Raw genomic sequence first — 54,941 nt, forward strand, 5'->3', positions numbered from 1 at the left:
CGTGATGCAAGGACGGCTGGGCGATGCGCAGCGGCTTTTCGACCTCCTGCTGTCGCTGCGCAACGACCTTGGGCTGCTGTCCGAGGAATACGACGTGGTTCGGCGCCGGCTGGTGGGCAATTTTCCGCAGGGCTTCTCGCACATCGGGCTGGTGAACACGGCCTACAACCTGAGCCGCGCGATGGGACCGGCGCAGCAGCGCGCGGAACAGGATGCGCCCCGGGCCTAGCCTGCGCCGGTGTATTCTCGCAATCACGCGGCGCGTTCCGTCATGCGCCGTGCTGGCACACCACAAGAATCGCGCGCCGCGGCTTGCCCGCCGGCTGCCGCAGGAGAGACAAGCATGCTTTTGACCGACGAACAGCAAAGCGTCCAGGGGATGGCGCGCCGGTTTGCCCAGGAGCGCCTGGCGCCCAACGCCGAGCGGTGGGATCGCGAGCATCACTATCCCGCCGATGCCATCGCCGAGATGGCGCAACTGGGCTTTTTCGGCATGCTGGTCCCGGAAGCGTGGGATGGCAACGACAGCGGCTACATCGCGTACGCGGTGGCACTGGAGGAAATCGCTGCGGGCAGCGGCGCCTGCTCCACCATCATGAGCGTGCACAACTCGGTCGGTTGCATGCCCATCCTGAAATTCGGCAACGACGAACAGAAGGAGCAGTTCCTGCGTCCGCTGGCGCGCGGCGAACACATCGGCGCGTTCGCGCTGACCGAGCCGCAGGCCGGGTCCGACGCCAGCAGCCTGCATACCCGCGCGCGGCGCGACGGCGGCGACTACATCCTGAATGGCGCCAAGCAGTTCATCACGTCGGGCCGCAACGGGCAGACCGTCATCGTGTTCGCGGTCACCGACCCGGACGCGGGCAAGCGCGGCATCTCCGCGTTCATCGTGCCCACCAGCACGCCCGGCTACAAAGTGCTGCGGGTGGAAGACAAGCTCGGGCAGCACGCGTCCGACACCTGCCAGATTGCCTTTGAGGACATGCGCATTCCGGCCGCCTGGCGGCTGGGCGAGGAAGGCGAGGGCTACAAGATCGCGCTGTCCAACCTGGAGGGCGGCCGCATCGGCATCGCGGCGCAATCGGTCGGCATGGCGCGCGCCGCCTTCGAATGCGCGCGCGACTACGCTCGCGACCGCCAGGCCTTCGGCAAACCGATCATCGAGCACCAGGCCGTGTCGTTCCGGCTGGCGGACATGGCGACCCAGATCCACGCCGCGCGCCAGATGGTACTGCACGCCGCGGCTTTGCGCGAAGCGGGCCGGCCGGCGCTGACCGAGGCCTCCATGGCCAAGCTGTTTGCGTCCGAGATGGCCGAGAAGGTCTGCTCGGCGGCGATCCAGACGCTGGGCGGCTATGGCTACCTGAAGGATTTTCCCGTCGAGCGCATCTATCGCGACGTGCGCGTCTGCCAGATCTACGAAGGCACCAGCGACATCCAGCGCCTGGTGATCGCGCGTAGCCTGTAGCGCAACGGGAAGCGCCGCGGCGACCCTTATCTGCAAGCCGCCGCGGCCTCACGGCGCGCGCCCGCCCGGCGCCGCGCCCACACGGTGTAGATGACAAGGTTGCCCACGATGAGCAGCGCCGCCAGCAGCATCTGCGTGGTCCGGGTGATGCCTTCGGGGTAGATGATGCCCAGGATGTAGTGTTCGATGAAGCCGCCTGCGTAGCCCTCTTGGCCGGCCCGTTCGCGCAGCGACACCTCCAGCGGCGTCAGCGGGCAGATCCAGCCCATGCCGATCACCAGCGCGCCCCAGGCCAGCGCCGGCAGATGCCAGAACGCCATGCGCGGTTTCCACAACGCCAGAAGACCGCCAAAGACCACGAACGCGACGAACAGTCCGTGGATGAGCAGCACGAGGTCGGCAAGGAGGCGATAGGTCATCTTGAAAAATCGTAGGTATAGTTCGGGCCGAAAATCGTGTTTTCATCCCAAGATACTCCCGGAACCCCCGCCATGCACGCTTCGATCACCGCCGCAATCCAGGCCGCCGAGGAACGGCTGCGCCAAGCCATGCTGTCCTCGGACATCGCCGCGCTGGAGGCGCTGCTGGATCCGGATCTGCTGTTCGTCAATCACATGGGCTGGACGGTCACGCGCGAGGACGACCTGGACGCGCACCGCGGCGGACTGCTCAAGATTCACGCGTTGGACCTGTCCGAGCAGTGCATCCTGCCGCGGACCGATTGCGCGGTGGTGTCGGTGCTGGCCCGCATCTCGGGCAGCTACAACGGCGTGCCGGCCAACGGCACGTTCCGCTTCATGCGGACCTGGGCGCCCGATTCGGCATCCGGCGCGTGGCGCGTCGTGGCGGCTACGTCGGTGATGGTGGTGTAGGCCGCGCCGGGCGGCATTCGGGGTTTCAGGCTTTCAGGTCGCGCAGCAGCTTGGACAGTTCCGGCGCCGTCATCAGGGAGACGCCCTGCGCCTTCGCGTACTGCAGCGCGTTGTCGGATACGTCGCCCAGCGCGATGTAGATGGCTTCGCGGGCGCCGCGCTTTTCGCGCACGGCCTGCAGCTCGCGCAGCGGCTCCACGCCATTCCTGGCGGCCTTCCAGCGTTTGGCGCTGACAATCGCCACGTGGCCGTCCTTGCTCAGCGCGAAATCGGCGCCGGGCGTCTGCAGGCGCTCGACCTCGCAGCCGTCGCGACGGAACCCGGCTTCAACGGTCCGGGAAAAGTCGGCCCACGACATCGCGGCCACCGCTTCGGTGACCGCCTGCACGCGCGCGCCGGACGGGGCGCGCAGTTGCTTGTAGGCCGCCATCAGGGAAATCACGGCGAACGGCACCGCGGCAAAGACGCCCATTGCGGCATACTCCAGCGGCAGCGCGGCAAAGCCGCCGGCGCTGAGCAGCACGGCCACGCCGGCGCTCATCCACCACGGCGAGCGCAGCAGCACGGCAAAAATGGAGTTCTGGGACATCTTGAGTTTCATGAGGGCTCGCGGCGAATAGGGATCAACAGGAAATCAGGCGCTGTCGCCCGCGTCGTCATGCGGGCCGGCAAAGGCACGAACCACGATGCGCACGCCGCCGCAGGTCACGATCTGGCCATCGCGGATCTTGGCCGTCTTGCGTGTTTCGACCACGCCGCCGACGCTGACCTGGCCGTCCGCCACCAGCATCTTGCCGGCGCCGCCGCTGTCGCACAGGCCGGTCGCCTTCAGCAACTGGTTGATCTCGATATAGGGGCTGCCTTCGGCGAGCGTGAATTCGATGATGGACATGATGGGGCTTTGAAACGGCGGGGTCAGGCCGGGCCGTTGCCGGGGTTGCCGGGATTGGCCGGGGCGGCGGGGTTGGCGGGCGAAGTGGCAGCCGGGGCAGCGGCGGGGGCTTCCGCGGGCGCTTCAACGGGCGCCTGCGGGCCGGCGGGAGGCACGGGGCGGTTGTTGCCGGTCTCGGCGCGCGCCATCCAGGCGATCAGCGACGAGCGCATGGCTTCCTCGACCGACATCTGGATGGGCTGCACCCATTCCTGCGGCACGAAGACGGTGTACCCGCCGATCATGTAGCCCATCGGCAGGTAGACCGCGACGCGGTCGCCCTGGGTAAAGCCTTCGGGCAGGCCGTCCGTGCCGCGGCGGGTCACCAGGCCCACCAATTCCAGTTGCTGGCCCGGGATGCGCAGGACGACGACCTGCTGGGCGGTGTTCTTGGAACTGGGCGAAAAGTAGTCGGCAAAGCTCTTGAGCGACGAATAGATGCTCTTGACCACCGGCAGGTTGGTAAATGGCATCTCGACCAGCGTCAAAACGCGCTGCACGCGCTGCTTGGACACGAGATAGCCGATGGCCAGGATGCCCAGGATCCCCAGCGCCAGACCCATGCCCGGCACGTAGAAGCCGCCGATGAAGGGACGCAGGAAGGTCAGCGCCACGCCTTCCGTCCAGGCCAGAAAGAGATAGAGCAGGTAGATCGTCAGCGCCAGCGGCAGGACGGTGATCAGGCCGCGAAAGAAGTATTTATAAAGACGGGTCATAGGCAAGAGCAAAAATAGGGTCGGACGAACGCATTGGTTCGCCGGGAGGGCCGCAGCATAGCAGCCGCCAACGGTTTTTTCGGTAACAAGCCCGCGGCCGCAGGTGGCCGGGGCAGGGCGCATCCCTTCTTTTAGTGTGAACAGGCCCTAGCGGTCCACCGGCAGAAAGAGCGTCTCCTTGATTTCCTCCATCACGATGTAGCTGTGCGATTCGGCGGAGGCGGGCAGGCGCTTGAGGATTTCGCCCAAGAGACGGCGGTACTCGTTCATTTCGGTCAGGCGGGCCTTGACCAGATAGTCGAAGTCCCCGGACACCAGGTGGCACTCCATGACTTCCGGGACGTACAGCAGCTCTTTCTTGACCTTGTCGAAGACGTCGCCCGATTTGGCCGACAGCTTGATCTCCAGGAAGACGAGCAGGTTCTTGCCCAGCGCCGCCGGATTGACGCGCGCATGGTAACCCGTGATGACGCCCTCGCGCTCCATGCGCTTGACGCGGTCGGAGCAGGGGGTGGCCGACAGGCTGACGCGCTCTGCCAATTCGGTGACCGAAATCCGGCCTTCGCGCTGCAGGATATCGAGGATTTTGAGGTCGATTCGGTCGAGGTCGCGCATTTCACTTTTGCGGGTCAAAAAAACGGGGCGGCCCGAGAAAAAGCACTGGTAAAGCAAAATCTTCAGTGTTTTTCACTGCCGAAGGGGTCATAGACTACCGAAATTCCCAGACAAAACCAACTATCGGAAAGAATCATGCATGTGATCGTCCTTGGCAGCGGCGTCATCGGCACCACCACTGCCTATTACCTGGCCCGGCAGGGCGCCAAAGTGACCGTGCTGGACCGCCAGCCCGCAGCTGCGCAGGAAACCAGCTACGCCAACGCCGGACAGGTCTCGCCTGGCTATTCCACCCCGTGGGCGGCGCCCGGCATTCCGCTCAAGGCGATCAAATGGCTGTTTCAAAAGCACGCGCCCTTGGCGATCCGCCTGGACGGCAGCCTGTACCAGCTGAAATGGATGGCCGCCATGCTGGCCAACTGCTCGGCCGACCGCTATGCCGTCAACAAGGAACGCATGCTGCGCCTGTCCGAGTACAGCCGCGACTGCCTGCGCGAACTGCGCGCTTCCACCGGCATCCACTATGAAGAACGCACGCGGGGCACGCTGCAGCTGTTTCGCACCGATGCCCAGATGGAGGCCGCGCGCCGCGACATCGCCGTGCTCGAAGAGGTGGGTGTCCCCTACGAACTCCTGGACCGCCACCGCCTCGTGACGGCCGAACCCGCGCTGGCCAATTCCGCCCACAAGCTTTCCGGCGGTCTGCGCCTGCCCAACGACGAAACCGGCGACTGCCAGCTCTTTACCCGCCGGCTGGCCGACATGGCGGCCGAACTGGGCGTGGATTTCCGCTTTGGCCAAAGCGTCACGGGGCTGAACACGGCCGGCGGCCAGATTACCGGCGTGCGCGTGGGCAACGAGGTCCTGACGGCCGACCGCTACGTGGCGGCCTTCGGCAGCTACACCCGCGGTTTCCTGGAACCCCTGGGACTGGACCTGCCGGTGTATCCGGTCAAGGGCTATTCGCTGACCATCCCCATGAAGGACGAGGCCGCCGCGCCCGTGTCGACCGTTCTGGACGAAACCTACAAGGTCGCCGTCACGCGTTTTGACCAGCGGATCCGCGTGGGCGGCATGGCGGAACTGTCGGGCTTTGACCTGCGCCTGAAGGACGCCCGCCGCAAGACGCTGGAACTGGTCGTCAACGACCTGTTCCCGGGCAGCGGTCACGTGGCCCAGGCCGAGTTCTGGACGGGCCTGCGTCCCATGACGCCGGACAGCACGCCGGTTGTCGGCGCCACGCGCTACGGCAACCTCTATCTGAATACCGGCCACGGCACGCTGGGTTGGACCATGGCTTGCGGTTCCGGCAAGCTGGTCGCCGACCTCGTCATGGGCCAGCGTCCCGCGATCAGCACCGACGGGCTTGGCCTGTCGCGCTACGACCGTCGCGCCGCTTCCCGTCAGCAACTGGTGCTGGACGGCAAGGGCGCCTGATCCGCCCACCGCGCCGCTGGCGGCGCACCCCCCGACGGGCCGCTTCGATGCGGCCCGCGTCTTTTTGCGCGTGCTGAATTGAGCACGGCGAGGGCCCGGAAGGCCCGCCGCTTTATGCCAAAATCGCCGCATGACCCATTTCCTGCACACTGCCGACTGGCAGATCGGCCGTCAGTACGGCCAGTTTGAAACCGACGATGCCGCCATGCTGGCCGAGGCCCGCTTCGAGGTCGTGGCCCGCATCGCCACCCTGGCCGCTGAGCGCCGCGTGGACGCCGTGCTGGTCGCCGGAGACGTCTTCGACACGCAAGCGGTGTCGGATCGCACCATCCGCCGGCTTTTTGCCGCCATGTCCGCCTACACCGGGCCGTGGGTCATGATCGCCGGCAACCACGATGCCGCGCTGGCCGACAGCGTCTGGAGCCGCGCCATGCAGCTGGGCTGCATTCCCGCCAACGTGCATGTCCCGCTTGTCACCGGCGTGGTGGATCTGCCGCAGGCCAACCTCGCCGTGCTGGCGGCCCCGCTCACGCAGCGCCATACCTACGACGACGTCACGCAGTCCTTCGACACGCTGGAAACGCCAGCCGGGCGCATCCGCGTGGGCCTGGCGCACGGCAGCGTTGCCGGCCGCCTGCCCGACACGATCGACGCCACCAACCCCATCGCGCCCGATCGCGCGGACCGCGCCAGTCTGGATTACCTGGCGCTGGGCGATTGGCACGGCTGCCTGTCCATCGACGCCCGCACCTGGTATGCCGGCACGCCCGAACAGGACCGCTTCCGGGGCAACGAGCCCGGCTACGTGCTTGACGTGCAGATCGGCGCGCCCGGCATGGCGCCCGCGGTTGAACGCATCGCCACGGGCCGGTATCGCTGGTCGGCCTGGACAGAGACGCTCAGTCTCTCGTCGGACGCGCAGGCGCTGGCAGAGCGCATGGCAGCGCTGCGCGCCGATGATGTGTTGCGCCTGGATGTGCAGGGCCACGTCAACCTTGAAACCTGGGACGCGCTGCAAAAGGCGGTGGGAGAAGCCGCCGCGCAGGTGCGGGCCTTGCTGCCGGATCTGTCGGGCGTGCGGCTCGAACCCGACGAGGCCGACCTGGCGCAATTGCGCGCCAGCGGCTATGTGGGCGAGGTCGCCGCGCAACTGCAGGCGCTGCAGGCAACACAGGCAACGCATGCCGAAGACGACCAGTCCGCCGTGGCCAGCGAGGCCTTGCGCCTGCTGCTGCGCTTCCAGCGTGAAACCGCTGCGCCGGGAGCCGCCAAATGAAGATCTCCCGCGTCGCCCTCGAAGAATTCCGTAAGTTCCGCCAGCCGTTGTCGCTGGACAATCTGCAAGACGGCCTGAACCTCTTTGTCGGTCCCAATGAGGCCGGCAAGAGCACGATTGCCGCCGCCATCCGTGCCGCGTTCCTTGAACGCTACAGCACCAGCAAGGTCGCCGACCTGGCGCCGCACGGCGAATCGGGCGCGCGCCCCAGCGTGGAGCTGGCCTTCACGCACGCGGATCACTCGTATGTCCTGAAAAAGCAGTTCCTGTCCAAGGCCCGCTGCGAACTCGTCGTCGACGACGGCGCGCAGCGGCTGGACGGCGAAGAGGCCGAAAACGCGCTGGCGGTCTTGCTGGGCTTTGAACTTCCCGGACGCGGCCAGAGCAAACCCGACCTGGCCGGCGTGCCGGGCCTGCTCTGGATACGCCAGGGCGACGGCCAGAACCTGCACGAAGCCGCGGGCTACGCGGGCTCGCATCTGCGCGATGCCTTGACGCAGCTCTCCGGCGAGCTGGCGTCCAGCGACGGCGATCGCCTGTTCGACCGCGTCTCGGCTGAGCGCGCCGCGTTGCTGGACGCGCGCAACGGCCGGCCCAAGGGCAGCTACAAGGAAGCCGAAGACGCGCTTGCGCGCGCCACGTCCGAGCGCGACGCGTGCGCGCAGGCCATGGCGCAACTGAACGCCGACGTCGACCGCCTGGCCGAGTTGCGGCGGGATCATGAACGCGCGCAGGCCGAGCAGCCCTGGAAGGATTTCGAGACCAAGGCCGTGCAGGCCCGCGCACGGCTGGCCGAGCTGGCCAAGGAACGTGGAGCCTTCGACGGGCTGCAACGCGAGCAGGCGCAGGCAGCACAGACGCTTGCGCTGCTGCAGGATCAGGTCCGGCGCGATCAGCAGGACGAAGCCGATTACCAGTTGCTGCTGCGCGATGCACGCGCCGCGCACGCGCATGTGCAGGCAATGCAGGAGCCGCTGGTGCGCGCCCAGCAGCAGCGGCAGTCGCATGCGGCCGCCCTCGAGGCCGCGCGCCGTCGCGTGGCGCAGCTGCAGGCGCAAGCCGACCGCCGGGATCTGGACCGCCAGCTGGCGCAGCTCACGCCCGAGATCGAACGCCTGGACGCCGCCCTGATCGCGGTCACCCACCTCATCGAACAAGGATCCGCGCTCAAGACCGAGGCCGTGCGCCTGGAGATCTCCGACGCCGAAATCGAAGCCCTGCGCAAGGCCAGCCGCGAACTGGGCAATCTGCAATTGCAGCAACAGGCCGTGGCCACCCGCCTGCGCTACCGGCTCGATGCCGGCGCGCAAGCTTTGCTCGATGGCAAGGCGGTCAGCGGCTCTGGCGAGGTCCTGCTGACGGCCGCGGCCGAACTCGACCTGCCCGGCGTGGGCCGCCTGCAGATCGAACCCGGCGGGCAGGATCTGCCGGCCCTGCAGCGCGACCTGGCGCGCGCGGAGTCGGCATGTGCCGCGTTGCTCAAGCGGGCGGGCGTCGACACCCTGGCTGACGCCGAGCAACGCCACGCCCGCTACACCGCGTTGCAGCGCGAGCTGGACGGCATGCGCAAAACCCTGGGCATTCACGCGCCGCGCGGCGTGGATGCGCTGCGCACGCAGCGCGACGAAGCGCTGGCGCGTCTTGCCCAGTTGCAGGAAAGGCTGTCCAAACTGCCCCCCGCGCAGGACCTGAACGACGATGTGGCCGGTGATGTCGCGGACGCAGACGACGACGGCTTGCCGGACGCCATCCAGGCCCTGCGCGAAGCCGAAGCGGTGGCCGCCCAGGCGGAAAAGGCGGTTGCCGATGCGCAGCGCGCGCTGGACGCCGACACGGCCCGCGCCCAGTTGCTGGAAGGGCAGGCGACTGCGCGGGGCGCCGAATTGCAGTCCGCTGAACGCGTGGCCCAACGGCAGGCGCGCGCCGGCCGGCTCGCTGAAGTGCGCAGCGCCCACGACCAGCTCGACGCCCGTGTTCGCGAGGCCCGTGCCGCGCTGGCCGAACACCGGCCCGAACTGGCCGAGCAGGACGTGCAGCGGTTCGAGAAATCCGCCGCCATCGAACGCGATGCGCAGCACAAGCGCCACGGCGACATCCTGCAGTTGCAGGGCAAGCTGGATCAGGCCGGGGCGCAGGGGCTGGGCGAACGCCTGTCCGAAATGCAGGCGGCCTGCGAACGCCTGCAACGGCGCCGCGACGAGTTCGCGCGGCGCGCGGCCGCGCTGGACCTGCTGCAAAAGCTGCTGGCCGACAAACGCGCCGCGGCCACGCAGCGCCTGCAGGCGCCGCTCGCCCGGCGGCTCAACCACTATCTGGCGCTGCTCTTTCCCGACGCCGCGCTGCGACTGGACGATGCGCTGCTGCCCACGGCGCTGCGCCGCGGCGACGGCGAGGATCTGCTGGAGGCGCTCAGCTTCGGCACGCGCGAGCAACTTGGCATCCTGGCGCGCTTTGCCTACGCGGATCTGCTGCGCGAGGCCGGCCGGCCCACGTTGCTGCTGCTGGACGACGCGCTGGTGCACACCGACGACGCGCGTCGCGACTTCATGAAGCGGGCGCTCTTTGACGCCGCCACCCGGCACCAGATCCTCATGTTCACCTGCCACGGCGAGGCATGGCGGGACATGGGCGTGGAGCAGCGCCGGATCGGATAGCGGCGGGGCGCGTTGGCGTTGATTCCGACGCCAACGCCAACGCCAACGCCAACGCTTGACGCTTGACGCTTCGGCCCGCGGCCGGTAGGCTGCCCCGATGCCTGATCACACGCCTCTCGCCATGCTTGCCCGCGCCGTCCGCGCCGGTCTTGCCTGCGCGCGCGTGCCGGCTTTCTTCTCTGCCGGTTCTCCGCCGGCAGTCTCTCCTGGCAAGAACGCGGCGCCGCCGCCGCCCGCCTCGCCGCCCAGCGGTGTCGTGCCGGGCGTGTGCCCGCCAGGGTTGGCTTTGCGCCGTCCCGTGCCGGCCGTCGTCGGCTGACCTGCCGCTTTCCCTTCTCCCGCCTGACCCCTCGCGCCGCGCCGCAAGCCGCATGACGTCTGCCGTCTGAGCAGCGCGCGCCCGAGAGCGCGCGTCATCGCGCGCCGGGCTGGAGTCTGTTGCCATTCAGACAGGTGATTTCTCATGTCCATCAACCGAAGCGCTTGGACTGCCCGCGCGTCCACCACCTTGTTCGTGCTGCTGTGGAGCGGCGGCGCGATCTTCGCAAAATGGGGGCTGTCGCACGCCTCCGCCTTTGGATTTTTGTTGTGCCGCTTCCTGCTCGCGTTGGCGGCGCTGCTCCTGATCTGCGCACCCCGCCGGCGATGGCTGCCCCAGCCCGGCACGCGCATTCAGGTGGCCGCGACGGGCGCGCTGCTGATCGGCAGTTACTCCATCTGCTATCTGCTCGCGCTGGATCATGGCGTGACGCCGGGCGTGCTGGCCACGTTGCTTGGCGCGCAACCCATCCTGACGCTGGCGCTGACCGAGCGCCGCTATGCCCCGGCGCGTCTGGCAGGGCTTTGCCTGGCGCTGGCCGGCCTGGTGCTGGTGGTGTATCAAAGCATCGCGCTGACCCGCTTGTCCGTGGCTGGCATCGCCTACGCCTGCGCCGCGCTGGCCAGCATGACGGGCGGCGCCTTGCTGCAAAAGCGCGTCCGGCAGGCGCCAATGGAAGTGATGCCATTGCAGTACGCGGTCAGCCTCGTGCTGTGCCTGCTGTTTGCGCCATTCCAGCCGCTGCATGCCGACTGGAGCGTCGGCTTTATCGTGCCGCTGATCTGGATGGGCCTTGTGATCTCGGTGGGTGCCACGCTGCTTTTTTACCGCATGATCCAGGCGGGCAATCTCGTCAACGTGACCAGCTTGTTCTACCTGGTGCCGGTGGGCACGGCCGCGCTGGACTACGTGATCCTGGGCAATCGCCTGCCGGCGCTCAGCCTGGCGGGCATGGCCGCGATCCTGACGGGGCTGATGCTCGTCCTGCGCCATCCGGCGTCGGGGAACGATCAGGGGCAGCAGCAGTGATAGCGCCCTCGGCAGACGCTGGCACGGCTTTCAGGCGCGCGGGCCGCCGCCCGGGACCGTGCCGTTTGCCGCGCCGACGTCCATCCAGCCGCTCCATGGCGGTGTGGCGTCCGTCGGGGGCGCGTCAAGCGCGCCGTCCGGCCCCGCCCAATGACCGCTCACGAGCTGAGCAGGCCGCGTCTGCGCCACGACCCGCGCGCACAGGTCCCACGCGTCCAGCCGCACGCTCAGGCCGGCATAGACGCCGTGTCCCGGGCCGGCCGCGATGATGCCCGCCGCGTGCACGCCTTCGCCCGCCCGGATGGCACCTTCCGCGCGGATGTCCTCGCCGGCGATCAAGCCCCACCCGCAGGCAAGGTGATCGCCGCACTGGATGGATCCGCCTGCCTGTATTCCGCAGGCGGCATGGATTTCCTGTTCCGCGCGCACGCTGCCGCCCGCCTTGATGCCTTGCCCGCATTTGATGGCGCCTTGCGCGCTGATGTCCTGCCCGGCATGCAGGTGGCCGGTCACGGCCAGATCCTGGCCCGCGCAGATGTCCCACTTGGCGCGCACGTTGCCGGCGCAGTCCAGGCGGGCGGTCGTCTCGATGCCCCAGTCGGCCGCCACGTCGCCGCCCGCCCGCAGGTTGCCGGCGCTGGCGATGTTGCCGCCGGCCGTGATGTTCTCGCCCGCGACGATCGATTCGCCCGCCCGGATGCCGCCGCCCGTGACAATGCTGCGTCCGGCGCGCACCACGGTGTCCACGTTGATGCCCATTCGCACTTCCAGCGTCCCCGCGAACACGATGGCGTTCGCGTCCAGCGTGTCCAGGCGCAGCACGGCGTCGGTCGGGCCGAACTGATCCAGCAGCCAGCAGGCATCGCCGACGCGGCCGTCGGCGACGAGCGCGTCGAGCACGGCCTGGTAGTCCCCCTGGCCGTTGTGGTCGCGAAGGAACCATTTGTAGCCGCCCGCGCAGGGGTTCTTGGCTTTGACGAATTTCTTGGTGAGTTGCATGGCGCTGAATCGAAGACGGTGCGTGGCCGCCGCGCCAGCTCTCGTGAAGGCGTGCGCAGGCGAAATGGGGACGGGCGCTCGCCACGCGGCAGTGCGCCCGCCGGCCGGTTTCAGGCTGCGGCGCGCGTGGATGTGCGCAGGCAGCCGGCAACGGGCCGGAGCAAGGAAATCAGAAAGGGGAAAGGCGGGCGATTAGCCGGGCTTGGACCGCGCGTAAGCGGAACGCGCGGCGACCTCCTGCGAACTCAACAGCGTTGAGCGCAGGGCGCAGAGGGCGCAGGTGACGCAGGGAAGGGAGGATATATCGGATTGCACGGGGCAGATGCTACCACCCGGGCAATTGCCGTCAAGCGGCGCAGGAGGAGAAAAGGGCGCCAACCGGCGTTGGCGCCCTTCATGTCGAACTGGGGTATCAGTTCGTCAGGACGATGTTGCGGTCCTTGGCGATGCGCTGGCGCAGTTCAAGTTCGCGCTTGATCTGCGCGGCGTATTCGGCCGGCGTGTTGCCGTCCACCAGCGAGCCGCCGTCGGCCAGGCGCTGGGCGATCTTCGGATCCTTCAGCGCCTTGACCGCCGCGGCGTGGACGCGATCGATCACCGCTTGCGGCGTGCCGGCGGGCGCCACCAGGCCGTACCACGCCATGTTGTCCATGTCGGGCAGGCCGCCTTCGGCGAACGTCGGCACGTCGGGCAGGGCGGGCAGGCGCTTGGGCGCCGCCACGGCCAGCGCGCGCAGCTTGCCCGCCTGGATGTGCGGCATCGAGGAGGGCAGGTTGTCGAACTGCACATTGACCTGGCCGGCGATGACGTCGTTCAGCGCCGGGCCCGATCCGCGGTAAGGCACGTGGACCATGTCGGTCTTGGTCAGCGACTTGAACAGTTCGCCGTCCAGGTGGCTGATGCCGCCCGCGCCCGACGAGGCATAGCTGTACTTGCCGGGGTTGTTCTTCAGGAGGGTGATGAATTCAGCCAGCGTCTTGGCGGGCACGCTGGGGTTGACCGTCATGACGTTGGGCACGTTCACCATGTTGGTGATCGGCGCAAAGTCCTTGAGCGGGTTGTACGGGTTCTTGGGATTGGTGGCCGGATTGGTGGCCATGGTGCTCACCGTGGCCACGCCCAGCGTGTAGCCGTCGGGCGCGGCGCGCACCACCGCGTCGGCGCCGATGGAGCCGCCACCGCCGCCCCGGTTCTCAACGACCACGGGCTGGCCGAGCTCACGGCCCAGGCCTTCAGCCACCACGCGGGCCACGATATCGGTCGTGCCGCCCGCTGCGAACGGAACGATCAGCCGGATGGGTTTATTGGGGTAGGGATCGGCGGCCTGAGCGGCGGAGGTCAAGCAGACGCCAGCGATGGCAAGGGCCAGGGCGGCTTTGGCATGTGACAACACGTTCAAGAGTCTTCTCCATATTGTTGTTCCGAGCCGGCCGGCTTCTTGGACCGGCTTCGGTGAAGCGCGCATTGCCGGGGGTGCCGGCAAGCCAACGCCTCGTGGCCGCAATTCCACACAGGTATGTCCCCACGGTCAACTTGGGATTGTCCCTGTCATGATGAAAGGCAAAAATTTTCAGACGCTTTCCATTTCCGCGAAGATGGCGGAAGTTAAAGGAAAAAGTGTGTCTGACAGCCAGTTGAACGCCTTTCGATACGCTTTCAGTGCGCAAACGCTGCGCAGTCATCATGCTGTCATTAGCTGATTACTCACATAAATCTCTGCATAACTTACAAGAATCTGATATTTTTCGGCTGAGATTCTTGCCCGGTCTTGCAAGAAAGCTATTGCGTTTGTTTCTGTCTGCGCCGTTCAATTGGCGTTGGTTGATGTCCCCACGGGGCAACGTGTAGTGCAGCGGCGCACCGGGCCAGGGTTCCGTCCGTTTTTCAATCCCCGGTCTGTTTCGTCTCTCGCTGCCTTGCGCTGGCGGGAGGGGGCCCGGACATTTTCGGAACGCCATGTCGCTGATCCTGATCCTCGCTCTGCCGTTCGCCGGCAGCCTGTGCGCCGCGCTGCTGCCTTCCAACGCCCGCAACGCCGAGGCGTGGCTGGCTGGCCTCATCGCCCTCGTCTGCGTGGTTCTGATCGCGACCCTGTATCCCGACGTCGCCAACGGCGGCGTCATACGGGCCGACATACCTTGGGCGCCCGCCCTCGGACTGCAATTCACCCTGCGCATGGACGGCTACGCCTGGCTGTTCGCGCTGATCGTCTCGGGCATGGGCGCGCTGGTGGTGCTGTATGCGCGCTACTACATGTCGCCCGAAGACCCGGTGCCGCGTTTCTTTTCCTTCTTTCAAGCCTTCATGGCCGCCATGCTGGGCGTGGTGCTCTCGGGCAACCTGATCCAGCTTGTGCTGTTCTGGGAAATGACCAGCCTGGCGTCCTTCATGCTGATCGCCTACTGGCACCACCGCCTGGACGCGCGCCGGGGCGCCCGCATGGCGCTGACGGTCACCGGGGCGGGCGGGCTCTGTTTGCTGGCCGGGGTGCTGATCCTGGGCCACATCGTCGGCAGCTACGACATGGACCGCGTCCTGGCGTCGGGCGACCTCGTCCGGGCCGACCCCTGGTATCCGGCCGTGCTGGTGCTGGTGGCGCTGGGTGCGCTGACCAAAAGCGCGCAGTTCCCGTTCCATTTCTGGCTGCCCAACGCCATGGCCGCGCCCACGCCGGTCTCGGCCTATCTGCATTCGGCAACGATGGTCAAGGCGGGCGTCTTCCTGCTGGCGCGCTTCTGGCCCGTGCTGTCGGGCACGGACGAATGGTTCTGGATCATCGGCGGCCTTGGGCTCATCACCCTGGTGCTGGGCGCTTACGCAGCCATTTTCCAGCAGGACATGAAAGGGGTGCTGGCCTATTCCACGATCAGCCACCTGGGCCTCATCACGCTGCTGCTGGGCCTGAACAGCACCCTGGCGCTGGTGGCGGCCATCTTCCACATGATCAACCACGCCACGTTCAAGGCGTCGCTCTTCATGGCGGCGGGGGTGGTCGACCACGAAACCGGCACCCGCGACCTGGGCAGGCTGTCCGGCCTGTACAAGGCGATGCCCATCACCGCCACGCTGGCGATGGTGGCCGCCGCCTCGATGGCGGGCGTGCCGCTGCTGAACGGCTTCCTGTCCAAGGAAATGTTCTTTGCCGAGACCACCTTCGTCAGCGCCGACCGCTACGTGCAGCTTGGCCTGCCGCTCTTGGCCACGATTGCCGGCGCGTTCAGCGTGGCGTACTCGCTGCGCTTCATCCTGCAGGTGTTCTTCGGCCCGCCGGCCACCGACCTGCCGCGCGAGCCGCACGAACCGCCGCGCTGGATGCTGCTGCCCAGCGCGCTGCTGGTCCTTATGTGCCTGCTGGTCGGCATCGTCCCCAGCCTGACCGTGGGTCCGTTCCTGGCCACCGCGGCGCAAAGCATCCTGGGCGAGAACATGCCTGACTACAGCCTGGCCGTCTGGCATGGCTTCAATCTGCCGCTCGCCATGAGCCTGGTCGCCACCACTGCAGGCGTGCTGCTGTACCTGGCCCTGCGTGCCCATCAGCGCGCCAATCCCGGCCGCGTGCCGTTCATCTACCGCCTGGACGGCCGCCGCACATTCGAGGCGCTGCTGGACGGTTCCAGCGTTGCCGCCGCGTGGCTGTTGCGCTGGGTGTCGTCCACGCGCCTGCAGGTGCAGATGGTGCTTATCGTGGTCGGCACGCTGTTCGTCGCGTGGCTGCCGCTGCGCGCGGGCGGCTGGCTGGACGGCGCCGTCCGCCTGACGCCCGTCGACCCGGTGTTCGCATTGCTGTGGATCGTGGGCGGCACGTGCGCGCTGGCCGCCGCGTTCCAGGCCAAGTACCACCGCCTGGCCTCGCTGGCGCTGGCCGGCGGGGCAGGGCTCATCACTTGCCTGACCTTTGTCTGGTTCTCGGCGCCCGATCTGGCCCTGACCCAGTTGTCCGTCGAAGTCGTGACGCTGGTGCTGCTGCTCCTGGGCCTGCGCTGGCTGCCGCGGCGCATCGTGCAGGACGACGAAGAAAGCCTGAAGGCCACGCTGATGGCGCGCGGGCGCCGCCTGCGCGACCTGCTGCTGGCGGTGGCGGCCGGCACGGGCATGTCGGCGCTGGCCTATTCGGTGCTGGCGCGGCCCCAGACCAATCCCATTTCGTCCTACTTCGTGGACCGGGCGCTGCCCGACGGCGGCGGCACCAACGTGGTCAACGTGATCCTCGTGGACTTCCGCGGTTTCGATACGTTTGGCGAAATCACGGTGCTGGGCATCGTGGCGCTGACCGTCTACGCGCTGCTGCGCCGGTTCCGCCCGGCCGCCGAGAGCGCGGACATTCCGCGCCAGCAGATGGACCAGGACGGCGGCATCCCCGACGCGCCCGACATCAAGTCGGTGGTGCCCGCCGGCTCGATGATGGTGCCGGCCGTGCTGGTGCGCCTGCTGCTACCGGTTGCCGCGCTGATTTCCGTGTACTTCCTCTTGCGCGGCCACAACCAGCCGGGCGGCGGCTTCGTCGGCGGCCTCATCTTCGCCACATCCGTCATCCTGCAGTACATGGTGGGCGGGGTGTACTGGGTCGAATCCCGCAGCCGCCTGAATCCCCAGAACTGGATCGGCATCGGGCTGCTGTCCGCAGGCATCGCCGCCGTGAGCGCGTGGCTGGCCTACAAGCCGTTCCTCGCCGCGCTGGCCTGGGACGTCGCGCTGCCGTTGATCGGCCATGTCCACGTGTCCAGCGTGCTGCTGTTCGACCTGGGCGTCTACATGCTGGTCGTGGGATCCACCGTGCTGGTGCTGGTGGCGCTTGCCCACCAATCGCTGCGCGCGCAACGCAAGGCCGCCGCCGAACTCCAGGCGGCCGCCGCTCAAACAGGAGAAGCCTGATGGAATTGATATACGCAGCCGCGATCGGCGTGCTGGCGGGCTCGGGCGTGTGGCTGCTGCTGCGGCCCCGGACGTTCCAGTTCATCATGGGCCTGTCGCTGGTCTCCTATGCGGTCAACCTTTTCATCTTCGGCATGGGCCGGCTCACGTCCGGCAAGCCGCCGGTGGTGGATCCCGCCATGGCGCATGATCCTTCCTGGTATGCGGATCCGCTGCCGCAGGCGCTGGTGCTGACCGCCATCGTCATCGGCTTTGCCACCACCGCGCTGTTCCTGGTTGTGCTGCTCGCCTCGCGGGGCCTTACGGGTACCGACCACGTTGATGGACGGGAGTCCCAATCTTGAGTTTCTGGCTTCAACATCTTCCGGTCCTGCCCATCATCATTCCGCTGGTCGCGGGCGCGGCGATGCTGCTGCTCGCCGACACCAGCCGCTACGCGCGCGGCGGCATCGCGCTTGTGTCCACGCTTGCCCAATTGGCGGCCGCGATTTCCCTGTTGTTCGTCGCAGGCGGGGGCGTGCCCGGCGTCTGGGAAAACGGGGTAGGGGCCTACCTCGTGGGCGATTGGCCGGCGCCGTTCGGCATCGTGCTGGTGGTCGACCGCCTGGCCGCAGTCATGCTGACGCTGACGGCGGTGCTGGGACTGGCCACGCTGGTCTACGCGCTGGCGCGGTGGGACCGCGCGGGCGTGCATTTCCACTCGCTCTTCCAGTTCCTGCTGATGGGCCTGAATGGCGCCTTCCTGACCGGCGACCTGTTCAACCTGTTTGTGTTCTTCGAGGTGCTGCTGGCCGCGTCGTACGGCTTGCTGCTGCATGGGTCCGGCGTGGCGCGCGTCAGCGCCGGCCTGCAGTACATCGCCGTGAATCTGGTGGCTTCGTTCCTGCTGCTCATTAGCATTGCGCTGATCTACGGCGTGACCGGCACGCTCAACATGGCCGACCTGGCCTTGCGCGCGGGCAATCTGACGGGCGCCGAGCGCATGCTGTTCGAAGCGGGCGCCGCCATCCTGGGCGTGGCGTTCCTCGTGAAGGCGGGCGCCTGGCCGCTCAACTTCTGGCTGGTCAAAGGCTATGGGTCGGCTGGCGCACCCATAGCGGCCATGTTCTCCATCATGACCAAGGTCGGCATCTACGCCTTGCTGCGCATCGGCTCGCTGCTGTTGCCCACGGGCGCGCCCGCCGCCTTCAGCCTGGACTGGATGTTTGCCGCCGGACTGGCCACGCTGCTGTTCGGCGCCCTGGGGCTGCTGGCCACCCAGCAACTGGAAAAAATGGTCGGCTACTGCGTCATCGTGTCGGCCGGCACGCTGCTGACCGCGCTGGGCATGCCGGGCGTCACGCTCACCGGTCCCGCGCTGTTCTACCTGATCAGTTCGGTGCTGACGACGGGCGCGTTCTTCCTCTTGGCCGAGCTGATCGAACGCACCCGCAGCTTCGGCGCGAACGTGCTCGCAGTTACGCTCGACGCCTTCGATCTGGATGATCCGACCTCTGTGAACCGGTCCGACGACGTGGTCGGCGTGGCGATCCCCGCCGCGATGGCGTTCCTGGGCTTGGCCTTCATTTCGTGCGCCTTGCTGGTGACCGGCTTGCCGCCGCTGTCCGGCTTTGTCGCGAAGTTCTCGCTGTTGTCGGCGGCCGTCTCGGCGGCCACCGAATCGGCGCCGCCCATGGACGCCTGGATTCTCGTGGCGGCCGTGCTGGTGTCGGGTCTGGCTGGCCTGATCGGCCTGGGCCGCACCGGCATCCGTATTTTCTGGGCCAGCGACGACCGCAGCACGCCGCGCCTTCGCGTGATCGAGGCGGGCCCGGTCGCGGCGCTGGTGTTGCTTTGCGTGGCCCTGGCCGCGGGCGCCGGTCCAGTGTCGGCCTACCTGGACGACGCGGCCCGGTCGCTTGACCAGCCCGCGTCCTACATCGACGCCGTCATGTCCGCGCAGACCGTGCGCGGCGTCAAGGGAGGAAGCTGATGCGCCGTCTTTACTTCCTAATCCTGCCCACGCTGCTGTTTGTTCTGTGGCTGGTGCTCAACGAAAGCATGTCCGCGGGGCAGATCGCGCTGGGCATCGCGCTGGCGCTGTGGTTCACGTGGGCCGCCTCGCGCCTGCGACCGCTGAGGGCGCGTCCGCGCCGCCTCTGGAAAGCGATACCGCTTTTGCTGCGCGTGACGAAAGACATCATCAAGTCCAACATCGCGGTGGCGCGGCTGATCCTGAATCCGCGCCGCAATGAATTCTCACCCGGGTTCATCCTGATCCCGCTCACCATGCGCGACCCGCATGGCCTGGCGATGCTGGCCTGCATCGTCACCTATACGCCCGGCACCGTCTGGGTGGACCTGACCGACGACCACAGCCTGAAACTGCATGTGCTTGACCTGCAGCACGAACATGAGTGGGTCGAACTGGTGCAGCAGCGCTACGAGCGCCCGTTGATGGAGATGTTCGAATGAATTCAGTACTTTATTGGGCGGCATCCTTTGCCTTGCTTTGCTTTGCGCTGGGCATGGTGTTTGCCACCATCCGCCTGTTGCGCGGCCCCACCGCCCAGGACCGCGTCCTGGCCCTGGACACGCTGTACATCAACGGCATGCTGACGATGCTGGTGTTCGGCATCCGGTCCGGCACGTCCGTGTACTTCGACATTGCGCTGCTGATCGCGCTGTTCGGTTTCGTGGGCTCCACCGCAATGGCGCGCTTTCTCCTGCGCGGCGAGGTCATCGAGCCATGATGGACGTCGATATCCCGCTGTGGGCCGGCATTCCGGCCTGCATCCTGCTGGTGCTGGGAGGGTTGCTGGCGGTGACCGGCTCGGCCGGCCTGCTGCGCTTTCGCACGTTCCAGTCGCGCATCCATGCGCCCACGCTGGGCAACACGATGGGTTGCGCCTGCGTGCTGGCGTCTTCCATTCTCGTCTTCTCGGCGCTGTCGGCGCGGCCCGTGTTTCACGAGGTCATCATCACGTTGCTGTTGATTGTGTCGTCGCCCGTCACGGCCATGCTGCTGATGCGCGCCGCAACCTATCGCAACCGCCTCACCAAGGCCGAAGCGGACAAAGACGCGCGTTGAATTTGGGGCGCGACCCCGATTGGCTTTGAAACGTAACCTTACGAATTCACGTCGCTGGTTATGTCCCCCATCGCCAGGTCATGGGATAGTGATGTCAGTGGGCGACACGGCGCAAGACCGAGCCGCCCGGGTTCAATCTCTTCTAAAGGAGCTGACCATGACTTCTGTTTCCCTGCCTACGAAGCGCCTCGCCGCCATGCTGTGCACGACCGGACTGATGCTTGCCGCCGGCGCCGCGCATGCGCAATCCGGCAACGCCGATTCGTCGCAGTCGCGCTACCAGCAGGACGTCGCGGCTTGCAAGAGCGGCACGACAGGCCAACCACTGGACACCTGCCTGCGCGAAGCCGGCGCGGCGCGCCAGGAGCGCAACCGCCAGAATCTGCGGGACGACAGCCCTGAACAACTTCAGCAGAACATGCTTGCCCGCTGCAATCGGCTGCCCGAAGCCCAGCGCCAGAGTTGCGTCACTCAGATGACCTCGCCCAGCAATGTGCGCGGTAGCGTCCAGGGCGGCGGCGTGCTGCGCGAAACCGTGATTCAAGTGCCCGCCGGCACCGCCCCGGGCATGGCCCCGGCCCCTGGCATGGCACCCGCACCTGGAATGGCTCCCGCCCCGGGCATGGCGCCGGCTCCCGGCATGGCCCCCGCGCCTGGCACGGGAACCATGAGCGCGCCGATCCGCCAGTAAGTCGCCGGCGACATATCGGGCATGGCGTGAGGGCGCAGCCGCCGCAGCAATCAGGCAAAATGGCGGCTGTCGCCTTTTCTCACGCATATTCATGTCCGACGTCATCGCCCTGATTTTCGACTTCGACGACACGCTGGCTTCGGACAGCACGTCCGGCTTTCTGGACAGCATCGGCGTGGACACGGCCTCGTTCTGGAAGGAAGAGGTCGATCCCTTGCTGTTCCAGCAGGACTGGGATCCCGTCCCCGCCTATCTCTACAAGATGATCGAACTGTCCCGCCAGGGACGGCACGGTCTCATCACGCAGCAGCGCCTGAAAGACTGGGGCGCGCGCCTCGATCTGCACGACGGCGTATCCACGCTGTTCCAGCGGCTGCGCGCGGCGGTGCGCGCCGAGCATCCGCAGGTGCAGCTTGAGTTCTACCTGATTTCCAGCGGCATCGGCGACGTGGTGCGCGCCACGCCCATCGCGCATGAGTTCACCGAGATCTGGGCCTCGGAATTCGTCTACGGCGACGACGGCGGCATTGCGTTCCCGCGGCGCGTCGTCAGTTTCACCGACAAAACCCGCTACCTTTTCCATATCCAGAAGGGCATCATCGGGCGCGATTTCCGCAACAAGCCGTTCGAGGTCAACCGCAAGGTTCCCGAGGACCGGCTGCGCATCCCGTTCGACCAGATGGTGTTCGTGGGCGATGGCTACACGGACATCCCGTGCTTTTCGCTGATCCGCCGCGCGGGCGGCTTCGCTTTCGGGGTCTGGGACCCCAAGCACCGCGACAAGCGCAGCCGCGCCTGGGGCTTCATCGAGGAAGGGCGCGTGTCCAACCTGAATCAGGCCCGCTACGACGAGCAGGCCGAGCTTTATCAGTGGCTCGAAGAGGCCGTCACCAGCCTGGCCGGCCGCGTTGCGCTGAAGTCGCGGGTGTACCGTGGCTGACCCGGCCGTGCTGGCCGCGCCCGCCGTGGTCCTGCCCTGGACCGAGCAGGACGCCCGATTCATGACCCTGGCGCTGGAACAGGCCCAGGCGGCGTACGACGTCGGCGAGGTGCCGGTGGGCGCGCTGGTTGTTTCCGCCCAGGGCGACATCCTGGGGCGCGGCTACAACCGCACCATCATCGACCACGACCCGACCGCGCACGCCGAGATCGTCGCCTTGCGCGGGGCCGCGCGCCAGCTTGAAAACTACCGGCTGCCCGGCATCACCGTCTACGTCACGCTCGAGCCCTGCGTCATGTGCATCGGCGCCATGCTGCACGCGCGCCTGGCCCGTGTCGTGTTCGGCGCCTACGATCCCAAGACCGGCGCCTGCGGCAGCGTGCTGGACGTCGGATCCGTGCCCAAGCTCAATCATCACACTTCAGTCACCGGCGGCGTGCTGGCCGAACCTTGCGGCGATCTGCTGCGCCGGTTCTTCCGCGAACGCCGCGCCAAGGAATCCATCGCATGAGTACCCCCAAAGCCGCCCAGCCTGCCGCCAAGCCCGCCACCAAGGCGCGCCGCGCAAAGGCCGATGTCCCCGCGGCCCACGATCATCCGCACGATCACGGCCCGGACTGCGGCGACGCATGCGGCCATGATCACGACCACGACCACCATCACGGCCCGCAGCCGGACGCCCGCGGCATCTACCTGATTTCCCCGTCGTCCGCCGTGCGCGATCCCGCCACCGTGACGCTGGCGCGCGAACGGCTGGCGCAGCAGGGCTTCAAGACGGCGCTGGACCGCACGGCGCTGGCCGAACATCAGCGGTTTGCCGGCACCGACGCGCAGCGGCTGGCCAGCCTGACGCGCGCGGCCAAGCAGAAGCTGCCGATCGTCATGGTGACCCGCGGGGGTTACGGTCTGGGCCGGCTGCTGCACGCCATCGACTGGAAGGCGATGGCCGACAGCGGCAAGCGTTTCGTCGGCATGAGCGATTTCACCGCCTTCAACCTGGGCCTGCTGGCGCAGACCGGGGCGGTCAGCTACACCGGCGCCACCGCAGTCCAGGACTTCGGCGGCAAGAAGGTCGATGATCTGACCGAGGCGCTGTTCGGCGAGCTGATGCGCGGCGAACTTGAGATCCTCAGCTTCGAAACACCGGACGCCGACCCGGTGGACGCGCGCGGCATCCTGTGGGGCGGCAACCTGGCCATGCTGACGTCGCTGCTGGGCACGCCCTACATGCCGAAGATCCGCGGCGGCATCCTGTTCCTTGAAGACGTGGCCGAGCATCCGTACCGCGTCGAACGCATGCTGATCCAGCTGTGGCAGGCCGGCATCCTGGCGCGCCAGAAGGCGATCGTGCTGGGACGTTTTACGGAATACAAGCTGGCGCCGCACGACAAGGGTTACGATCTGCACGAGGTCGTGGCCTGGCTGCGCAAGACGGTGAAGGTGCCGGTGATTACCGGGCTGCCGTACGGCCACGTCGCCACCAAGGCCACGTTGCCGATCGGCCAGAAGGTCGGGATCGCCACCGAGAAGGGCCTGGCTCACCTGGTGCTGGACGAACATCATCACTGATCGGCGGTTCGCAGCGCGTTTGCTACACTAGCAGGTTTTCCCGCATGCGCCTTCGGGCGCCTTCAAACGTACATACACCGTGATATCCACCGCCAATCTCACCATCCAGTTCGGTCCCAAGCCCCTTTTCGAGAACGTCAGCGTCAAGTTCGGGGAAGGCAACCGGTACGGGCTGATCGGGGCCAATGGGTCCGGCAAGTCTACGTTCATGAAGATCATCGGCGGCGATCTCGAACCCTCCGGCGGCAACGTCGCGCTTGAGCCGGGCGTGCGCCTGGGCAAGCTGCGCCAGGACCAGTTCGCCTTTGAAGACGTGCGCGTGCTTGATGTGGTGATGATGGGCCACACCGAAATGTGGCAGGCCATGTCCGAGCGCGACGCGATCTACGCGAACCCGGAGGCGACCGAAGACGACTACATGCGCGCCGCCGATCTGGAAGCCAAGTTCGCCGAGTACGACGGCTACACCGCCGAAGCCCGCGCAGGCGAACTGCTGCTGGGCCTGGAAATCGCCGTCGACCAGCACAACCTGCCGATGCGCGAAGTGGCGCCGGGCTGGAAGCTGCGCGTGCTGCTGGCGCAGGCGCTGTTCTCGAACCCCGACGTCCTGCTGCTGGACGAACCCACCAACAACCTGGACATCAACACGATCCGCTGGCTGGAAAACGTGCTCAACGGTTACCAGAGCACGATGATCATCATCAGCCACGATCGTCACTTCCTGAACCAGGTGTGCACGCACATGGCCGACGTGGACTACGGTGAAATCCGCATCTACGCCGGCAACTACGACGACTACATGCTGGCTAGCACCCAGGCCCGCGAACGCCTGGTCGCCAACAACGCCAAGGCCAAGGAACGCGTCGCTGAACTGCAGGACTTCGTGCGCCGCTTTGCCGCCAACAAGTCCAAGTCGCGCCAGGCCACGTCCCGCCTGAAGCAGATCGACCGCATCAAGGCCGACCAGGTAGTGGTCAAGCCCTCGTCGCGCCAGAATCCGTACATCCGCTTCGAGCAGAACAAGGTCATGCACCGCCTGGCCGTCACCGTCGAAAACCTGACCAAGGCCTACGATGCGCCGGTCATCACCAAGTTCTCGGCCATGGTCGACGCCGGCGAGAAGATCGCGATCATCGGCGCCAACGGCGTGGGCAAGACCACGCTGCTGCGCCTGCTGGCGCAGGACCTGCAGCCCGATTCGGGCACGGTCAAATGGTCGGACAATGCCGACCTCGGCTACATGGCCCAGGACGTTTCCGACCAATTCCTGCAGACCGACATCAACCTGCTGGACTGGATGGGCGACCACCGCCAGCCGGGCGACGACGACCAGTCGATCCGTTCGGTGCTGGGCCGCCTGCTGTTCTCGGCGGATGACCTGCCCAAGGCGCCCAAGGTGCTGTCCGGCGGCGAAAAGAACCGCATGACCTTCGGCCGCCTGATGCTTGGCCGGCATAACGTCATGCTGCTCGACGAGCCGACCAACCACCTGGACATGGAATCGATCGAATCGCTGCAGTTCGCGCTGGAAAAGTACGAAGGCACGCTGGTGTTCGTGTCGCATGACCGCGAATTCGTGTCGGGCCTGGCCACGCGCGTGATCGAGATCCTGCCTTCGGGCGAGATCGTCGACTACCGAGGCGGCTACGAAGACTACCTGTCCTCGCGCGGCATCGAGGCCTGATTCCCGGACGGTTCGCCTGAAGCGGCGCACGGACTCGTGCGCCGCTTCTGCATTTGAGCCCGCCTGCCGCGGCCCAGCGCGCCAGCCACGGCGCGGCGCGCGCATTCAGCCGGCCGCAAACCGCGCTGCGCTATCATCCGCCCCGATCCTGGCGCCTGTCCGGCCAGGCCTGCCTTTGTCCCCAAATGTCTCCCTCTCAGCATGCCGCGCCCGATGGCGCGCAGATCGGCACGTTCACCCTGACGGCCCGCATCGTAGCCATCGCCTTCTTCACCTTCATCTGCTATCTGGCCATCGGCCTGCCGCTGGCCGTGCTGCCGGGCTACGTGCACGGCAACCTGGGCTATGGCTCCGTGCTGGCGGGCCTGGCGATCAGCGTGCAGTACGTGGCGACCTTGCTCAGCCGCTCGCACGCCGGCCGGATGGCCGACATGGTCGGCCCCAAGCAGACCGTCGTCATCGGCATGGCCGCCTGCGCGATCAGTGGCGTCTTCCTGCTGCTGGCTTATGCCTTCGAGCGCACCGCCTGGCTGAGTCTGGCGGCCATCATTCTGAGCCGTCTGGCGCTGGGCTTCGGCGAGAGCTGGGTGGGCACCGGTTCGGCCACCTGGGCCATTGCGCGGGTAGGGCCGCTGCACACGGCACGCGTCATTTCGTGGAATGGCATCGCCACCTATGGCGCGCTGGCGCTCGGCGCCCCGCTCGGCGTGCAGCTTGAAAAGCACTGGAGCATGGGCGCGCTGGGCGGTGCGGTGCTGCTGCTGGGTCTGGCGGGTTTGGGACTGGCGATGCTGCGGCCCGCCGTCGCCATCGTGGGCGGCCACCGGATGGCCTTCAAGAGCGTGGTGCTGCGGGTGTTTCCGCATGGCATGGCGCTGGGCCTGGGGTCGGTGGGTTTTGGCACGTTGGCGGCATTCGTTGCGCTGTATTACGCCAGCGCCTCCTGGGAGGGCGCCGCGAATGCGCTCAGCGCGTTCGGCGGCGCCTTCATCGGCGTGCGGCTGCTGTTTGCCGGCACGATCACCCGTTTTGGCGGCTTCCGGGTCGCGCAGGTGTCGTTCGTGGTGGAGGCTGCCGGTCTGTTGCTGCTGTGGCTGGCGCCCAACCCAGGCATGGCGCTGCTGGGCGCCGCGCTTACCGGCAGCGGCTTTGCGCTGGTGTTTCCGGCCATCGGCGTCGAAGCCGTGGCGCGCGTGCCGGCCGGCAGCCGCGGCGCCGCGCTGGGCGCCTATTCGGCCTTCCTGGATCTCGCCTTGGGCGTGACCGGTCCCATCGCCGGCTACATCTCCAGCGGATTCGGCTATCCGGCGATCTTCCTGGCGGCCTCCCTGTCGGTCACGATGGGCTTGCTGATTGCGTTCGGATTGCAGCGGGCCGCCACGCGTGGACAGGCGACGGCCTCGTCAGCCTGATCTTTATTACTGGAAGAAGTTAAGACATGCGATATTGATCGTTTGGATTCATATAACGAATTGTTAGATTTGAGGCTCGTTTTCTCGCGCCCTGACGATTCGTCCATGAACCTTATTTTCGACAACGTCCACAAGCAGTTCGGCGACTTGCCTGTCGTCGACGGCTTTACCAGTGAATTCAAGACCGGCGAGCTGGTCGCGCTGGTCGGCCCGTCCGGTTGCGGCAAGTCCACTTTGCTGCATCTGGCGGCAGGGCTTGAAATGCCCACGCAGGGCAGCGTGCTGGCCGACGGCACTAAGGTCGCCGGTCCCCATCCCAGCCGCACGCTGGTGTTCCAGGAACACGCCCTGTATCCCTGGCTGACCCTGGAAGACAACGTGGCGCTGGCGTTGGAATTCCAGAACACGCCCAAGAAGCGCGCCCGCGAGGCGGCGCGCGAATGGCTGGCGCGCGTCAGCCTGGCGGGCTTCGAACACTACTATCCCCATCAGGTGTCCGGCGGCATGCGCCAGCGCGCCGCGCTGGCCCGCGCGTTCATCGCGCAGCCGCAGACCATGCTGATGGACGAACCCTTCGGCGCGCTGGACGCGCTGACCCGCCTGGCCCTGCAGGACGTGCTGCGCCAGCTTATCGCGCAGGAAAAGCCCACCGTGCTGCTGGTGACCCACGACGTCGACGAGGCCTTGTTCCTGGCCGATCGCATCGTCGTCTTCAGCCCGCGCCCGGCGCGGGTGCTGCGCGAGTTCAACCTGGCGCATCGCGCCAAGACGCACGACCTGTCCGACCTGGCCGCTGAAAAGCGCGAGATCCTGCGCCTCTTGGGCATCGGGGTCGGTGGCGCGGACGCGCACTCGGACATCGCGCTGGCGGCTTGATCCTTCATACCAATACCCTGCGGCCACGCCCGGGCGCGGCCGCTTCCTGAATTTCCTGGAGCTCCTGATGAAATTGAAGCAATGGTTGTCCCTGCCGCTGGCCGCGGCGCTGCTGGCGGCTGCCCCCGCGATGGCCGCCGAAAAGTTCCGCGTGGGTTACCTGCGCGTGATGGATGATGCGCAGGCCATCGTCGCGCAAGAGGGCGGCTATTACAAAAAGGCCGGCCTGGATTCCGAACTCATCGAATTCAAATCGGGCACCGACCTCATCAAGGCCATCGTCGGCGGCCAGCTCGACATCGGCGTGCTGGGCTTTACCAACGCGGTCGCCTGGGCGTCCAAGGGCGCGGACCTGAAGGTGGTGGGCGGCGCGCAACAGGGCTATCACTCGCTGATCGTGCGCGACGATTCGGGCATCAAGGACATCGCCGGCCTGAAGGGCAAGACGCTGGCCTCGCAGGCCGAAGGCAGCACCGCTGACGTGGTGCTCAAGGGCGTCGTGCTCAAGTCGGGCAACCTGACGGCCGACGACGTCAACGTCATGGGTGTGAGCCCGGCCGTGGCCGTGCAGTCGCTGGTGGGCAAGCGCGTGGACGCCGCCTTCCTGTTCGAACCCTACGACCGCATCGCGCAGCTGATCGCGCCGGTCAAGCAGATCTATGAAGTGGGCGAGGCGTGGCCGTTCCCGTGCATGGTCGTGATCACGTCCGGCGAAACGCTGGCCAAGCGCAAGGACGACGTCTGGAAGGCGCTGGACGCGCAGAATCAGGCCATCACGCTGCTGCAGAAGGAACCCGCGCAGGCTTCCAAGCTGATCGCGTCCTACTTCATTGCCGAGCCCACGCTCAAGACGCTGAACCGTGGCGAGCTGCCGCGCGAAACGGTCATTTCCGAGGCCATCAGCACGCAGGTGTTCACGCCCAAGCTGACCGAGAAAGACACGGCGCGCATGCAGGAAATCGCTGACATCCTGCAAGCCCAGGGATCGCTCAAGACGCGCGACGGCAAGCCGTACGACGTCTCCAGCATCGTCGACCTGTCCTGGCAAGAGGCTCGCAAGCTTTGAGCGCGTCTACCCGAGTGACCGGCGCCCGCAAGCATCTTGCGGGCGTTTTGGGCGTCCTGTTCATTCTGGCCATCTGGCAATTGGCGGCCTTCGCGCTGCCTGACTTCCTGATGCCCGGCGTGCCCGCCGTGGTCGAACGTCTGTTCGAAGACCTGGGCAAGCAGTCGTTCCACCAAAGCCTCCTGGGCACGCTGGGACGCCTGGGCGCAGGTTACGGGCTGGCCCTGGCCGCTGGTGTCGGCTTCGGCCTCGTGGCAGCCGTGCTGTTCTTCTTTCGCGAAGTGCTGCGCAGCGCCATCGTCATCCTGCAGTCGATTCCGTCCATCGCGTGGGTGCCGCTGTTTCTCATCGTGATGGGCTTTGGCAATACGCCCATCATCGTGGTCGTGGCGCTGGCGGCGTTTTTCCCGGCCGCGCTCAGCGTGATGAACGCGACCGAATCCGTTCAGCGCGTGCACGTCTCGGCGGCGCGCGTCATGGGCGCGACCCGCTGGGGGCTGATCAAGCGGGTGTATCTGCCCGCGGTCATGCCCGAGCTCATCACCGGCGCGCAACTGGCGTTCGGCAATGCCTGGCGGGCGCTGATCTCGGCTGAAATGCTGATCGGCTTCGGCAAGGGGCTGGGCCGGTCGCTGGCGTATTCGGGCGAAATCGCCGACATGACCGGGGTCATGACCAACATCCTCGTCATCGCCGTGCTGGCCGCCCTGATCGACCAGTTCGTGCTTGAAAACCTCAAGCATCGCCTGCTGCGTTACCAGTACGTCTAAGGTCGCAAAGCCCGTCATGTTGTCCTGCATCCGCCCATTCGTCCTTGCCGCCGGCCTTCTGGCCGCGGGCTTGGCGCAAGCTCAGCCCGCGGTGCAGTCCAATGTCTTCGCGGCGGCCAGCACGCGCGGCGAACTGGTCGTGGGCGTGCCGTACCTGGCTGCGCCGCCCGTCGCGGGCGCCAAGATCCGCACGCCGGAAGGGCTGGATGCGGCCATCACCGAAAGGCTGGGCGCAAGCCTGAAACTGCCCGTGCGTCTGGTGCAGGTGCCGGCGCGCGACGCCGCCCGGGCGCTCGCCGCCGGCGAAGTGGATCTGGTGCTGGCCGACAATGCCGACGGACAGCCGCAGGCCGTCGCGGTGCAAGCCACCGGCTATGCTGCGCGGCCCAAGGCGGTGATCCGCAGCGACACGCGGCTGCGCAAGCCCGCCGACGTGCAGGGCCGCAGCGTGTGCATGGCCGAGGCGGCCACGCAGGCCAAAGCCCTGGCGCAAAGCTGGGGCGCGGCCGTCAAGACCTATCGCGTGCCGTCGGACGCGCTCGTTGCCGTGCGCGAAGGCGAGTGCGACATCGGCCTGGTCGACGACGCCGTGTGGGAGCCCCTCATGCGTTTTCCGGAATGGAAGAAGTTTTCCTCGACACTGGCCGCGGATGGCGCCCGCCAGGAGCGCGTGTGGCTTGTGCCTGCGCGGGACGAAGCCTCGCGCGCCTGGCTCGGCCAGGAGATGCGCGCCTGGGACCGCGCCGGCGCGTGGAAGGCCATGACCACGAAATGGGCGCGCGACGTCGCCTTCGACGTCTATCTGGATCAGGAAGTCCCCGACTGCCACGGCTGATGCGGCCTCATGGCCACTGCGCGCGGCCACGCCGCCCGGGCATGCGGACACGCGATCCGCGCACTTACAATGCCGGGCATGACGCACACGTTGACCGCTCCCTGCACCTACCAGGAAGACATCAAGAAAAGCCGCTTTGCCGCGTATGCCGCGCCGGTCGCCACGATCGACGACGCCATGCGCTTCTTTGCCGAGCATAGCGATCCCGAGGCCACGCACAACTGCTGGGCGTACCGCATCGGACAGGAATACCGCTTCAATGACGATGGCGAGCCCGGCGGCACGGCCGGCCGGCCGATCCTGCAGGCCATCGAAGGCCAGGACATGGACCGCGTCGCGGTGCTGGTGGTCCGCTGGTATGGCGGAATCAAGCTCGGTGCGGGTGGACTGGTGCGGGCATACGGCGGATGCGCGGCCAATTGCCTGCGGTTGGGAGAGCGCACCGAAATCGTCGATCTTGCGACCGTGCGCTGCGCCTGCGGCTTTGCGGAAATGGCGCTGCTGAAATCGCGGCTGGCGCAGGCAGGCGCCGCCATCGGGCAGGAAGACTACAACGCCGATGGCGTCGTGCTCACGTTCACGGTGCCGCGCGCGGCCGTGCCGGACCTGGAAGTCACCGCGGCCAACATCACGCGCGGCCGGTCCGGGTGGGAAGTGGTGTCCTAGCCCGGCCGCGCGCGTGGGCGCAGGCCGGGATGCGCCACGGCTTGCGCAACGGTGGGGCTGCACTGACCTAGTGCAAAAGGAAGGGGCCCGGTGAGGGCCCCTTGGTGTTTACGCGTCCTGGCTGTCTTGCGCCGCGGCGATTTCTTGGTGGACCTTTTCCATGTCCACTTCCTTGATCTTGGCGAGCAGCTCATTGAGCTGGCCGCCGGACAAGGCGCCCGGTTGCGAGAACAGCAGAACCTTTTCGCGGAAAACCATCAGCGTGGGAATCGAGCGGATGCCCAGCGCGCCGGCCAGTTCCTGCTCCACATCGGTGTTCACCTTGGCGAACGTGACGTCCGGATGCTCGGTGGCAGCCTGTTCGAAGACCGGGGCAAAGCCGCGGCACGGGCCGCACCAGGGCGCCCAGAAATCGACGATCAGGGTGCCGTCGGGCGTGATGGCTTCCTGGAAGCTGTCTTTGGTGAGTTCAACAATACTCATGTGGAATCCTTGCCGCGGGGCGGCGAAAAGCAGTGGCTGAAAACGCCGGTTTCCGTCCCGGCGTATTGCGGCGACGCGTAGTTGCCAGGTGCTTGTTAGGCAATAGTAGAACCGGTGAAGGCTGCGTCGCAATGGTTGGCGCTGTGCAAAGCGCGGTTTGCGGCCCTCAGGCCGCGGATTGAGTCGAGACGCCCGCGCCGTTTTTCAAGGACGCGACGATCTCGAAAGAGCGCAGGCGGTCTGCGATGTCGTAGAAGTCGGACACGATCATGACCTCGTCGGCTTGCGTTTCCGCGACCAGCGCTTCGAGTTTGCGCTTGACGGTGTCCGGGCCGCCCACGATCGCAGCGCCCAATCTTTGATTGACCGCTTCACGCTCCCATTCGTTCCACAAGCCGTCCATGCTTTCGACGGGCGGCTGCAACTGCAGACGATGGCCGCGCACCAGCGACAGGAACTTCAATTGCTGCGTGGTGGACTGGAAGCGGGCGGCTTCGTCGGATTCCGCGGCAATGACCGGCACGCCGATCATGGCGTAAGGGCGCGACAGCGTCTTGGAAGGCTTGAACAAGTGACGGTACAAGCGCATCGCGGCCATGCCTTCCGGCGAGAAATGGCCCGCGAACGAGAAGGGCAGACCCAACTCGGCCGCCATGCGCGCGCTGAAGTCGCTAGACCCGAGCAACCAGATCGGGATGTCCAGGCCTTCGCCGGGAATCGCACGCACGGGCTGGCCGGGCCGCGACGGCGCAAGGAATGCGCGCAGTTCCTCGACCAGCGCGGGAAACTCCAGGCCGCTGCGCGGGCTGCGGCGCAGCGCCTGCTGCGTGGCGCCATCGCTGCCCGGCGCGCGGCCCAGGCCCAGGTCGATGCGTCCGGGGTACAGGGTTTCAAGCGTGCCGAATTGTTCGGCAATGATCAGCGGCGCGTGGTTGGGCAGCATGACGCCACCCGAACCGACGCGCAGCGTGCGGGTGTGGCCGGCCACGTGTCCGATCAGGACGGCCGTGGCGCTGCTGGCCACGCCGTTGATGTTGTGGTGCTCGGCAAGCCAGAAACGGTTGTAGCCCAGCTGCTCGACATGCTGCGCCAGCGCAACCGTATTGCGGAAGGCGTCCGCGGCATCGCGGCCCTGCACAATCGGGGCCAGGTCCAGCACGGAAAAGGGGACGTTCGCCAGGGCGCTCATGCGGGCGCCTTTACCGGGTCAATACAGGCGTGCAGCGCGGGGAAGGGGGAAGGGCGCAAAATGAACTCCATATGCTGATCTACATGGGGAGTGTATCGGCGAATTCAACGGCGCCTGCCAGCAACCATGCCCTTGGCCGGGTTGATTGAATTTTCCGATCCCTACAATAGCCAAAGAAAAAACGCGGCTTTTCGGCCGCGTTTTGGGTCGCATGCCACACGGACACAGGAGGCTCGGATGGGCGCAAGAGGCAAGAACAACCAGATCGACAACATCGAGTTCAACGTCGCGGACATTGCCCGCAGCAAGCGCTTTTATGGCGACGTCTTCGGCTGGACCTTCACGGATTACGGTCCTGCCTACACCGAGTTTTCCGATGGCCGTCTGACGGGCGGCTTCACGACCGGCGAAGCGGTGCGCCCCGGCGGTCCGCTTGTCATCCTGTACGGCGACGACCTGGCCGCAATCCGGCAGCGCATTTTGGCCGCGGGCGGGCGCATCAGCCGCGACGAATTCACTTTTCCGGGCGGCAGCCGCTTCCATTTCACAGACCTGGACGGCTACGAATTGGCGGTGTGGACCGCACAATGAGGTGTCAGACACCTGCCCAAGGTGTCTGACACCCTGCCAGACGTGACTGCCAGGTTGGCAAGGCGCCGCCAGGGTGTCTGACACCTTGCCAAGCCTCTGCGCTTATTCCGGGAAGAACGCGTAGCGGATCACGAACAGCACGGCCACGAGCCACGTGGCCGGGTGCACGTCGCGCATCTTGCCCGTGGCGGTCTTGAGCACCACGTAGCTGATGAAACCGAAGGCGATGCCGTTGGCGATGGAATACGTGAACGGCATGACCAGCGCGGTCAGCGCGGCCGGCGTGGCCTCGCAGACGTCGTTCCAGTCGATGTCGATGAGCTCGCGCATCATCAGCCCGGCGACGTAGAGCAGGGCGGGGGCGGTGGCGTAAGCCGGCACGGCGCCCGCCAGCGGCGAAATGAACAGCGCGGCCAGGAACAGCAGGCCCACGATCAGCGCGGTCATGCCGGTGCGGCCGCCGGCCTGCACGCCGGACGCGCTCTCGACATACGCCGTGGTGCTGCTGGTGCCCAGCATCGAGCCGGCAACGATGGCCGTGCTGTCCGCGAACAGCGCGCGGCCCAGGCGGTTGGGCCGGTCTTCGGGCACCAGTCCCGCGCGCTTGGCCACGCCCACCAGCGTGCCGGTCGCATCGAACACCTCGACCAGCACGAACACCAGGATCACGTGCACGAACCCGGAGTGCAGGGCGCCCATGATGTCCAGCTTGAAAAGCGTGGGCGACAGGCTGGGCGGCGCCGAGAAGATGCCCTTGAACTCGTTGTAGCCCAGCACCATCGACAGCACGGTGACGACGATGATGCCGATCAGGATGGCGCCGCGCACGCGCAGCGCGTCCAGGGATGCGATCACGAAAAAGCCCAGGATGGCAAAGAGCGGGCCGTGCGTCGTGAGGTTGCCCAGCGTGACCTTCGTGGCCGGATGCGCGACCACGATTCCGGCGCTCGATAGCGCGATAATGGCCAGGAACAACCCGATGCCCGCGGCAATCGCGCTGCGTAGTGAATGCGGGATGCCCTTGACCAGCCAGACCCGGATGCCGGATATCGTCAGGAAAAGGAAGATGACACCCGAGATGAACACGGCGCCCAGTGCCTGCTCCCAGGTGTATCCCATGGTCTTGACCACGGTGAAGGCGAAAAACGCGTTCAGGCCCATGCCGGGCGCCATGCCGATCGGCCAGTTGGCAATGAACGCCATCACCAGCGACCCCAGCGCGGCGGCCAGGCACGTGGCCACGAACACGGCGTCGCGGTCCATGCCGGTCGAGGACAGGATGTCCGGATTGACGAAGATGATGTACGACATCGTCAGGAATGTCGTCAGGCCGGCAACGACTTCCGTTCTTGCGGTCGTGCCGTGCTCACGCAGCTTGAATAGCTTCTCCAGCATTCGAGTCCCCAGGGTTTTTGCAGGATTTTCAGGTTGTGTCGGGCGGGGGCGCATCCCCCGTCCCATTCAAGAACAGGCGTATTTTCGCATCAGTTGTAAACTCTGCCGCCATGATCATTCTCGGCTTTGAAAGCTCCTGCGACGAAACCGGCGTCGCAGCCGTCTGTACGGAACGCGGCCTGCTCGCGCACGCGCTGCACACCCAGATCGCCATGCACCAGGAATACGGGGGCGTGGTGCCGGAACTTGCCTCGCGCGACCACATCCGGCGCGTGATTCCGCTGACCCGCCAGGTGCTGGAAGAGGCGGGCATTCAGATGTCCGATGTCGGGGCGGTGGCCTATACGGCCGGCCCCGGCCTGGCCGGCGCCTTGCTGGTCGGCGCGAGCGTGGCGCAGGCGTTCGCCTGGTCCCGCGGCCTGCCGGCCATCGGCATCCATCACCTTGAAGGCCATCTGCTGTCGCCGATGCTGGCCGATCCCCGGCCCGAATTTCCCTTCATCGCCTTGCTGGTGTCTGGCGGGCATACCCAGCTCATGCGGGTGGACGGGGTGGGGCGCTACGAACTCCTGGGCGAAACGCTGGACGACGCCGCGGGCGAGGCCTTCGACAAATCCGCCAAGCTGATGGGCCTGGGCTATCCGGGCGGACCGGCGCTGTCCCGGCTGGCCGCCAGCGGCGATGCGTCGCGCTTTGACCTGCCGCGGCCCATGCTGCACAGCGGCGACCTGGATTTCAGTTTCAGCGGTCTGAAAACGGCCGTCCTGACCCGGGTCAAGGCGGCCGAACAGAACGGCGGCCTGGACGATCAGACCCGCGCGGACCTGGCCGCGGCCACGCAGGCGGCCATCGTGGAAGTGCTGGCGGCCAAGTCCATCCGCGCCTTGAAGCAGACCGGCCTGCGGCGGCTGGTGGTGGCCGGCGGCGTGGGGGCCAACCAGCTCCTGCGCGCCAAACTGGATGCCGCGCTCAAGCCGCTCAAGGCGCGCGCGTACTTTCCGCCCCTGGAGCTGTGCACCGACAACGGGGCGATGATCGCGTTCGCGGCGGCCGAGCGGGTCAAGGCGGGATTGGCGACGCTGGACGCCAGCGCGCACAGCTTCACGGTCAAGCCCCGCTGGGATCTGGCTGATATCGCCTGAAATGAAACGGGCGGCCAAGGCCGCCCGTTCTATCAATACCCGTTCGGGGAATTATTTCTTCTTGCTGCCAATGCGGCTTTCGGTCCCCTGGATCAGGCGGGCGATGTTGGCGCGATGGCGGTAGAAGAGCAGGATGCCGATGACCGCCAGGGCCACGCCCAGCGCGGGCTGCGCCTGCCAGGCCAGGCCCGACCCAAACACGTAGTACACCGGGGCAAAAAATGCGGCGACCAGCGACGCCAGCGACGAATACCGGAAGAAAATGGCGACGATCAGCCAGGTCGCGGCGGTAGCCACGGCCAGCCAGGGCTGGATCGCCACCAGCACGCCCAGCGCGGTGGCCACGCCCTTGCCGCCCTTGAACCCCAGGAACACGGGGTACAGGTGGCCGATGAAGGCCGCCAGCGCCACGCAGGCCAGGGCGACGGGACCGATGCCCGGCGCCAGCTTTTCGGCCAGCCAGATCGCAAACCATCCCTTGGCGGCGTCCCCCAGCAGCGTCAGCGCGGCGGCGGTCTTGTTGCCGGTGCGCAGCACGTTGGTGGCGCCGGGGTTCTTGGACCCGTAGCTGCGCGGGTCCTGAAGGCCCATCAGCTTGCTGACGACCACGGCGAACGGCACGGAGCCGATCAGGTAGGCCAGCACGACGAGCGCAATGGTAAACGCCAGGGAAGGTTCGGTTATCGCCATGGAAAGGGAGTCCGTTGTTGTAGTAATGGCTGCGGATTCTACCGCGGGTACAATCCGCAGCGTCACCCGCGTTTTATTTTCTTTCGGATGCACAATGCGAATTCTGGTTTCGAACGATGATGGCTATTCGGCCCCCGGCCTAGAGGCGCTGGTGGCGGCGCTGGAAGGGCTGGGCGATTTGACCGTCGTCGCCCCCGAGACCAACCACAGCGGCGCCTCCAACTCGCTCACGCTGAACCGGCCGCTGTCGGTGCGCACGGCCTCCAACGGCTTCATCGCGGTCAACGGCACGCCGTCCGATTGCGTCCACGTCGCGCTGACGGGTCTCATGGACGCGCGTCCCGACCTCGTCGTGTCGGGCATCAACAACGGCGCCAACATGGGCGACGACACCCTCTATTCGGGCACCGTCGCCGCGGCCAGCGAAGGCTATCTGTTCGGCATTCCCGCCATCGCGTTCTCGCTGGCGGAAAAAGGCTGGGAGCACATCGAATCGGCCGCGCGCGCAGCCCGCCTGGTGGTCGAGCGCCATCTGGCCCAGCCCCTCGCGGCGCCGGTGCTGCTCAACGTCAACATCCCCAACCGCCGCTTCGAAGACATGCACGGTTTTGCGGTCACGCGGCTGGGCAAGCGGCATCCGTCGCAGCCCGTCGTGCGCACGACCACGCCCTACGGCGACACGGTCTATTGGATCGGGCCGGTCGGCCTGGCCGCGGACGCCACGCCCGGCACGGACTTTCATGCCGTCGAGCAGGGCATCGTGTCGGTCACGCCCTTGCGCCTGGACCTGACGCAGCACAGCCAGCTTGACGAGATCCGCACCTGGGCGGAGCCGCTATGCGCAAACGGATAAGCCAGCCGGACCTCACCCCCGGCGCGGCCAGCCGCGCCAGCGCTGCCCGCCACGACGCCGGCCGGCTCGGTCCGGGCTACACGCCGGCCAACAGCAACACGCGAATTTCCGCCGCCACGCTGCCCCGGCAAGCGCAGGCGCCGCTGCCGCAGGCGGGCAGCAATCTGGGTCTGAACTCCGAACGGTTGCGCCAGGCCATGGTCCAGCGTCTGCGCACCCAAGGCATCACGGACGAGCGCGTCCTGAACGCCATGGCCGCGGTGCCGCGCCACCTGTTCGTTGACGAGGCGCTTGCCAGCCGCGCCTACGAAGACGCGGCCTTGCCCATCGGCCACTCGCAAACCATTTCCCAGCCGTGGGTCGTCGCGCGTATGATCGCGGCTGCTTGCGAAGACCGCGCGCCCACCCGTGTGCTCGAGGTCGGAGCCGGTTGCGGGTATCAGGCCGCAGTGCTCGCGCAGTTCGTGCGCGACGTCCACACCATCGAACGCATCCGCGGTTTGTACGAGCTGGCGCGCGAGCATTTACGCGCCTTGCGGCTCACCACAAGGATCCGCCTCGTCTATGGCGACGGCACCTTGGGGCTGCCCGGCGTGGCGCCGTTCGATGCTATCGTTGTGGCTGCCGCAGGTCTGGCCATCCCGCAAGCGCTGCTGACGCAGCTTGCTCCGGGAGGCCGTCTCATCGCTCCCGAAGGGGGCTCGAACCAGCGCCTGGTTCTGATCGAACGCACGGGCGCGGCAAGCTGGAAACGAACCGAACTAGAGGCCGTGCGCTTTGTGCCGCTACGGTCCGGAATACAATCTTGAGCAACAGGAGAAACGTATGCTCAACGGGCAGTTGCAACTGACCGATATGAATTTGGGCGCGTCCATGACGCGCCTGCGCCGCCCGCTCTTTGCAGTGGGGGTCCTCAGCCTCGCCATCCTGGCCGGCTGCGCATCCAAAGGTACTCGTGCCCCGGTGGTCGACATGACCGGCGGGCAACCCGCGCCGACGGCGACGTCCGGCAGCTATGTGGTCAAGCCGGGCGACACGCTCTACAAGATCGCCCGCGCCAACAACGTCGACATCGAAAACATCAAGCGCTGGAACAACATCAGCGATCCCAACCAGATCTCGGTGGGGCAGGTGCTGCGCATGTCCGGCGGCGCCACCGGTGGCGCGCAAACCGCGCCGATTTCCGGCGCCAAGCCGCAGCCGCGTCCGCTGGACCAGCCCGAAACACCCGCGGCCACCACGCCCGCGCCCGACGCCACCCCCACTGCGCCTCCGGCGCCCGTGGACACCAAGCCGGCGCCTCGCGCGGCCGATGCGGGCGTCATCAACTGGGCCTGGCCGGCCAACGGCCAGATCGTGCAGGGCTTTAACAGCAGCAGCAAGGGCATCGATATCGCCGGTGCGCTGGGCGACCCGATCACCGCCGCGGCCGATGGGCTGGTCAAGTACAGCGGCAACGGCGTGCGCGGCCTGGGCAACCTCATCATCGTCGAACACCAGAACGGCTTCATCACGGCGTACGCGCACAACCGCGCGCTGCTCGTGAAGACCGGCCAGACGGTCAAGCGCGGCGCCAAGATCGCCGAGCTGGGCCAAAGCGACACCACCTCGCCGCGCCTGCACTTCGAGATCCGCCGCCAGGGTACGCCGGTGGACCCGATGCAATACCTGCCGCCCAAATGACGCCCACCCTGGTATTCGACCTCGAAACCATCCCCGACGCCGACGGGCTGCGCAAGCTCAACGGCTGGGGCGCCGACGTGCCCGACCAGGAAGTGGTCGAGCGTGCGCTGACGGCCCGGCGTGAGGCCGTGGGTCATGACTTCCTGCCCTTGCACCTGCACAAGGTGGCGGTGGTGGGCTGCGTGTTCCGCGACGACCAGGGATTTCGCGTCAAGACGCTGGGCCAGCCGGACGATCCCGAGGCGGCGCTGCTTGCGGGTTTTTTCAAGACCATCGAACGCTATACGCCTCGCCTGGTCAGCTGGAACGGGTCGGGCTTCGACCTGCCCGTGCTGCATTACCGCAGCCTGATCCAGGGCGTGCCCGCGCCGCGCTACTGGGACATGGGCGAAGAAGACCGCGACTTCAAGTTCAACAACTACATCTCCCGCTACCACACGCGGCATGTCGATCTGATGGACGTGCTGGCCAAGTACAACGGCCGCGCCAACGCGCCGCTCGACGAACTGGCCAAGCTGTGCGGCTTTCCCGGCAAGCTGGGCATGGATGGCAGCAAGGTGTGGGAGGCCTGGAGCACAGGCCGCGCCGACGAAGTGCGGGCGTATTGCGAAACCGACGTCGTCAATACGTGGCTGGTGTACTGCCGCTTCCGCTTCCTGCGCGGCGAACTGGACCGCACGGCCTACGAGGCCGAAATTGCGCTGGTGCGCGACACGCTTGGCGCCAGCGATGCCCCGCACTGGAAGGAATACATGGCGGCCTGGGACGCGGGCTGACCCGCGCCAGCTGCTCACTGATGCCGACCCATTGCGTGGATGGGACAGCATGCGGACGGGGCCTTCGAGGGCCCCGTTCTCGCGTCTGCGGGGCAAGCAATCGACTGAAACAAGACGGCCGCAAACGAAACCTGGATGAAACCAGCGGGATCGCACAATGGCCTCGCTTTCTTCACTTTCAGGAGACCTACATGTCCCGATTCGCTATCCGCTCCAATCTGGCCGTCCTTGCAATCGTCGCCGCGTCGAGCGGTTTCGCGGCTGGCTCCGCCATGGCCGCGCCGCCTCCGCCCGCTGACGGCGGACCGGCCGCCATGCACGAAGGCCATCGCGGCGGTGGTTTCCACAAGGGCATGCGCGACGGCCTGCTCATCCCCGGACTCGGCCCCGTGTCCAAGGCACAGGTTGCCGAGCTGAAACTCGACGCCAAGCAGGAGGCCCTTTTCAAGACCGCCCAGGACAGCCAGCGCAGCCTGCACGAAGCCATGCGTGCCGCCGGCGGCAAGCGCCACGACTTGCTCAAGGCGCAGCTGGACAGCGGCAAGCTCGATCCTCGCGCCCTCATCGACCAGTCGGAAAAGCGCCGCGACGCGTTTGAGCCGCAGGCCAAGCAGGTTCGCGACCAATGGCTGGCCGTCTGGGATAGCCTGAACGACACGCAACGCGCCCAGGTAACCAAGATCGTCAAGGAGCGCGAAGCGCGCATGGCCGAACGCCACGCCAAGATGGAAGGCCGTGCGGCCGGCAAGGGCCGCCCTGGCATGCCGCCGCCCCCGCCGGCCGCTGGCGACGTGCCGCCGCCTCCGCCGCCTGTCGCACCCCAGGCCAACTGAGCAGCAACGCCCCAGGCCATCACTGGCCGCAACACGGGGCAACGCTCCGCTTGAACGCACCCCGGCACGCTTCACGCGTGCCGGGGTGTTTGTTTTGCCCGCAAGCCAGGCCAGGCCGGGCCGGATTTCCCCGTTTTGACGCATGGGCCCTGGCTGCGCCCCATAAGAGGGCACCAGCATGGTGCATTGCCAGGTCCGAAGGACGCTGCGGCGGGTTGCGCAATGGAGCCGAAACCTGGCACGGACATTGCTTGAAGGGATTTGAGCCGGTTTTACCTGCACAGGCCGGCCAGCTGGACGCGCCGCGCGCCGTCCGCTCTCCCGACTATCCGATCAGGACCTTCGCACCATGAATAAGACGTTGCTAGCCTTGCCCCTCGCGCTTGCCGCTTGTTTTGCAGGTGTGGCGCAAGCCGAACCCACCGACCTGGGTGGCGGCTTTTCGCTCAGCGGTAACGCCACCATAGTCAGCGATTACCGCTTCCGCGGCTATTCGCAGACCGACTTCCGTCCCGCCGTGCAGTTGGGCTTTGACCTGAACCACAGCTCGGGCTTCTACCTGGGCAACTGGAACTCCAACGTCTCCGACTTCGTGTTCACCGACGGCAACCTGGAAATGGACTTCTACGGCGGCTGGAAGGGCGATGTCGGCGGCGGGTTCACCCTGGATGCGGGCGTGCTGCATTACTACTATCCCGGCTCCAGCTCTCCCAAGGGCGGCAACTACAACAACACCGACCTGTACCTGGGCGCGTCCTACGGCAACTACAGCCTCAAGTATTCGTACACGCCCAGCGACTTTTTCAGCACGCCGGACAGCAAGGGAACCTGGTACCTGGACGGCACGGCCACGTTCGACCTGGGCGACGGCTGGGGATTGCTGGGCCACCTGGGCTACCAGAAGCTCAAGAACCAGACCAACATGGACGGCGACTCGATCGGCCATTACGTCGACTACAAGCTGGGCGTGACCAAGGACCTGAAGGGCTGGATCCTCGGCCTGGCCGCCGTCGGCGCCACCAAGGACAACTGGCTGCCCACCAAGTACGGCCATCCGTCCGGCCGCATCGGCGCCGTCTTCTCGGTGGCCCGCGCATTCTGATATCCGTGGCGGCGCCGTCAAAAGCGCCGGCCTTTGGGGTTGCTCCGGAACGCCGCCGGGTCTGGCGGCATTCCGGAACAGCCCCTTTTTTTGCGCGTGCGATGTGCGGCGCGACGCCGGGCAGGGCGGGGTGGGCCTCGCCGCTCCGGCCCCGTCACACCCGATTTCCGGGAATACGCGAAGTCCTTCTACAATCACGGGTTGCGTGCAATTCTGGACTGCGTGAGATGTCTGACGTTTTGAATATCGAATCCCTGGACCTGGAAGCCAGGGGGATCGCCCGCCGCGACGGGAAGGTCATTTTCGTGGAAGGCGCCTTGCCGGGCGAACGGGTCACCGCGGTCACGCTGCGCCGCAAGCCCTCCTACGAGACGGCCCGGGTGGACGAGGTACTGCATCCCTCGTCGCAACGCGTGGTGCCACGCTGCCCGCATTTCGGCGTCTGTGGCGGCTGTGCCATGCAGCACCTGGAACCCACCACGCAGGTGGCCATCAAGCAGCGCGCGCTTGAAGACACCTTCTGGCATGTCGGCAAGCTGCGTCCGGCGCTCATCCTGGCGCCGCTGCAGGGCCCGACCTGGGGTTACCGCTACCGCGCGCGCCTGTCCGTGCGCGTGGTGCCCAAGAAGGGCGGGGTGCTCGTGGGCTTTCACGAACGCAAGAGCAGCTACGTGGCCGACATGCGCGAATGCCATGTGCTGCCCCGCCACGTCAGCGATCTGCTGATCCCGCTGCGCGAAATGATCGCCTCGATGTCTGCGCCCGACCGCATGCCGCAGATCGAAGTGGCGCTCGGCGAGGGCGTGACGGCGCTGGTGCTGCGGCATCTGCTGCCGCTGACCGACGGCGACATCGCGATCCTGCGCGCCTTTGCGGCCAAGCACAACGTGCAATGGTGGTTGCAGGCCAAGGGCCCGGACACGGTGCACCCGCTGGAGCGCGAGCACAATGACACGCTGTCCTACAGCATGCCGGAATTCGGCCTGCGCATGCCTTACCGTCCGACCGACTTCACGCAGGTGAACCACGCCATCAACCGGGCGATGGTGTCGCGGGCGCTGAAGCTGCTGGAAGTGCAGCCCACCGACCGCGTGGCCGACCTGTTCTGTGGCCTGGGCAACTTCACGTTGCCGCTGGCCACGCAAGGCCGCGAGGCCGTCGGCGTAGAAGGCAGCAAGGCGCTGACCGATCGCGCGTTTGACGCGGCGTCGCGCCACGGCCTGGGCGATCGCACCAGCTTCGCCACCCTGAACCTCTTCGAAGTCGACGCCGCCTGGCTGCGCAGCCTGGGCTACTTCGACCGCATGTTGATCGACCCGCCGCGTGAAGGCGCGCACGCGGTGTCGCAGGCGCTGTCCGACCTGTCGTACGAAGAACGTCCGCGCCGGATTGTCTACGTGTCCTGTAACCCGGCCACGCTGGCGCGGGACGCGGCCATCCTGGTTCACGAGGGCGGCTACGTGCTCAAGAGCGCGGGCGTGATCAACATGTTCCCGCACACCGGCCATGTGGAATCCATCGCCGTGTTCGAGACGCTTGACGCGCAGGGCGTGCTGGAAGCGAAAGCGCGCGCCCGTGAGCGTGCGGCCACCGCGGCAGCCGAAGCGGCGGCTGCCGAGCAAGCCAGGCTAGCCGCGGCGGCCGAAAAGGCGGCGGCCAAGCAGGCCGCCACCGAGGCCTACGAGGCGCGCGTCGCCGCCGAGGCGCAGCCGGGTCAGTAAGGCGCGGCGGCGGGTAACGCCCCGCCGCCTGGCATCATCAGTGCGAGCAGCCCAGGTTCTCCAGGATGGGGCAATCGGGCCGCTCGTCCCCGTGGCAGTGCTGCGCCAGATGCTTGAGCGTGGCCGCCATCTCCCGCAGGGACTCGGCCTTGCGCTCCAGTTCGTCCACGTGTTCAAGCGCAATGCGCTTCACATCCGCGCTTGCCCGGCTGCGATCCTTCCAGAGCGCCAGCAATTCGTTCATCTGCTCCACCGAAAACCCCAGGTCGCGTGCGCGGCGCACGAAGCGCAGCGTGTTCAGGTCCTGGTCGCTGTAGACGCGATAGCCCGAGTCCGTGCGCACCGCGGGTCCGATCAGGCCGATGCTCTCGTAGTAGCGGATCATCTTGGCCGAAATGCCGGACTGCTTGGCGGCTTGTCCGATGTTCATGCTTGCCTCCAGCGGGGGCGGAAGGCCTTCAGACGCAGCGCATTGCCCAGGACGAATACGCTGGACAGCGCCATCGCGCCCGCCGCAAAGATGGGCGAGAGCGACAGCCCGAAAGCCGGGTACAGGGCGCCCGCGGCCAGCGGGATCAGCGCCGCGTTGTAGGCAAATGCCCAGAACAGGTTCTGCCGGATATTGGCCAGCGTGGCGCGGCTGAGCGCGATGGCGTTCGGCACGCCGTGCAGGTCATCGGCCATCAGCACCACGGACGCCGCCTCGATCGCCACATCCGTGCCCGTGCCGATCGCAATGCCGGTATCGGCCGCGGCCAGCGCCGGCGCATCGTTGATGCCATCGCCCACGAACGCCACCTTGCGCCCACCCTCGCGCAGCGCCGCAATCGCCTGCACCTTGCCGTCGGGCAGGACCTCGGCGCGAACTTCGTCGATGCCAAGCTGGCGCGCGACCGCCTGTGCGGTGTGGCGGTTGTCGCCGGTAATCATGGCGGTCTTCAGGCCTTGCGCATGCAGCGCGGCAATCGCGGACACCGCCGATGGCTTGACCGGATCTGTCACGGCCATCATGGCGGCTGCCTGACCGTCGATGGCGACGTAAATCGGCGTCTTGCCTTCGTTGCCCCAATCCGTGGCGCGTGCGCCGAACGCGCTGACATCGATGCCGCGTTCGGCCATCAGGCGCGCCGCTCCCGCCAGCACCTTGCGGTCCGCCACGGTAGCCTCCACGCCCGCGCCAGTGATCGCCGCAAAGCCCTCGGCGGGGAGCAGTTCCAGCTTGCGTTCGGCGGCGGCCGCCACGATGGCCAGCGCGATCGGATGCTCGGAGCGCGCCTGCACGGATGCCACCCACTGCAAGACCTGCTGGGCGTCATGGCCCGGCGCGGGTTCCAGTTCGGTCAGCGTGGGCTTGCCCAGCGTGAGGGTGCCGGTCTTGTCGAAGGCCACCACATCGACGTCGCGCAATGTCTGCAAGGCGTCGCCCTGGCGGAACAGGACGCCCATCTCGGCCGCGCGGCCCGTGCCCACCATGATGGAGGTGGGCGTCGCCAGACCCATGGCGCACGGGCAGGCGATGATCAGCACGGCGACCGCATTGACCAGCGCGTGCGAGAGCGCGGGCTCCGGTCCCAGGAAGAACCAGACCAGGAAGGTGAGCAGGGCGGCCGCCATGACCGCCGGGACGAACCAGGCGGTCACCTGGTCCACCATCGCCTGGATCGGCAGGCGCGCGCCCTGGGCTGCTTCGACCATGCGGATGATCCGGGCCAGCATGGTGTCTGCACCCGTGTGCGTGACGCGCAAGGTGAAACTGCCCGCGGTGTTCAGCGTGCCGCCCGTTGCCTGCATCCCGGGCCGCTTTTCGACTGGCACGGGCTCGCCCGTCAACATGGACTCGTCGACGTAGGAATTGCCTTCGACGATGTCGCCGTCCAGCGGAATTTTCTCGCCGGGCCGCACCATCACGATGTCGCCGGTGCGCACGCGCTCGATCGCAATATCCTGCGCCTGGCCGTCGCGCAGCACGCGTGCGGTGCGCGGCTGCAGGCCGATCAGCCGCTTGATGGCCGCGCCGGTCTTGCCCTTGGCGCGCGCTTCGAGCATGCGGCCCAGAAGGATGAGCGTGACGATGACGGCGGCCGCCTCGAAGTACACGTTGCGGGCGGCCTGCGGCAGCAGGCCGGGCGCAAACGTGGCGACGACCGAATAGCCCCACGCGGCGCCGGCGCCCAGCGCCACCAGCGAATTCATTTCGGGCGCGCGGCGCCACAGCGCGACCAGCCCCTTGGTAAAAAACTGCCTGCCTGGCCACACCAGCACGGCGGTGGTCAGCACGAATTGAAGCAGCCAGCTGTTCTGCTGGCCGATCGTGCCGAGCACCCAATGATGCATGGCGGGAACCAGGTGCGATCCCATCTCCAGCGCGAACACCGGCAGCGTCAGCGCGAGCGCCACGAAGAACGCCTGCTGCAGGCGGTGCGCCTCGGCGTCGCGGGCCTGCGACTGCCGCTCGGCGTGGTCGTCCTGCGCGGCGATGGGATGGGCCTCGTAACCCATCTTCTCCACGGCGGCGACCAGCGCTTGCGGCTGGGCAGCAGCGGGGTCGAATGAGACCCGCGCGCGCTCGGTGGCGAGGTTGACTTGCGCCTGCGCAACCCCGGGGACATTCGTCAGGGCTTTTTCCACGCGCTTGACGCAAGATGCGCAGGTCATGCCTTCAATGGCAAGTTCCAATTCGGAGATGGGGGGTGGGTTTGCTGCGCGCATGGCTGTCTCTGTCTGAATGGGAGCACTCAGTTTCATCCTTCCCATCATGGCAAGGTCAAGCGCCATTCTACGCTTGACCTTGCCATAATGGGAACGTTTAACCTGCCCGTCATGGTGGCCGTGCGCCACCTTTGAACCTTCCGGAGAAAAACCATGACCATCGCTTTCCAAGTGCCTGACATGACCTGCGGCCATTGCGTCAAGACGATCACCAGCGCCGTCAACCAAGCCGTCCCGGGCGCCGTTGTCGCCGTCGACCTGCCCGCGCATCGCGTAACGATCACAGGAACCGACCAGTCTGACAAGGTTGAGACGGCCATCCGCGACGCCGGGTACGAGCCCGCGCGAGTTTGACGCGATCCAACGCGTCTTTGTGATAGTTTTCGTATTTCTTTGGAGGTGCAATCATTGTCTATAACTATCAATCAATTGAATTAATTAAATTGGATTGTTTGATAGCTCAGATTTATGATTCTTCTCATGGCGGATCGAAACCGCCAATTTATTTAGCTACCAAGGAGAAATTCGAATGCTGCAAAACCGCGAAGGCCAACGTGTTCCCAATGTGACGTTCCCCGTTCGTGAGGACAACACGTGGAAGAAGGTCACGACCGACGACCTGTTCAAGAACAAGACGGTCGTGGTTTTCTCGCTTCCCGGCGCGTTCACGCCGACCTGCTCGTCCACCCACCTGCCGCGGTACAACGAACTGGCCCCCGCGTTCTTTGCCTCGGGCGTGGACAGCATCGTCTGCGTTTCGGTCAACGACACCTTCGTCATGAACGAATGGGCCAAGGATCAGGAATCGGCCAACATCACGCTGCTGCCCGACGGCAACGGCGCCTTCACCGAAGGCATGGGCATGCTCGTCGACAAGAGCGACCTGGGCTTTGGCAAGCGCAGCTGGCGCTATTCCATGCTGGTCAAGGACGGTGTCGTCGAAAAGATGTTCATCGAGCCGGAAAAGGAAGGCGACCCGTTTGAAGTCTCGGACGCCGACACCATGCTGGCTCACGTCGCGCCGTCGGCCAAGAAGCCGGACCAGGTGGTCGTGTTCTCCAAGCCGGGCTGCCCGTTCTGCGTCGAAGCCAAGGCGCTGCTGGACAGCAAGGGCTACGCCCCGATCGAGATCCCCCTCGAAAACAAGGTCCGCGGCCGTGTGATCGGCGCGGTGTCGGGCAAGGGCACGGCGCCCCAGGTGTTCATCAACGGCGCCCTCATCGGCGGCCTGGAAGACCTGAAGGCGCACCTCGCCTGATCACCTGGCGATGGGGCCGGGCAGGGGGCGTACCCCCCTCCCGGCGCAAAGCGCGGCGCACGTCGCCGCGCTTTGCTCGACACTGAAAAACTTGCATCACAGGGGGTTCCCAATCATGAAGACGCTGCACACCGACATTGCCGTCATCGGCGCCGGCACCGCAGGCTTGGCTGCCTATCGCGCCGCCAAGGCAGCGGGCAAGCGCGCGCTGCTCATCGAAGGCGGCCCATACGGCACGACGTGCGCCCGCGTGGGCTGCATGCCGTCAAAGCTCTTGATCGCCGCCGCCGAGGCCGCGCATGCGGCGGCGCACACGGAAGCTTTCGGTGTGCATGTCGGCGGAGAGATCACGGTTCACGGCGCCGAGGTCATGGACCGCGTCAAGCGCGAACGTGACCGTTTCGTGGGCTTCGTGGTCGATGGCGTCGAGAACATTCCCGCCGAGGACAAGGTACGCGGCTACGCGAAGTTCGTGTCCGACACGGTGCTGCGGGTGGACGACCATACCGAAATCCAGGCCTCGCGCGTGGTGATCGCCACCGGCTCGCGCCCGTCGGTGCCGCCGCCGTTTCGCGCACTGGGCGACCGGCTCGTCGTCAACGATGACGTGTTTGCGTGGGACGATCTGCCGAACCGCGTCGCGGTTTTCGGCCCCGGCGTGATCGGGCTGGAACTGGGGCAGGCGCTCGCCCGTCTTGGGGTGGAAGTTCGGGTCTTCGGCATGAGCGGCAGCCTGGGCGGCATCAGCGATCCGCAGGTGCGCCAGACCGCGCGCAAGATCTTCCAACGCGAGTTCTACCTGGACACGGACGCCCGCGTCCTGGAAACGACCCGCGTCGGCGACGAAGTCGAAGTGCGTTACGTGGCGCTGGACAACAGCGAGCGCACCGAGCGCTTCGACTACGCGCTGGTCGCCACGGGCCGCCGCCCCAACGTCGATGGCTTGGGCCTTGAAAACACGTCGCTGGCGCTGAATGCGCAGGGCGTGCCGCAGTTCGACCGGTTGACGATGCAGGCCGGCAGCTCGCCGATATTCATCGCGGGCGACGCCAACGCCGACGCGCCGTTGCTGCACGAGGCCGCCGACGAGGGCCGCATCGCCGGCGAAAACGCGGCGCGCTTTCCCGATGTGCGCCAGGGCCTGCGGCGTGCGCCGCTGGGCGTGGTGTTCTCGGATCCGCAGATCGCGCTGGTGGGCGCGGGCCATGCGAAGCTGGTGCCGGGCACGTTCGTCATCGGCGCGGTCGATTTCAGCGACCAGGGCCGTTCGCGCGTGATGCTCAAGAACCGCGGCATGCTGCACGTGTATGCCGACATCGAAACGGGCCGTTTCCTGGGCGCCGAAATGATCGGCCCCAGCGCGGAACACATCGGTCACCTGTTGGCGTGGGCCGTGCAGCAAGAGCTCACGGTGGCGCGCATGCTGGAAATGCCGTTCTACCATCCCGTGATCGAGGAAGGCCTTCGCACCGCGCTGCGCGATGCGGCTTCGAAGCTGGCGCTGGCGCAGGAAGCCTTGCGCGATGCCAACGTCGAAACGGTCTGAACCGCCGCAAGCCCGCAAGTAAAAAGGGCCGCGCCATGATGGCGCGGCCCTTGTGCCGTCTGTGCGATCGCAATGCCGCAAGCGGGCGGCCCGTCAGTCGTCCGATTGCTTTTTGGGAACGGGGAACGGGTTCTCGCGGTACTGCAACGTGAAGCCAGCCCGCTCGTCCTGCGCCAGTTCGCGCGCCAGGTACGGCATGGCCTGTTTCAGCGCGTCGTGCAGCGTCCAGGGCGGATTGATCAGGAACATGCCGCTGCCGTGCAGGCCATAGCCGTCGATGGTTGCCTTCTTGACCGTCAGCGTGGCGTGAAGCCAGCTCTTGACCTTCAGGTTCTCGAAGTGGCGCGCCATTTCGCTGGCTTCGCGGCGTTGCACCAGCGGATACCAGATGGCATACGTGCCGGTGGCAAAGCGCTTGATGCACTCTTTGACCGTGACGAGCGTGCGGCGGTAGTCGTGCTTGTCTTCATACGAGGGATCGATCAGCACCAGGCCGCGCCGCGTGGGCGGCGGCAGCAGCGCCTTGACGCCTTCGAAGCCATCGTCGCCATAGATGGTGGTCTGGCGCTGCGCGGCGCGGCCCTGGTGTTCCAGGTTGCCGACCAGCGTGTCGATTTCGGTGGGGTGCATCTCGAACAGGCGCAGGCGGTCGGACGGACGCAGCGCGTCCAGCGCCAGCCAGGGCGATCCCGGGTAACGGCGCAGCCGGCCGTTGGTGTTGTAGTCGCGGATGCGCGCAACGTAATCGGCCAGCAGTGGCGGCAGGTCCTGGGCTTCCCACAGGCGGCCGATGCCGTCCGCAAACTCGGACGTCTTGGCGGCCCAGTCGCTGTCCAGGCTGTAAAGGCCGGCGCCCGCGTGGGTGTCGACGACCCAATACGGAGCGTCTTTCTTGTTGAAGTAGTCCAGGGTGTGGACCAGGATGGCGTGCTTGAGCACGTCGGCGTGGTTGCCGGCGTGAAAGGCGTGGCGGTAGCTGAACACGGGGCTGTCTGCCTCAGGCGGCGGGCCGGATGGCGGCCAGCTCGTCGGTGAAAATGCCGTCGATGCCCCAATCGAGCAGCAGGCGCGCGCGCTCGGGGTCATTGACGGTCCAGGCCGCGATGCGGTAGCCGGCGGCGTGCACGGCGTCGATCAGTTCGCGGGTGGCGTCCTTCTGGTTGATGTTCAGGGCGACGCACTGGTACTTGGCAAGCCGTTCACGCCAGTCGGCCGGCACCTTTTCCACAAGCAGCGCGCGCGGCAGTTCGGGCGCGGCCTCAAGGGCGGCTTGCAAGGCTTCCTCGGCAAACGAGGACAGCAGCGGCGCCGTCTCGGCGCCTTGCCACCATTGGCGGGCCGCCAGGGCGACGGCGCGGCCGGTCTCGGCCTCGCGGCCGGGGCAGGGCTTGATCTCGACGTTGCTGGCAATGCCGTTGGCCAGCGTGTAGCGCGCGACGGCGGCAAAGGTGGGCAGCGGTTCGCCCGCGTAGGCGGGCGAATGCCAGCTGCCGAAGTCCAGCTGGGCCAGCTCGGCGAACGTCTTGGCGGCCGCGGGGCCGGTGCCGTTGGAGGTGCGGTCGACGTCGTCGTCGTGCATCAGCACCGGCACGTTGTCGCGGCTGAGCTTCACGTCGTATTCGAACATGGTGAAGCCGTTTTCGGCGCCCACGCGCATGGCGGCCAGCGTGTTCTCCGGGGCCAGGCGGCCGCCGCCGCGGTGCGCGATGTAACGGGAGTAGGGCCAGGAGGGAAGGGTTGCGGTCATTTCGGTGCTGCTTCGGGGTTCTTTTGGGACAGGTTGCAAGGATACCTTGTCTTGGCCCGCACCTACTTCAGCGGCGACTTGTCCTCGGAGACGTCCATGATCATGCGCGTGGCCAGATACAGGCGCGGCACGATGCTGCCGATCAGGACATACTCGGCGTCATTCGAATGCGCGCCGAAGCCGCTCAGCCCCATGCCCTCGATGACGGGGCCGCGGGCCTTGAGCGCCGCAAAGGCGGCGTCCGTGCCACCGCCGCTGGCGCGGTCCACCACTTTCAGCGGCAGGTCCAGTTCCTGGTAGATCTTCACGCCGTGCTGGGCAAGCGCGCGCGATGCGGCCGTCGCTTCCAGCGGCGGCCGGCGGACTTCGAATTTGACGCTGACCTTGGACTCGGGCAGCAGCTTTTTCTGGACCCGTTCCTCCAGCGTGCGCGCCAGCGCGTCGAAATCCGACACGCGCAGGGCGCGGGCGTCGCCCTGCGCGGTTGCCAGGCCAGGAATGACGTTGCGGTTGGTGCCGGCCTGGGCGACCGTCCAGTTCAGTTTCAGTCCCTCGTCGGGCTTGGACAGGTCGTCCAGCTGCAGCAGTTGATGGGACAGCTCATAGAGCGCATTGACGCCGCCCTCTGGCCGCGCGCCTGCATGCGAGGTCTTGCCTTGCACCGTCAGATACGCCGCCCCGATGCCGCTGGTGGCCAGCGTCAGGCGCGGCTCCATGCCGCCGCCCTCGAACGAAAAGACGGCATCCTGCTCGGCGCCCAGACGGGTGATGGTGCTGCGAGCCCCCGGCGAGCTGATCTCCTCGTCCCCGTTGATCAGCACGGTCAGGGTGCCGTAGTCGGAAAACTTCAGTGTCTTGAGCAGGGCGATGGTGTGCAGGATGGCCGCCACGCCGTGCTTGTCGTCGGCGATGCCCAGGCCGTAGGCCTTGTCGCCGTCGATCCGGAAGGGCTGATCCTTCAGCATGCCGTTGCGGTACACGGTATCCATATGGGCGATCAGCATGATCTTCTTGCTGCCGCTGCCCTTGAACTGGGCGTGGACCATCGGACCGACCTTGTCAGGCGTGTCGTCCAGCCGGAAGACATCCGTCGGCGCGATGATCTCCACGGTGCCGCCCAGCGCTTGAAGCCGGTCACGGATCAGTCCAGCGATGCGTTCGACGCCCTCGACGTCCTTGCTGCCCGACTCGATGTTCACCAGATCGCGCATCGTGTCCAGCACCGCCTGCTGCTGGCCCTTGGCCGCGTCCAGCACCTCGGCGACGGGAGCGGCCTGCGCGGCCTGGGCGCAGCCCAGGAACGCCAGGGCGACGCAGGATTTCAGAAAAGTCAGGCGGGAAGGCATGAATGGCATCGTGAGTGCCCTTTTAGCGCGCGGGTGGGAGACCGGCCTTGCGCCGGCCTGGCAGTTGGGGCCCGATTGGCGGGACAGCCCCAGCCCACAATACGAGCGCCCGGCGGGGCGGGTAATGGGGGTTTCCCGGGTTGACGGGGGCGAGACGGGCGGGGACGGAGCAGCCGCCGCCATGGCCGTCGCGGGGCGGGAGAACCGCGGGCCTCCGTAATGAATGAGAAATGGTAAAATCCGCCCGCTGATCCCGGTAATAACCGGTATGGGAATAGGGGCGAATCCACTTCGCCTTTTTTTATGCGTTTTCGTGCGGCCCCGGGCATCCATCCCGGAGCGCGGCAACAGGGATTCCATGTTCGAATTTATTCGCAGCCATCGGCGCTGGATGCAGTTCATCCTGCTGATCTTGATCGTGCCTTCCTTCTTCCTGGTCGGGATTCAAGGCTATGACAGCTTCATGAACCGGGAGCCCGAGCTCGCGACGGTGGCTGGCCAGCCGATTTCCCGCGCCGAGTTCGACCAGGCGCACCGCAACCAGCTCGACCAGTTCCGCCAGCGCCTGGGCACGCAGTTCGACCCGGCCGTGATCGACACGCCCGCGTTGCGTGAAGGCCTGCTGAACCAGCTCATCAACCAGCGTCTGCTTGCCAATGTGGCCGCCGACAACCGTTTCTCGGTGTCCGACGAGACCCTGCGCAACACGATCGCCGCCATCCCGGAAGTCCAGGACAACGGCCGTTTCTCGCCCGAGCGCTATCGCCAGGTGCTGGCCGCGCAGGGCATGTCGCCGACCTCGTTCGAAGCCGGCCTGCGCCGTGACCTGGCCATCGCCCGGGTGCTCGAGCCCGTGGGCCAATCGGCCCGCGCGCCGGCCGAAGTGGTGGCCGCGCTGGAGTCGGCGCTGACGCAGACGCGCACGGTGCAGTTGCGCAATTTCTCGGCAGCCGACTTCCGTTCGCAGGTCACCGTCACCCCGGCCGACATCCAGGCCTGGTACGACGCCAACAAGCAGCAGCTGCAGGTGCCGGAACAGGTGCAGGTCCAATACCTGGTGCTGGACGAAGCGGCCGCCACGCAGGGCGTGCAGGTCAAGGACGAAGACCTGGCTGCGTACTACGAACAGAACAAGAACCGCTTTGGCCAGCCCGAGCGCCGCCGCGCCAGCCACATCTTCATCGAACTGCCGTCCGGCGGCTCCGAAGATGCCCGCAAGGCTGCACGTGCCAAGGCCGAAGACATTGCCAAGCAAGCCGCCGCCGACCCCAGCAAGTTCGCTGAACTGGCCGCCAAGTACTCGCAGGATTCGGGTTCGGCCGCCAAGGGCGGCGACCTGGGCTGGATCGCGCCGGGTTCGCAGGCGGGCCCGTTGGACAAGGCCATCTTCGGCCTTGCCGCCAATCAGGTGTCCGGCGTGGTCGAAAGCCCGTTTGGCCTTCACATCCTGAAGGTCACGGAAATCAGCCCGGCTGCCATCAAGCCGCTGGCCGAGGTCAAGGACCAGATCACCGCCGAAGTCCGCAAGCAGATCGCCGCGCAACGCTTCTCGGAAATGGCCAGCCAGCTGAACAAGCAGGTCTACGACCAGCGCGACAGCCTGCAACCGGCTGCCGACGCCGTGGGCCTTAAGCTGCGCACCGCCTCCGGCGTGACCCGCGAAGGTCTGCTGCCCGCCGCGAAGGCCGGCCCGGGTTCCGCCGCCGACAGCCCGGACGCCGCGCTGCTGGACAACCCGCGCGTGCGCCAGGTGCTGTTCTCGCCCGACGTGCTGCGTGAAAAGCAGAACTCCGGCGTGATCGAACTTGCCCCCGACACGATGCTGGCCGTGCGCGTCGCCGCTGTCGAGCCGGCACACGTGCCGCCGCTGGACAAGGTCAGCGACGTCATCCGCGCCAAGCTGCTGGACGAGCGCTCGGCCGAAGCCGCCAAGAAGGCAGGCGAGGCTGCGCTGGCCGCCAACAAGGCCAATCCTGCCGGGGCGCCTGAAGGCTTTGGTCCCGCCGTCACGGTGTCGCGCCAGAATCCGCAGGATCTGTCGCGCCCGGTGCTGGATGCCGTGATGCGCCTGCCGTCGGCCGCGCTGCCGGCCTTCACGGGCGTGCAGTCCGGCGTGGATTACACGCTGGTTCGTCTGGAAAAGGTGGAAGCGGGCCAGACCGAAGCCGCCGACAAGGAGCGCCTGGCGCAACAACTGTCGGGCGCCTGGGGCCAGGCCGAAAACGAAGCCATGATCCGCATGCTGCGCGAGCAGTACAAGGTGAATGTGCTGCCGGCCGCCGCCGACGTCATTCGCGGCGATCAGGCCCAGGCCGCGGGCTGATCGCCGCAGGCAACGCTCAGTTCAACAGGGGCCGCAGCGTCGGCCAAACGTTGTCGAGCAATTGAGGCTGGGCATCCTCGTTCGGATGGATGCCGTCAGCCTGGAACATCGCCCGGTTCGTTGCGATACCTTCCATCAGGAAGGGCACGAGCCGGGCGTTTTCGTCTTTGGCGACCTTGCTGAACACCGCGGCAAAGCGTTGCGCGTAATCCCGGCCATAGTTCGGCGGGATCTGCATTCCGACGATCAGCACGTCGGCATCGGCCTTGCGGGCCGCCTGAGCCATCGTTCGCAGGTTCTGCTCGGTCATGTTCAGGGGCAGACCGCGCAGCGCGTCATTGGCGCCCAGCTCCAGCACGACGACGGCGGGGGCGTGCTGGCGCAGCAGCGCGGGCAGGCGGGCCACGCCGCCGCTAGTCGTGTCGCCGCTGATGCTGGCATTGACGACCTTGAACTTCGGGTATTGTTCGGAAACCCTTTCGGACAGCAGGGGCACCCAGCCGGTGCCGCGCTTGATGCCATACTCGGCCGACAGGCTGTCGCCCACCACCAGTACGGTGCGCGGCGAGGAACCCTGGGCCGCGGCGGCGGTCTGAGCGTGGGCGGGCGCCGCCGCGGCGGTCGCAAAGGCAGTCACGAGAAGCAGACGGGAAAATAGGCGCATGGATAGCAATAACTCAATCGTGGTGAAAGGGCTGGGCAAGCGGGTGGCCGATGCCGGCGGGTCGCTTTCTATCCTGGAAGGAATCGATTTTACGGTCGCCGCGGGCAGTGCCGTGGCCAT

General features: G+C 66.7%; 55 protein-coding genes (2 of these 55 cut by a window edge). 38 read left to right on the forward strand and 17 right to left on the reverse strand.

The window, feature by feature from the left end:
- Nucleotides 1–229: the 3' end of a glycoside hydrolase family 15 protein gene (locus V6V88_RS12565; RefSeq protein ID WP_338619400.1), read on the forward strand. It extends 1,592 nt beyond the left edge of the window; 229 of the gene's 1,821 nt are visible here — the last part of the coding sequence; its start codon lies beyond the left edge, outside the window; its stop codon occupies nt 227–229.
- Nucleotides 230–343: 114 nt separating this feature from the next.
- Nucleotides 344–1,471 carry an acyl-CoA dehydrogenase family protein gene (locus tag V6V88_RS12570; RefSeq protein ID WP_338619401.1) on the forward strand — a complete coding sequence of 376 codons (1,128 nt, stop codon included), beginning with the start codon at nt 344–346 and terminating at the stop codon, nt 1,469–1,471.
- A gap of 26 nt (nt 1,472–1,497) precedes the next feature.
- Here V6V88_RS12570 and V6V88_RS12575 read toward each other — a convergent pair whose 3' ends face one another.
- Nucleotides 1,498–1,890, reverse strand: a complete 393-nt coding sequence (locus V6V88_RS12575; RefSeq protein WP_223575635.1) for a DUF2784 domain-containing protein — start codon at nt 1,888–1,890, stop codon at nt 1,498–1,500.
- Between the two features lie 72 nt (nt 1,891–1,962).
- Between V6V88_RS12575 and V6V88_RS12580 the strand changes: the two genes are divergently transcribed.
- Nucleotides 1,963–2,343, forward strand: coding sequence for a nuclear transport factor 2 family protein (locus V6V88_RS12580; RefSeq protein ID WP_108005616.1), 381 nt, complete (start codon nt 1,963–1,965; stop codon nt 2,341–2,343).
- A gap of 25 nt (nt 2,344–2,368) precedes the next feature.
- Here V6V88_RS12580 and V6V88_RS12585 read toward each other — a convergent pair whose 3' ends face one another.
- From V6V88_RS12585 to V6V88_RS12600, 4 genes are all read right to left on the reverse strand, one after another.
- Nucleotides 2,369–2,944: a restriction endonuclease gene (locus V6V88_RS12585; protein WP_062841482.1), complete on the reverse strand. Its 576-nt coding sequence runs from the start codon at nt 2,942–2,944 to the stop codon at nt 2,369–2,371.
- 33 nt (nt 2,945–2,977) lie between these two features.
- Complete coding sequence (locus V6V88_RS12590) at nt 2,978–3,235, reverse strand: RNA-binding S4 domain-containing protein (protein WP_062841561.1); 258 nt, start codon at nt 3,233–3,235, stop codon at nt 2,978–2,980.
- Between the two features lie 23 nt (nt 3,236–3,258).
- Nucleotides 3,259–3,990: a DUF502 domain-containing protein gene (locus V6V88_RS12595; protein WP_338619402.1), complete on the reverse strand. Its 732-nt coding sequence runs from the start codon at nt 3,988–3,990 to the stop codon at nt 3,259–3,261.
- Nucleotides 3,991–4,137: 147 nt separating this feature from the next.
- Nucleotides 4,138–4,605 (reverse strand): winged helix-turn-helix transcriptional regulator, encoded by a 468-nt coding sequence (locus V6V88_RS12600; protein ID WP_056317296.1) that lies wholly within the window; start codon nt 4,603–4,605, stop codon nt 4,138–4,140.
- A 135-nt stretch (nt 4,606–4,740) separates the two neighbouring features.
- On the opposite strand from V6V88_RS12600, the gene V6V88_RS12605 reads away from it, so the two are divergent.
- The 4 genes from V6V88_RS12605 to V6V88_RS12620 all read left to right on the forward strand — a co-directional run bounded on the left by V6V88_RS12605 (nt 4,741) and on the right by V6V88_RS12620 (nt 11,320).
- Nucleotides 4,741–6,042, forward strand: coding sequence for a D-amino acid dehydrogenase (locus V6V88_RS12605; protein ID WP_338619403.1), 1,302 nt, complete (start codon nt 4,741–4,743; stop codon nt 6,040–6,042).
- A gap of 130 nt (nt 6,043–6,172) precedes the next feature.
- A complete protein-coding gene (locus V6V88_RS12610; RefSeq protein ID WP_338619404.1) occupies nt 6,173–7,318 on the forward strand; it encodes a DNA repair exonuclease in 1,146 nt (381 codons plus the stop codon).
- The gene (locus V6V88_RS12615; protein WP_338619405.1) at nt 7,315–9,972 is read left to right on the forward strand and encodes an AAA family ATPase; all 2,658 of its coding nucleotides are present in this window, start codon (nt 7,315–7,317) and stop codon (nt 9,970–9,972) included. Before V6V88_RS12610 ends, V6V88_RS12615 begins: the two co-directional genes overlap by 4 nt.
- A gap of 463 nt (nt 9,973–10,435) precedes the next feature.
- Nucleotides 10,436–11,320 carry a DMT family transporter gene (locus tag V6V88_RS12620; RefSeq protein WP_338619407.1) on the forward strand — a complete coding sequence of 295 codons (885 nt, stop codon included), beginning with the start codon at nt 10,436–10,438 and terminating at the stop codon, nt 11,318–11,320.
- A gap of 30 nt (nt 11,321–11,350) precedes the next feature.
- Here V6V88_RS12620 and V6V88_RS12625 read toward each other — a convergent pair whose 3' ends face one another.
- Complete coding sequence (locus V6V88_RS12625; RefSeq protein WP_338619409.1) at nt 11,351–12,319, reverse strand: hypothetical protein; 969 nt, start codon at nt 12,317–12,319, stop codon at nt 11,351–11,353.
- 412 nt (nt 12,320–12,731) lie between these two features.
- Nucleotides 12,732–13,718: a tripartite tricarboxylate transporter substrate binding protein BugE gene (locus tag V6V88_RS12630; protein ID WP_056317310.1), complete on the reverse strand. Its 987-nt coding sequence runs from the start codon at nt 13,716–13,718 to the stop codon at nt 12,732–12,734.
- Nucleotides 13,719–14,275: 557 nt separating this feature from the next.
- Here V6V88_RS12630 and V6V88_RS12635 point away from each other — a divergent pair.
- The 17 genes from V6V88_RS12635 to V6V88_RS12715 all read left to right on the forward strand — a co-directional run bounded on the left by V6V88_RS12635 (nt 14,276) and on the right by V6V88_RS12715 (nt 30,770).
- Nucleotides 14,276–17,191, forward strand: coding sequence for a monovalent cation/H+ antiporter subunit A (locus tag V6V88_RS12635; protein WP_056317313.1), 2,916 nt, complete (start codon nt 14,276–14,278; stop codon nt 17,189–17,191).
- Nucleotides 17,191–17,535 (forward strand): Na+/H+ antiporter subunit C, encoded by a 345-nt coding sequence (locus V6V88_RS12640; protein ID WP_056317316.1) that lies wholly within the window; start codon nt 17,191–17,193, stop codon nt 17,533–17,535. The genes V6V88_RS12635 and V6V88_RS12640 overlap by 1 nt, the downstream gene beginning before the upstream one ends.
- Nucleotides 17,532–19,163 (forward strand): monovalent cation/H+ antiporter subunit D, encoded by a 1,632-nt coding sequence (locus V6V88_RS12645; protein ID WP_142055453.1) that lies wholly within the window; start codon nt 17,532–17,534, stop codon nt 19,161–19,163. The genes V6V88_RS12640 and V6V88_RS12645 overlap by 4 nt, the downstream gene beginning before the upstream one ends.
- Nucleotides 19,163–19,645: a Na+/H+ antiporter subunit E gene (locus tag V6V88_RS12650; RefSeq protein WP_223575624.1), complete on the forward strand. Its 483-nt coding sequence runs from the start codon at nt 19,163–19,165 to the stop codon at nt 19,643–19,645. The genes V6V88_RS12645 and V6V88_RS12650 overlap by 1 nt, the downstream gene beginning before the upstream one ends.
- Nucleotides 19,642–19,923, forward strand: a complete 282-nt coding sequence (locus V6V88_RS12655; RefSeq protein WP_056317324.1) for a K+/H+ antiporter subunit F — start codon at nt 19,642–19,644, stop codon at nt 19,921–19,923. The genes V6V88_RS12650 and V6V88_RS12655 overlap by 4 nt, the downstream gene beginning before the upstream one ends.
- Complete coding sequence (mnhG, locus tag V6V88_RS12660; protein WP_056317327.1) at nt 19,920–20,261, forward strand: monovalent cation/H(+) antiporter subunit G; 342 nt, start codon at nt 19,920–19,922, stop codon at nt 20,259–20,261. The genes V6V88_RS12655 and mnhG overlap by 4 nt, the downstream gene beginning before the upstream one ends.
- Nucleotides 20,262–20,418: 157 nt before the next feature.
- On the forward strand, nt 20,419–20,952 hold the full coding sequence (locus V6V88_RS12665) for a hypothetical protein (protein ID WP_223575622.1): 534 nt from the start codon (nt 20,419–20,421) through the stop codon (nt 20,950–20,952).
- 91 nt (nt 20,953–21,043) lie between these two features.
- The gene (locus tag V6V88_RS12670; protein WP_338619415.1) at nt 21,044–21,892 is read left to right on the forward strand and encodes an HAD family hydrolase; all 849 of its coding nucleotides are present in this window, start codon (nt 21,044–21,046) and stop codon (nt 21,890–21,892) included.
- A 61-nt stretch (nt 21,893–21,953) separates the two neighbouring features.
- On the forward strand, nt 21,954–22,403 hold the full coding sequence (tadA, locus tag V6V88_RS12675; RefSeq protein WP_338619596.1) for a tRNA adenosine(34) deaminase TadA: 450 nt from the start codon (nt 21,954–21,956) through the stop codon (nt 22,401–22,403).
- Nucleotides 22,400–23,461, forward strand: a complete 1,062-nt coding sequence (locus V6V88_RS12680; RefSeq protein ID WP_338619417.1) for an LD-carboxypeptidase — start codon at nt 22,400–22,402, stop codon at nt 23,459–23,461. Before tadA ends, V6V88_RS12680 begins: the two co-directional genes overlap by 4 nt.
- 79 nt (nt 23,462–23,540) lie before the next feature.
- Nucleotides 23,541–25,145 carry an ABC-F family ATPase gene (locus V6V88_RS12685; RefSeq protein ID WP_056318719.1) on the forward strand — a complete coding sequence of 535 codons (1,605 nt, stop codon included), beginning with the start codon at nt 23,541–23,543 and terminating at the stop codon, nt 25,143–25,145.
- A gap of 185 nt (nt 25,146–25,330) precedes the next feature.
- A complete protein-coding gene (locus V6V88_RS12690) occupies nt 25,331–26,557 on the forward strand; it encodes an MFS transporter (protein WP_280003434.1) in 1,227 nt (408 codons plus the stop codon).
- 105 nt (nt 26,558–26,662) lie between these two features.
- Nucleotides 26,663–27,433, forward strand: a complete 771-nt coding sequence (locus tag V6V88_RS12695; RefSeq protein WP_062841186.1) for an ABC transporter ATP-binding protein — start codon at nt 26,663–26,665, stop codon at nt 27,431–27,433.
- Between the two features lie 67 nt (nt 27,434–27,500).
- Nucleotides 27,501–28,499: an ABC transporter substrate-binding protein gene (locus tag V6V88_RS12700; protein ID WP_056317339.1), complete on the forward strand. Its 999-nt coding sequence runs from the start codon at nt 27,501–27,503 to the stop codon at nt 28,497–28,499.
- Nucleotides 28,496–29,269, forward strand: a complete 774-nt coding sequence (locus V6V88_RS12705; RefSeq protein WP_056317341.1) for an ABC transporter permease — start codon at nt 28,496–28,498, stop codon at nt 29,267–29,269. Before V6V88_RS12700 ends, V6V88_RS12705 begins: the two co-directional genes overlap by 4 nt.
- Before the next feature lie 16 nt (nt 29,270–29,285).
- On the forward strand, nt 29,286–30,104 hold the full coding sequence (locus V6V88_RS12710) for a transporter substrate-binding domain-containing protein (RefSeq protein ID WP_142055443.1): 819 nt from the start codon (nt 29,286–29,288) through the stop codon (nt 30,102–30,104).
- A gap of 78 nt (nt 30,105–30,182) precedes the next feature.
- Nucleotides 30,183–30,770, forward strand: coding sequence for a YigZ family protein (locus V6V88_RS12715; protein ID WP_056318721.1), 588 nt, complete (start codon nt 30,183–30,185; stop codon nt 30,768–30,770).
- A gap of 108 nt (nt 30,771–30,878) precedes the next feature.
- Here V6V88_RS12715 and V6V88_RS12720 read toward each other — a convergent pair whose 3' ends face one another.
- The gene (locus tag V6V88_RS12720; protein ID WP_006388150.1) at nt 30,879–31,253 is read right to left on the reverse strand and encodes a thioredoxin family protein; all 375 of its coding nucleotides are present in this window, start codon (nt 31,251–31,253) and stop codon (nt 30,879–30,881) included.
- 166 nt (nt 31,254–31,419) lie between these two features.
- Nucleotides 31,420–32,442, reverse strand: a complete 1,023-nt coding sequence (locus V6V88_RS12725) for an LLM class flavin-dependent oxidoreductase (protein ID WP_062841184.1) — start codon at nt 32,440–32,442, stop codon at nt 31,420–31,422.
- A 237-nt stretch (nt 32,443–32,679) separates the two neighbouring features.
- On the opposite strand from V6V88_RS12725, the gene V6V88_RS12730 reads away from it, so the two are divergent.
- Nucleotides 32,680–33,033 carry a VOC family protein gene (locus tag V6V88_RS12730; protein WP_062841183.1) on the forward strand — a complete coding sequence of 118 codons (354 nt, stop codon included), beginning with the start codon at nt 32,680–32,682 and terminating at the stop codon, nt 33,031–33,033.
- Between the two features lie 102 nt (nt 33,034–33,135).
- On the opposite strand, the gene V6V88_RS12735 is transcribed toward V6V88_RS12730, so the two are convergent.
- On the reverse strand, nt 33,136–34,428 hold the full coding sequence (locus tag V6V88_RS12735; RefSeq protein WP_056317354.1) for an NCS2 family permease: 1,293 nt from the start codon (nt 34,426–34,428) through the stop codon (nt 33,136–33,138).
- Between the two features lie 110 nt (nt 34,429–34,538).
- On the opposite strand from V6V88_RS12735, the gene tsaD reads away from it, so the two are divergent.
- Nucleotides 34,539–35,570 (forward strand): tRNA (adenosine(37)-N6)-threonylcarbamoyltransferase complex transferase subunit TsaD, encoded by a 1,032-nt coding sequence (tsaD, locus tag V6V88_RS12740; RefSeq protein ID WP_056317357.1) that lies wholly within the window; start codon nt 34,539–34,541, stop codon nt 35,568–35,570.
- Nucleotides 35,571–35,621: 51 nt separating this feature from the next.
- Here the strand turns inward: tsaD and plsY are convergent, their stop codons facing one another.
- Entirely contained in the window at nt 35,622–36,260 is a 639-nt protein-coding gene (gene plsY / locus V6V88_RS12745) for a glycerol-3-phosphate 1-O-acyltransferase PlsY (RefSeq protein ID WP_062841181.1), read from the reverse strand.
- A gap of 94 nt (nt 36,261–36,354) precedes the next feature.
- Between plsY and surE the strand changes: the two genes are divergently transcribed.
- The 7 genes from surE to rlmD all read left to right on the forward strand — a co-directional run bounded on the left by surE (nt 36,355) and on the right by rlmD (nt 43,228).
- Nucleotides 36,355–37,113, forward strand: coding sequence for a 5'/3'-nucleotidase SurE (surE, locus tag V6V88_RS12750; RefSeq protein WP_062841180.1), 759 nt, complete (start codon nt 36,355–36,357; stop codon nt 37,111–37,113).
- Nucleotides 37,098–37,922 (forward strand): protein-L-isoaspartate(D-aspartate) O-methyltransferase, encoded by an 825-nt coding sequence (locus V6V88_RS12755; RefSeq protein ID WP_062841179.1) that lies wholly within the window; start codon nt 37,098–37,100, stop codon nt 37,920–37,922. The genes surE and V6V88_RS12755 overlap by 16 nt, the downstream gene beginning before the upstream one ends.
- Before the next feature lie 16 nt (nt 37,923–37,938).
- Entirely contained in the window at nt 37,939–38,796 is an 858-nt protein-coding gene (locus V6V88_RS12760) for a peptidoglycan DD-metalloendopeptidase family protein (RefSeq protein WP_062841178.1), read from the forward strand.
- Nucleotides 38,793–39,572 (forward strand): 3'-5' exonuclease, encoded by a 780-nt coding sequence (locus V6V88_RS12765; RefSeq protein ID WP_056317371.1) that lies wholly within the window; start codon nt 38,793–38,795, stop codon nt 39,570–39,572. The genes V6V88_RS12760 and V6V88_RS12765 overlap by 4 nt, the downstream gene beginning before the upstream one ends.
- A gap of 191 nt (nt 39,573–39,763) precedes the next feature.
- Entirely contained in the window at nt 39,764–40,405 is a 642-nt protein-coding gene (locus V6V88_RS12770) for a hypothetical protein (protein WP_062841177.1), read from the forward strand.
- A gap of 349 nt (nt 40,406–40,754) precedes the next feature.
- Nucleotides 40,755–41,507 (forward strand): TorF family putative porin, encoded by a 753-nt coding sequence (locus V6V88_RS12775; RefSeq protein WP_062841176.1) that lies wholly within the window; start codon nt 40,755–40,757, stop codon nt 41,505–41,507.
- Between the two features lie 227 nt (nt 41,508–41,734).
- Nucleotides 41,735–43,228, forward strand: coding sequence for a 23S rRNA (uracil(1939)-C(5))-methyltransferase RlmD (rlmD, locus tag V6V88_RS12780; RefSeq protein ID WP_062841175.1), 1,494 nt, complete (start codon nt 41,735–41,737; stop codon nt 43,226–43,228).
- Nucleotides 43,229–43,265: 37 nt separating this feature from the next.
- On the opposite strand, the gene cueR is transcribed toward rlmD, so the two are convergent.
- A complete protein-coding gene (gene cueR, locus V6V88_RS12785) occupies nt 43,266–43,658 on the reverse strand; it encodes a Cu(I)-responsive transcriptional regulator (RefSeq protein WP_062841174.1) in 393 nt (130 codons plus the stop codon).
- Nucleotides 43,655–45,937, reverse strand: coding sequence for a heavy metal translocating P-type ATPase (locus tag V6V88_RS12790; RefSeq protein WP_062841173.1), 2,283 nt, complete (start codon nt 45,935–45,937; stop codon nt 43,655–43,657). The genes cueR and V6V88_RS12790 overlap by 4 nt, the downstream gene beginning before the upstream one ends.
- A gap of 153 nt (nt 45,938–46,090) precedes the next feature.
- Here V6V88_RS12790 and V6V88_RS12795 point away from each other — a divergent pair, with 153 nt between their 5' ends.
- The 3 genes from V6V88_RS12795 to V6V88_RS12805 all read left to right on the forward strand — a co-directional run bounded on the left by V6V88_RS12795 (nt 46,091) and on the right by V6V88_RS12805 (nt 48,741).
- A complete protein-coding gene (locus tag V6V88_RS12795; protein ID WP_223575610.1) occupies nt 46,091–46,291 on the forward strand; it encodes a heavy-metal-associated domain-containing protein in 201 nt (66 codons plus the stop codon).
- A gap of 175 nt (nt 46,292–46,466) precedes the next feature.
- Nucleotides 46,467–47,195, forward strand: coding sequence for a glutathione peroxidase (locus V6V88_RS12800; RefSeq protein ID WP_223575609.1), 729 nt, complete (start codon nt 46,467–46,469; stop codon nt 47,193–47,195).
- A gap of 115 nt (nt 47,196–47,310) precedes the next feature.
- On the forward strand, nt 47,311–48,741 hold the full coding sequence (locus V6V88_RS12805) for a dihydrolipoyl dehydrogenase (RefSeq protein ID WP_338619431.1): 1,431 nt from the start codon (nt 47,311–47,313) through the stop codon (nt 48,739–48,741).
- Nucleotides 48,742–48,834: 93 nt separating this feature from the next.
- On the opposite strand, the gene rlmJ is transcribed toward V6V88_RS12805, so the two are convergent.
- The 3 genes from rlmJ to V6V88_RS12820 all read right to left on the reverse strand — a co-directional run bounded on the left by rlmJ (nt 48,835) and on the right by V6V88_RS12820 (nt 51,843).
- Nucleotides 48,835–49,725, reverse strand: a complete 891-nt coding sequence (gene rlmJ / locus V6V88_RS12810) for a 23S rRNA (adenine(2030)-N(6))-methyltransferase RlmJ (RefSeq protein ID WP_338619432.1) — start codon at nt 49,723–49,725, stop codon at nt 48,835–48,837.
- A 13-nt stretch (nt 49,726–49,738) separates the two neighbouring features.
- Nucleotides 49,739–50,488, reverse strand: a complete 750-nt coding sequence (ugpQ, locus tag V6V88_RS12815) for a glycerophosphodiester phosphodiesterase (RefSeq protein WP_062841170.1) — start codon at nt 50,486–50,488, stop codon at nt 49,739–49,741.
- Nucleotides 50,489–50,550: 62 nt separating this feature from the next.
- Nucleotides 50,551–51,843, reverse strand: coding sequence for a M20/M25/M40 family metallo-hydrolase (locus V6V88_RS12820; RefSeq protein WP_338619434.1), 1,293 nt, complete (start codon nt 51,841–51,843; stop codon nt 50,551–50,553).
- A gap of 349 nt (nt 51,844–52,192) precedes the next feature.
- Here V6V88_RS12820 and V6V88_RS12825 point away from each other — a divergent pair, with 349 nt between their 5' ends.
- The gene (locus V6V88_RS12825; RefSeq protein ID WP_338619436.1) at nt 52,193–54,157 is read left to right on the forward strand and encodes a SurA N-terminal domain-containing protein; all 1,965 of its coding nucleotides are present in this window, start codon (nt 52,193–52,195) and stop codon (nt 54,155–54,157) included.
- 16 nt (nt 54,158–54,173) lie between these two features.
- Here the strand turns inward: V6V88_RS12825 and V6V88_RS12830 are convergent, their stop codons facing one another.
- The gene (locus V6V88_RS12830) at nt 54,174–54,821 is read right to left on the reverse strand and encodes an arylesterase (protein WP_056317400.1); all 648 of its coding nucleotides are present in this window, start codon (nt 54,819–54,821) and stop codon (nt 54,174–54,176) included.
- Between V6V88_RS12830 and V6V88_RS12835 the strand changes: the two genes are divergently transcribed.
- Nucleotides 54,820–54,941: the 5' end (the start) of an ABC transporter ATP-binding protein gene (locus V6V88_RS12835; RefSeq protein WP_056317404.1), read on the forward strand. 556 nt of this gene lie beyond the right edge of the window; 122 of the gene's 678 nt are visible here — the first part of the coding sequence; it begins with the start codon at nt 54,820–54,822; its stop codon lies beyond the right edge, outside the window. The two genes, V6V88_RS12830 and V6V88_RS12835, sit on opposite strands and share 2 nt — an antisense overlap.

This window comes from Achromobacter sp. E1, from assembly GCF_037039475.1.
GTDB lineage: Bacteria > Pseudomonadota > Gammaproteobacteria > Burkholderiales > Burkholderiaceae_B > Achromobacter > Achromobacter mucicolens.

What these genes read in the sequence shown, in the direction of transcription:
- V6V88_RS12570 (WP_338619401.1), top strand. Translation starts at nt 344, where the DNA reads ATGCTTTTGACCGACGAACAGCAAAGCGTCCAGGGGATGGCGCGCCGG.
- V6V88_RS12680 (WP_338619417.1), top strand. Translation starts at nt 22,400, where the DNA reads ATGAGTACCCCCAAAGCCGCCCAGCCTGCCGCCAAGCCCGCCACCAAG.
- V6V88_RS12690 (WP_280003434.1), top strand. Translation starts at nt 25,331, where the DNA reads ATGTCTCCCTCTCAGCATGCCGCGCCCGATGGCGCGCAGATCGGCACG.
- V6V88_RS12670 (WP_338619415.1), top strand. Translation starts at nt 21,044, where the DNA reads ATGTCCGACGTCATCGCCCTGATTTTCGACTTCGACGACACGCTGGCT.
- V6V88_RS12765 (WP_056317371.1), top strand. Translation starts at nt 38,793, where the DNA reads ATGACGCCCACCCTGGTATTCGACCTCGAAACCATCCCCGACGCCGAC.
- V6V88_RS12640 (WP_056317316.1), top strand. Translation starts at nt 17,191, where the DNA reads ATGGAATTGATATACGCAGCCGCGATCGGCGTGCTGGCGGGCTCGGGC.
- V6V88_RS12590 (WP_062841561.1), bottom strand. Translation starts at nt 3,235, where the DNA reads ATGTCCATCATCGAATTCACGCTCGCCGAAGGCAGCCCCTATATCGAG.
- tadA (WP_338619596.1), top strand. Translation starts at nt 21,954, where the DNA reads ATGACCCTGGCGCTGGAACAGGCCCAGGCGGCGTACGACGTCGGCGAG.
- V6V88_RS12610 (WP_338619404.1), top strand. Translation starts at nt 6,173, where the DNA reads ATGACCCATTTCCTGCACACTGCCGACTGGCAGATCGGCCGTCAGTAC.
- V6V88_RS12730 (WP_062841183.1), top strand. Translation starts at nt 32,680, where the DNA reads ATGGGCGCAAGAGGCAAGAACAACCAGATCGACAACATCGAGTTCAAC.
- V6V88_RS12695 (WP_062841186.1), top strand. Translation starts at nt 26,663, where the DNA reads ATGAACCTTATTTTCGACAACGTCCACAAGCAGTTCGGCGACTTGCCT.
- V6V88_RS12625 (WP_338619409.1), bottom strand. Translation starts at nt 12,319, where the DNA reads ATGCAACTCACCAAGAAATTCGTCAAAGCCAAGAACCCCTGCGCGGGC.
- V6V88_RS12605 (WP_338619403.1), top strand. Translation starts at nt 4,741, where the DNA reads ATGCATGTGATCGTCCTTGGCAGCGGCGTCATCGGCACCACCACTGCC.
- V6V88_RS12700 (WP_056317339.1), top strand. Translation starts at nt 27,501, where the DNA reads ATGAAATTGAAGCAATGGTTGTCCCTGCCGCTGGCCGCGGCGCTGCTG.
- V6V88_RS12665 (WP_223575622.1), top strand. Translation starts at nt 20,419, where the DNA reads ATGACTTCTGTTTCCCTGCCTACGAAGCGCCTCGCCGCCATGCTGTGC.
- V6V88_RS12805 (WP_338619431.1), top strand. Translation starts at nt 47,311, where the DNA reads ATGAAGACGCTGCACACCGACATTGCCGTCATCGGCGCCGGCACCGCA.
- V6V88_RS12595 (WP_338619402.1), bottom strand. Translation starts at nt 3,990, where the DNA reads ATGACCCGTCTTTATAAATACTTCTTTCGCGGCCTGATCACCGTCCTG.
- V6V88_RS12655 (WP_056317324.1), top strand. Translation starts at nt 19,642, where the DNA reads ATGAATTCAGTACTTTATTGGGCGGCATCCTTTGCCTTGCTTTGCTTT.
- V6V88_RS12795 (WP_223575610.1), top strand. Translation starts at nt 46,091, where the DNA reads ATGACCATCGCTTTCCAAGTGCCTGACATGACCTGCGGCCATTGCGTC.
- V6V88_RS12735 (WP_056317354.1), bottom strand. Translation starts at nt 34,428, where the DNA reads ATGCTGGAGAAGCTATTCAAGCTGCGTGAGCACGGCACGACCGCAAGA.
- V6V88_RS12755 (WP_062841179.1), top strand. Translation starts at nt 37,098, where the DNA reads ATGCGCAAACGGATAAGCCAGCCGGACCTCACCCCCGGCGCGGCCAGC.
- V6V88_RS12585 (WP_062841482.1), bottom strand. Translation starts at nt 2,944, where the DNA reads ATGAAACTCAAGATGTCCCAGAACTCCATTTTTGCCGTGCTGCTGCGC.
- V6V88_RS12580 (WP_108005616.1), top strand. Translation starts at nt 1,963, where the DNA reads ATGCACGCTTCGATCACCGCCGCAATCCAGGCCGCCGAGGAACGGCTG.
- V6V88_RS12770 (WP_062841177.1), top strand. Translation starts at nt 39,764, where the DNA reads ATGTCCCGATTCGCTATCCGCTCCAATCTGGCCGTCCTTGCAATCGTC.
- cueR (WP_062841174.1), bottom strand. Translation starts at nt 43,658, where the DNA reads ATGAACATCGGACAAGCCGCCAAGCAGTCCGGCATTTCGGCCAAGATG.
- V6V88_RS12760 (WP_062841178.1), top strand. Translation starts at nt 37,939, where the DNA reads ATGCTCAACGGGCAGTTGCAACTGACCGATATGAATTTGGGCGCGTCC.
- V6V88_RS12710 (WP_142055443.1), top strand. Translation starts at nt 29,286, where the DNA reads ATGTTGTCCTGCATCCGCCCATTCGTCCTTGCCGCCGGCCTTCTGGCC.
- V6V88_RS12800 (WP_223575609.1), top strand. Translation starts at nt 46,467, where the DNA reads ATGCTGCAAAACCGCGAAGGCCAACGTGTTCCCAATGTGACGTTCCCC.
- V6V88_RS12620 (WP_338619407.1), top strand. Translation starts at nt 10,436, where the DNA reads ATGTCCATCAACCGAAGCGCTTGGACTGCCCGCGCGTCCACCACCTTG.
- V6V88_RS12775 (WP_062841176.1), top strand. Translation starts at nt 40,755, where the DNA reads ATGAATAAGACGTTGCTAGCCTTGCCCCTCGCGCTTGCCGCTTGTTTT.
- V6V88_RS12830 (WP_056317400.1), bottom strand. Translation starts at nt 54,821, where the DNA reads ATGCGCCTATTTTCCCGTCTGCTTCTCGTGACTGCCTTTGCGACCGCC.
- V6V88_RS12600 (WP_056317296.1), bottom strand. Translation starts at nt 4,605, where the DNA reads ATGCGCGACCTCGACCGAATCGACCTCAAAATCCTCGATATCCTGCAG.
- V6V88_RS12575 (WP_223575635.1), bottom strand. Translation starts at nt 1,890, where the DNA reads ATGACCTATCGCCTCCTTGCCGACCTCGTGCTGCTCATCCACGGACTG.
- plsY (WP_062841181.1), bottom strand. Translation starts at nt 36,260, where the DNA reads ATGGCGATAACCGAACCTTCCCTGGCGTTTACCATTGCGCTCGTCGTG.
- V6V88_RS12725 (WP_062841184.1), bottom strand. Translation starts at nt 32,442, where the DNA reads ATGAGCGCCCTGGCGAACGTCCCCTTTTCCGTGCTGGACCTGGCCCCG.
- tsaD (WP_056317357.1), top strand. Translation starts at nt 34,539, where the DNA reads ATGATCATTCTCGGCTTTGAAAGCTCCTGCGACGAAACCGGCGTCGCA.
- surE (WP_062841180.1), top strand. Translation starts at nt 36,355, where the DNA reads ATGCGAATTCTGGTTTCGAACGATGATGGCTATTCGGCCCCCGGCCTA.
- V6V88_RS12825 (WP_338619436.1), top strand. Translation starts at nt 52,193, where the DNA reads ATGTTCGAATTTATTCGCAGCCATCGGCGCTGGATGCAGTTCATCCTG.
- V6V88_RS12650 (WP_223575624.1), top strand. Translation starts at nt 19,163, where the DNA reads ATGCGCCGTCTTTACTTCCTAATCCTGCCCACGCTGCTGTTTGTTCTG.
- V6V88_RS12790 (WP_062841173.1), bottom strand. Translation starts at nt 45,937, where the DNA reads ATGCGCGCAGCAAACCCACCCCCCATCTCCGAATTGGAACTTGCCATT.
- V6V88_RS12615 (WP_338619405.1), top strand. Translation starts at nt 7,315, where the DNA reads ATGAAGATCTCCCGCGTCGCCCTCGAAGAATTCCGTAAGTTCCGCCAG.
- V6V88_RS12635 (WP_056317313.1), top strand. Translation starts at nt 14,276, where the DNA reads ATGTCGCTGATCCTGATCCTCGCTCTGCCGTTCGCCGGCAGCCTGTGC.
- V6V88_RS12820 (WP_338619434.1), bottom strand. Translation starts at nt 51,843, where the DNA reads ATGCCATTCATGCCTTCCCGCCTGACTTTTCTGAAATCCTGCGTCGCC.
- rlmD (WP_062841175.1), top strand. Translation starts at nt 41,735, where the DNA reads ATGTCTGACGTTTTGAATATCGAATCCCTGGACCTGGAAGCCAGGGGG.
- V6V88_RS12715 (WP_056318721.1), top strand. Translation starts at nt 30,183, where the DNA reads ATGACGCACACGTTGACCGCTCCCTGCACCTACCAGGAAGACATCAAG.
- mnhG (WP_056317327.1), top strand. Translation starts at nt 19,920, where the DNA reads ATGATGGACGTCGATATCCCGCTGTGGGCCGGCATTCCGGCCTGCATC.
- ugpQ (WP_062841170.1), bottom strand. Translation starts at nt 50,488, where the DNA reads ATGACCGCAACCCTTCCCTCCTGGCCCTACTCCCGTTACATCGCGCAC.
- V6V88_RS12720 (WP_006388150.1), bottom strand. Translation starts at nt 31,253, where the DNA reads ATGAGTATTGTTGAACTCACCAAAGACAGCTTCCAGGAAGCCATCACG.